The 57,074-nt window shown below is 68.4% G+C and carries 50 protein-coding genes, 1 tRNA gene and 1 pseudogene (1 of these 52 running past the window's edge); 35 read left to right on the top strand and 17 right to left on the bottom strand.

What is annotated here, in order from left to right:
- The 3 genes in view from ABD156_RS44405 to ABD156_RS44395 are tightly spaced (at most 24 nt apart) and all read left to right on the top strand, a layout consistent with a single transcriptional unit that may run on beyond the window.
- Window positions 1–1,549, top strand: partial view of an NHL domain-containing thioredoxin family protein gene (locus tag ABD156_RS44405; protein WP_344287641.1) — the 3' portion only. It extends 314 nt beyond the left edge of the window; only the last 1,549 of its 1,863 coding nucleotides appear in the window; its start codon lies beyond the left edge, outside the window; it ends in the stop codon at window positions 1,547–1,549.
- A gap of 1 nt (window position 1,550) precedes the next feature.
- Window positions 1,551–1,883 (top strand): GroES family chaperonin, encoded by a 333-nt coding sequence (locus ABD156_RS44400; protein ID WP_116199430.1) that lies wholly within the window; start codon window positions 1,551–1,553, stop codon window positions 1,881–1,883.
- Window positions 1,884–1,907: 24 nt separating this feature from the next.
- A complete protein-coding gene (locus ABD156_RS44395) occupies window positions 1,908–3,746 on the top strand; it encodes a VanW family protein (protein WP_344287638.1) in 1,839 nt (612 codons plus the stop codon).
- Here ABD156_RS44395 and ABD156_RS44390 read toward each other — a convergent pair.
- Entirely contained in the window at window positions 3,736–4,077 is a 342-nt protein-coding gene (locus ABD156_RS44390; RefSeq protein WP_377926879.1) for an MmcQ/YjbR family DNA-binding protein, read from the bottom strand. The two genes, ABD156_RS44395 and ABD156_RS44390, sit on opposite strands and share 11 nt — an antisense overlap.
- A gap of 106 nt (window positions 4,078–4,183) precedes the next feature.
- On the bottom strand, window positions 4,184–5,872 hold the full coding sequence (locus ABD156_RS44385; RefSeq protein ID WP_344287634.1) for a bifunctional metallophosphatase/5'-nucleotidase: 1,689 nt from the start codon (window positions 5,870–5,872) through the stop codon (window positions 4,184–4,186).
- 169 nt (window positions 5,873–6,041) lie between these two features.
- On the opposite strand from ABD156_RS44385, the gene ABD156_RS44380 reads away from it, so the two are divergent.
- Together ABD156_RS44380 and ABD156_RS44375 are read left to right on the top strand one after the other, a co-directional pair.
- A complete protein-coding gene (locus ABD156_RS44380) occupies window positions 6,042–6,167 on the top strand; it encodes a hypothetical protein (RefSeq protein WP_344287632.1) in 126 nt (41 codons plus the stop codon).
- A gap of 103 nt (window positions 6,168–6,270) precedes the next feature.
- On the top strand, window positions 6,271–6,912 hold the full coding sequence (locus ABD156_RS44375) for a VanZ family protein (protein WP_344287630.1): 642 nt from the start codon (window positions 6,271–6,273) through the stop codon (window positions 6,910–6,912).
- Window positions 6,913–7,095: 183 nt separating this feature from the next.
- Here the strand turns inward: ABD156_RS44375 and ABD156_RS44370 are convergent, their stop codons facing one another.
- Complete coding sequence (locus tag ABD156_RS44370) at window positions 7,096–7,734, bottom strand: class I SAM-dependent methyltransferase (protein WP_344287629.1); 639 nt, start codon at window positions 7,732–7,734, stop codon at window positions 7,096–7,098.
- A 28-nt stretch (window positions 7,735–7,762) separates the two neighbouring features.
- On the opposite strand from ABD156_RS44370, the gene mug reads away from it, so the two are divergent.
- The 4 genes from mug (at window position 7,763) to ABD156_RS44350 (ending at window position 11,811) form a co-directional block, all read left to right on the top strand.
- The gene (gene mug / locus ABD156_RS44365; RefSeq protein ID WP_344287627.1) at window positions 7,763–8,341 is read left to right on the top strand and encodes a G/U mismatch-specific DNA glycosylase; all 579 of its coding nucleotides are present in this window, start codon (window positions 7,763–7,765) and stop codon (window positions 8,339–8,341) included.
- Between the two features lie 245 nt (window positions 8,342–8,586).
- Complete coding sequence (locus ABD156_RS44360; protein ID WP_344287626.1) at window positions 8,587–9,375, top strand: response regulator transcription factor; 789 nt, start codon at window positions 8,587–8,589, stop codon at window positions 9,373–9,375.
- A gap of 157 nt (window positions 9,376–9,532) precedes the next feature.
- Window positions 9,533–11,377 (top strand): acyl-CoA dehydrogenase, encoded by a 1,845-nt coding sequence (locus tag ABD156_RS44355; RefSeq protein WP_344287624.1) that lies wholly within the window; start codon window positions 9,533–9,535, stop codon window positions 11,375–11,377.
- Between the two features lie 158 nt (window positions 11,378–11,535).
- Window positions 11,536–11,811: a GlsB/YeaQ/YmgE family stress response membrane protein gene (locus tag ABD156_RS44350; RefSeq protein WP_009085047.1), complete on the top strand. Its 276-nt coding sequence runs from the start codon at window positions 11,536–11,538 to the stop codon at window positions 11,809–11,811.
- 1 nt (window position 11,812) lies between these two features.
- On the opposite strand, the gene ABD156_RS44345 is transcribed toward ABD156_RS44350, so the two are convergent.
- Both ABD156_RS44345 and ABD156_RS44340 read right to left on the bottom strand, forming a co-directional pair.
- On the bottom strand, window positions 11,813–12,343 hold the full coding sequence (locus ABD156_RS44345; RefSeq protein WP_344287622.1) for a GNAT family N-acetyltransferase: 531 nt from the start codon (window positions 12,341–12,343) through the stop codon (window positions 11,813–11,815).
- 8 nt (window positions 12,344–12,351) lie between these two features.
- Window positions 12,352–12,729 (bottom strand): nitroreductase family deazaflavin-dependent oxidoreductase, encoded by a 378-nt coding sequence (locus tag ABD156_RS44340; RefSeq protein WP_344287620.1) that lies wholly within the window; start codon window positions 12,727–12,729, stop codon window positions 12,352–12,354.
- Window positions 12,730–12,843: 114 nt separating this feature from the next.
- On the opposite strand from ABD156_RS44340, the gene ABD156_RS44335 reads away from it, so the two are divergent.
- From ABD156_RS44335 to ABD156_RS44325, 3 genes are read left to right on the top strand one after another with little or no spacing between them, the layout of a single operon-like run.
- Window positions 12,844–13,512 carry a hypothetical protein gene (locus ABD156_RS44335; RefSeq protein ID WP_344287618.1) on the top strand — a complete coding sequence of 223 codons (669 nt, stop codon included), beginning with the start codon at window positions 12,844–12,846 and terminating at the stop codon, window positions 13,510–13,512.
- Between the two features lie 2 nt (window positions 13,513–13,514).
- Window positions 13,515–14,165 (top strand): hypothetical protein, encoded by a 651-nt coding sequence (locus tag ABD156_RS44330; RefSeq protein ID WP_344287616.1) that lies wholly within the window; start codon window positions 13,515–13,517, stop codon window positions 14,163–14,165.
- A 19-nt stretch (window positions 14,166–14,184) separates the two neighbouring features.
- Window positions 14,185–15,711, top strand: coding sequence for an amino acid permease (locus ABD156_RS44325; protein WP_344287614.1), 1,527 nt, complete (start codon window positions 14,185–14,187; stop codon window positions 15,709–15,711).
- 1,031 nt (window positions 15,712–16,742) lie between these two features.
- Here ABD156_RS44325 and ABD156_RS44320 read toward each other — a convergent pair.
- Window positions 16,743–16,813, bottom strand: a tRNA-Gly gene (locus ABD156_RS44320).
- Between the two features lie 109 nt (window positions 16,814–16,922).
- Here ABD156_RS44320 and ABD156_RS44315 point away from each other — a divergent pair.
- On the top strand, window positions 16,923–18,131 hold the full coding sequence (locus ABD156_RS44315; protein ID WP_344287612.1) for an oxygenase MpaB family protein: 1,209 nt from the start codon (window positions 16,923–16,925) through the stop codon (window positions 18,129–18,131).
- Entirely contained in the window at window positions 18,118–18,699 is a 582-nt protein-coding gene (gene dcd, locus ABD156_RS44310; protein ID WP_344287610.1) for a dCTP deaminase, read from the top strand. The genes ABD156_RS44315 and dcd overlap by 14 nt, the downstream gene beginning before the upstream one ends.
- Here the strand turns inward: dcd and ABD156_RS44305 are convergent.
- Window positions 18,696–19,892 carry an FAD-dependent oxidoreductase gene (locus tag ABD156_RS44305; protein ID WP_344287608.1) on the bottom strand — a complete coding sequence of 399 codons (1,197 nt, stop codon included), beginning with the start codon at window positions 19,890–19,892 and terminating at the stop codon, window positions 18,696–18,698. The genes dcd and ABD156_RS44305 overlap by 4 nt on opposite strands.
- 71 nt (window positions 19,893–19,963) lie before the next feature.
- On the opposite strand from ABD156_RS44305, the gene ABD156_RS44300 reads away from it, so the two are divergent.
- From ABD156_RS44300 to ABD156_RS44285, 4 genes are all read left to right on the top strand, one after another.
- Window positions 19,964–20,434: a MarR family winged helix-turn-helix transcriptional regulator gene (locus ABD156_RS44300; RefSeq protein ID WP_344287606.1), complete on the top strand. Its 471-nt coding sequence runs from the start codon at window positions 19,964–19,966 to the stop codon at window positions 20,432–20,434.
- 63 nt (window positions 20,435–20,497) lie between these two features.
- Entirely contained in the window at window positions 20,498–24,493 is a 3,996-nt protein-coding gene (locus ABD156_RS44295; RefSeq protein WP_344287604.1) for a DUF7507 domain-containing protein, read from the top strand.
- A gap of 140 nt (window positions 24,494–24,633) precedes the next feature.
- On the top strand, window positions 24,634–27,225 hold the full coding sequence (gene rph / locus ABD156_RS44290; protein ID WP_344287602.1) for a rifamycin-inactivating phosphotransferase: 2,592 nt from the start codon (window positions 24,634–24,636) through the stop codon (window positions 27,223–27,225).
- A 103-nt stretch (window positions 27,226–27,328) separates the two neighbouring features.
- Entirely contained in the window at window positions 27,329–28,012 is a 684-nt protein-coding gene (locus tag ABD156_RS44285) for a CAP domain-containing protein (RefSeq protein ID WP_344287601.1), read from the top strand.
- Here the strand turns inward: ABD156_RS44285 and ABD156_RS44280 are convergent.
- Together ABD156_RS44280 and ABD156_RS44275 are read right to left on the bottom strand one after the other, a co-directional pair.
- Window positions 28,006–28,998 carry a cation diffusion facilitator family transporter gene (locus ABD156_RS44280; protein WP_344287599.1) on the bottom strand — a complete coding sequence of 331 codons (993 nt, stop codon included), beginning with the start codon at window positions 28,996–28,998 and terminating at the stop codon, window positions 28,006–28,008. The genes ABD156_RS44285 and ABD156_RS44280 overlap by 7 nt on opposite strands.
- 79 nt (window positions 28,999–29,077) lie before the next feature.
- Window positions 29,078–31,369 (bottom strand): (Fe-S)-binding protein, encoded by a 2,292-nt coding sequence (locus ABD156_RS44275; RefSeq protein ID WP_344287598.1) that lies wholly within the window; start codon window positions 31,367–31,369, stop codon window positions 29,078–29,080.
- A gap of 169 nt (window positions 31,370–31,538) precedes the next feature.
- Here ABD156_RS44275 and ABD156_RS44270 point away from each other — a divergent pair, with 169 nt between their 5' ends.
- Genes ABD156_RS44270 through ABD156_RS44260 form a run of 3 tightly spaced genes read left to right on the top strand, consistent with a single transcriptional unit; the run spans window position 31,539 to window position 32,906 of the window.
- Window positions 31,539–31,865: a DMT family transporter gene (locus ABD156_RS44270; protein WP_344287597.1), complete on the top strand. Its 327-nt coding sequence runs from the start codon at window positions 31,539–31,541 to the stop codon at window positions 31,863–31,865.
- Window positions 31,862–32,422: a TetR/AcrR family transcriptional regulator gene (locus tag ABD156_RS44265; RefSeq protein ID WP_344287595.1), complete on the top strand. Its 561-nt coding sequence runs from the start codon at window positions 31,862–31,864 to the stop codon at window positions 32,420–32,422. Before ABD156_RS44270 ends, ABD156_RS44265 begins: the two co-directional genes overlap by 4 nt.
- A 43-nt stretch (window positions 32,423–32,465) precedes the next feature.
- Window positions 32,466–32,906 (top strand): GNAT family N-acetyltransferase, encoded by a 441-nt coding sequence (locus ABD156_RS44260; protein WP_344287593.1) that lies wholly within the window; start codon window positions 32,466–32,468, stop codon window positions 32,904–32,906.
- Here the strand turns inward: ABD156_RS44260 and ABD156_RS44255 are convergent.
- Window positions 32,884–33,141: a hypothetical protein gene (locus ABD156_RS44255; protein WP_344287591.1), complete on the bottom strand. Its 258-nt coding sequence runs from the start codon at window positions 33,139–33,141 to the stop codon at window positions 32,884–32,886. The two genes, ABD156_RS44260 and ABD156_RS44255, sit on opposite strands and share 23 nt — an antisense overlap.
- A gap of 82 nt (window positions 33,142–33,223) precedes the next feature.
- Complete coding sequence (locus ABD156_RS44250; RefSeq protein ID WP_344287589.1) at window positions 33,224–33,763, bottom strand: YbhB/YbcL family Raf kinase inhibitor-like protein; 540 nt, start codon at window positions 33,761–33,763, stop codon at window positions 33,224–33,226.
- 162 nt (window positions 33,764–33,925) lie between these two features.
- Between ABD156_RS44250 and ABD156_RS44245 the strand changes: the two genes are divergently transcribed.
- The 7 genes from ABD156_RS44245 (at window position 33,926) to ABD156_RS44215 (ending at window position 40,749) form a co-directional block, all read left to right on the top strand.
- On the top strand, window positions 33,926–34,702 hold the full coding sequence (locus ABD156_RS44245; protein WP_344287587.1) for a DUF4097 family beta strand repeat-containing protein: 777 nt from the start codon (window positions 33,926–33,928) through the stop codon (window positions 34,700–34,702).
- A gap of 19 nt (window positions 34,703–34,721) precedes the next feature.
- Complete coding sequence (locus ABD156_RS44240) at window positions 34,722–34,940, top strand: hypothetical protein (RefSeq protein WP_344287585.1); 219 nt, start codon at window positions 34,722–34,724, stop codon at window positions 34,938–34,940.
- Window positions 34,937–36,343, top strand: a complete 1,407-nt coding sequence (locus ABD156_RS44235; RefSeq protein ID WP_344287583.1) for an alpha/beta hydrolase — start codon at window positions 34,937–34,939, stop codon at window positions 36,341–36,343. Before ABD156_RS44240 ends, ABD156_RS44235 begins: the two co-directional genes overlap by 4 nt.
- Window positions 36,344–36,530: 187 nt before the next feature.
- Window positions 36,531–38,396: a molecular chaperone DnaK gene (gene dnaK, locus ABD156_RS44230; RefSeq protein WP_344287581.1), complete on the top strand. Its 1,866-nt coding sequence runs from the start codon at window positions 36,531–36,533 to the stop codon at window positions 38,394–38,396.
- A complete protein-coding gene (gene grpE, locus ABD156_RS44225) occupies window positions 38,393–39,091 on the top strand; it encodes a nucleotide exchange factor GrpE (RefSeq protein WP_344287579.1) in 699 nt (232 codons plus the stop codon). The genes dnaK and grpE overlap by 4 nt, the downstream gene beginning before the upstream one ends.
- A 33-nt stretch (window positions 39,092–39,124) precedes the next feature.
- Window positions 39,125–40,309: a molecular chaperone DnaJ gene (gene dnaJ, locus ABD156_RS44220; RefSeq protein WP_344287577.1), complete on the top strand. Its 1,185-nt coding sequence runs from the start codon at window positions 39,125–39,127 to the stop codon at window positions 40,307–40,309.
- A 5-nt stretch (window positions 40,310–40,314) separates the two neighbouring features.
- Complete coding sequence (locus tag ABD156_RS44215; RefSeq protein ID WP_116199398.1) at window positions 40,315–40,749, top strand: heat shock protein transcriptional repressor HspR; 435 nt, start codon at window positions 40,315–40,317, stop codon at window positions 40,747–40,749.
- A gap of 291 nt (window positions 40,750–41,040) precedes the next feature.
- On the opposite strand, the gene ABD156_RS44210 is transcribed toward ABD156_RS44215, so the two are convergent.
- The gene (locus tag ABD156_RS44210; RefSeq protein ID WP_344287574.1) at window positions 41,041–41,616 is read right to left on the bottom strand and encodes a TetR/AcrR family transcriptional regulator; all 576 of its coding nucleotides are present in this window, start codon (window positions 41,614–41,616) and stop codon (window positions 41,041–41,043) included.
- 84 nt (window positions 41,617–41,700) lie between these two features.
- Between ABD156_RS44210 and ABD156_RS44205 the strand changes: the two genes are divergently transcribed.
- Window positions 41,701–42,633, top strand: a complete 933-nt coding sequence (locus ABD156_RS44205; RefSeq protein WP_344287572.1) for an SDR family oxidoreductase — start codon at window positions 41,701–41,703, stop codon at window positions 42,631–42,633.
- Here ABD156_RS44205 and ABD156_RS44200 read toward each other — a convergent pair.
- Window positions 42,630–43,289: a response regulator gene (locus ABD156_RS44200; protein ID WP_344287570.1), complete on the bottom strand. Its 660-nt coding sequence runs from the start codon at window positions 43,287–43,289 to the stop codon at window positions 42,630–42,632. The genes ABD156_RS44205 and ABD156_RS44200 overlap by 4 nt on opposite strands.
- Window positions 43,282–44,340, bottom strand: a complete 1,059-nt coding sequence (locus tag ABD156_RS44195; protein WP_344287568.1) for a sensor histidine kinase — start codon at window positions 44,338–44,340, stop codon at window positions 43,282–43,284. The genes ABD156_RS44200 and ABD156_RS44195 overlap by 8 nt, the downstream gene beginning before the upstream one ends.
- A gap of 135 nt (window positions 44,341–44,475) precedes the next feature.
- Here ABD156_RS44195 and ABD156_RS44190 point away from each other — a divergent pair, with 135 nt between their 5' ends.
- Window positions 44,476–45,174, top strand: coding sequence for a hypothetical protein (locus tag ABD156_RS44190; protein WP_344287566.1), 699 nt, complete (start codon window positions 44,476–44,478; stop codon window positions 45,172–45,174).
- On the opposite strand, the gene ABD156_RS44185 is transcribed toward ABD156_RS44190, so the two are convergent.
- Both ABD156_RS44185 and ABD156_RS44180 read right to left on the bottom strand, forming a co-directional pair.
- The gene (locus ABD156_RS44185; protein ID WP_344287564.1) at window positions 45,153–45,860 is read right to left on the bottom strand and encodes a dienelactone hydrolase family protein; all 708 of its coding nucleotides are present in this window, start codon (window positions 45,858–45,860) and stop codon (window positions 45,153–45,155) included. The two genes, ABD156_RS44190 and ABD156_RS44185, sit on opposite strands and share 22 nt — an antisense overlap.
- A gap of 35 nt (window positions 45,861–45,895) precedes the next feature.
- Complete coding sequence (locus ABD156_RS44180; RefSeq protein WP_344287647.1) at window positions 45,896–47,074, bottom strand: globin domain-containing protein; 1,179 nt, start codon at window positions 47,072–47,074, stop codon at window positions 45,896–45,898.
- Between the two features lie 344 nt (window positions 47,075–47,418).
- On the opposite strand from ABD156_RS44180, the gene ABD156_RS44175 reads away from it, so the two are divergent.
- From ABD156_RS44175 to clpB, 4 genes are all read left to right on the top strand, one after another.
- Window positions 47,419–47,907, top strand: coding sequence for a MarR family winged helix-turn-helix transcriptional regulator (locus ABD156_RS44175; RefSeq protein WP_344287562.1), 489 nt, complete (start codon window positions 47,419–47,421; stop codon window positions 47,905–47,907).
- A gap of 38 nt (window positions 47,908–47,945) precedes the next feature.
- A complete protein-coding gene (locus ABD156_RS44170; RefSeq protein WP_344287645.1) occupies window positions 47,946–50,060 on the top strand; it encodes an MFS transporter in 2,115 nt (704 codons plus the stop codon).
- 137 nt (window positions 50,061–50,197) lie between these two features.
- Window positions 50,198–51,385: an MFS transporter gene (locus ABD156_RS44165; RefSeq protein WP_344287560.1), complete on the top strand. Its 1,188-nt coding sequence runs from the start codon at window positions 50,198–50,200 to the stop codon at window positions 51,383–51,385.
- Window positions 51,386–51,478: 93 nt separating this feature from the next.
- A complete protein-coding gene (clpB, locus tag ABD156_RS44160) occupies window positions 51,479–54,073 on the top strand; it encodes an ATP-dependent chaperone ClpB (RefSeq protein WP_344287558.1) in 2,595 nt (864 codons plus the stop codon).
- Between the two features lie 390 nt (window positions 54,074–54,463).
- On the opposite strand, the pseudogene ABD156_RS44155 reads toward clpB, so the two are convergent.
- Window positions 54,464–55,144 (bottom strand): annotated as a pseudogene (locus ABD156_RS44155) (hypothetical protein); the annotation flags it as partial.
- 281 nt (window positions 55,145–55,425) lie between these two features.
- Here ABD156_RS44155 and ABD156_RS44150 point away from each other — a divergent pair.
- On the top strand, window positions 55,426–56,565 hold the full coding sequence (locus tag ABD156_RS44150) for a glycoside hydrolase family 88/105 protein (RefSeq protein ID WP_344287554.1): 1,140 nt from the start codon (window positions 55,426–55,428) through the stop codon (window positions 56,563–56,565).
- The last annotated feature ends 509 nt before the right edge of the window (window positions 56,566–57,074 follow it).

The following is a 57,074-nucleotide window of genomic DNA, read 5'->3' as shown; positions in this document are numbered from 1 at the left end:
CCCGAAGATGGAGCTGTGGTCGCAGTACGCCGTGCGGGCCTGGCCGACGCTGGTCGTCGTCGACCCCGAGGGGTACGTCGTGCACGTCGCGGCCGGTGAGGGCCACGGCGAAGCGCTACGCCGCGTGATCGCCGACCTCGTCGCCAAGCACGACGCGAAGGGCACGCTCCGGCGCGGCGGCAGCCCGTACGTGCCGGTCGAGGAGCAGCGCACCGAACTGCGTTTCCCCAGCAAGGCCGTCGTCACCGCGGGTGGCCGGATTCTGGTGGCGGACACCGGACATCACTCCATCGTCGAGTTCGCTTCCGACGGCGAGACCGTCATCCGCCGCTTCGGCAGCGGGGTCCGCGGGACGCAGGACGGGCCGTTCGACCTGGCCCAGTTCTCCGAACCGTCCGGAATCGCGTTGCTGCCCAACGAAGTCGCGCAGCGGGCCGGCTATCACGCCGTCGTCGCGGACACCGCGGGACACCGCCTGCGCGGCCTCGACCTCAACACCGGCGAGATGAAAACCATTGCCGGCACGGGAAACCAGTGGCGCGACGGCACCGACACCGGCAAGGCGCTGGACACCGACCTCACCAGCCCGTGGGACGTCACGTGGTGGGCCCCGGCGGGCGGCGTGGTCGTCGCGATGGCCGGAAACCACACGCTGAGCGTGTTCGACCCGGCCTCGGGCACCATCCGCCGGTTCGCCGGAACCACCGTCGAGGGCCTGCGCGACGGCGACGTGCACGAGGCGTTCTTCGCCCAGCCGTCCGGATTCGCCGTGGACGGGCAGAAACTGTGGTTCGTCGACGCGGAAACCTCGGCCCTGCGCTGGATCGAACCGGCGGGCGAGTCGTTCGCCGTGCACACCGCGGTCGGCACGGACCTGTTCACCTTCGGCCACGCCGACGGCCCGTCCGACCAGGCGCTGCTGCAGCATCCGCTCGGGCTCGCCGTGCTGTCCGACGGCCGGGTCGCGATCGCCGACACCTACAACAGCGCGATCCGCCGCTACGACCCGTTCACCCGCGACGTCACGACCCTCGCGACCGGGTTCGCCGAACCGCAAGGCCTGGTGCGCCACGACGGCGAGCTGTACGTCGTGGAGTCGGCGGGCAACCGGGTTACCCCGCTCGGGGGCAATGGCCAGGCGACCGCGGTCGCGGGAACTCGCCAGGCCGTCCGGCGTCCGCCGACCGTGCTCGCGCCCGGGGAGATCGAGTTTTCCGTCGTCTTCACTCCGCCGCCTGGCGAAAAGCTCGACGAGCGTTACGGGCCGTCGACGCGGCTGGAGATCACCGCGTCGCCGCCGGAACTGCTCGCCGACGGAGCCGGAGTCGGAACTGATCTCGTTCGGCGGATCAAGTTCGCCGAGGGCGCGACCGAAGGTGTGTTGCAGGTAGTGGCGCAGGCCGCGAGCTGCGATGACGGCGGCGAGCACCCGGCGTGCCGGATCACCCGGCAGGACTGGGGCGTCCCGGTGCGTTTCGAGAGCGGAGGAGGGAAGGCGCTGAGCCTGATGATGGCGGGCGAGCCCAAGGCTCCGGCACCCGGTCAGTAGCATGGCTGGCGTGCCGGACACGCCCAAGCTCGAGATCCAGATGCTGCACGACCGCGTCCTCGTGCGGTTGTCGCAGGAGGAAGGCGAGCGTCGCAGCAGCGGCGGCATCGTGATTCCCGCCACCGCGCAAGTCGCGCGCAGGCTGGTGTGGGGTGATGTACTGGGTGTCGGCAACAGCGTGCGGAACGTCAAGCATGGCGACCGGGTGCTCTTCAATCCGGAGGACCAGCTCGAGGTCGAGATCCAGGGCGAGGGCCACCTGGTGATGCGCGAACGCGACATCCACGCGGTGGCCACGGAGCGGACCGAACACGGCACGGGGCTGTACCTGTAGCTCCCGTACCAGGGGAGGCAGGCGTTGCGTGAAGAAGACCGTTCGTCGGCTTTCGCCGACGACCTGCTGAGCGACGAGCTGCTGAACGACCCCGCCCTGGCCGGCGAATCCGATCTGGCCACGGAGATCTTCGCGGTGGCCGACGCGCCCCCGCCGCCCAACACGCGTTTCCGCCGGTTCCGCAAACGCGTCGGCCGCTCGTTCATGATCGTCGGCTGCCTGCTCGGGCTGTTCGTGCTGCTGTACACGATCGACCTGATGACCAGCGCCGGCGACGTGCCGCGCGGTGTGCAGGTGGCCGGCATCGACGTCGGCGACCTGTCCTACGCCGAGGCCGAAGCCAAGCTGCACAGCGAACTCCAGCCCCGGCTGACCCGTCCGGTGGCGATCCACGCCGGCGACGTCACCGGCACGCTCGTGCCCGCGGATTCGGGCCTCGGCCTCGACTGGCCGGGCACGCTCGCCCAGGCCGGGCACCAGCCGTGGAGCCCGGTCACGCGGCTGCTGTCGTTCTTCACCACCCGCGAGGTGGGCGTCGTGACGCGCAGCGACCAGCTCGAGGTGACCGACGCGGTGCAGCAGCTCGCCGGGAAGCAGCTCAACCATCCGCTGGTCGAGGGCAGCATCGGGTTCACGCCGAAGGAGTCGGACGGCGTCACCGCCTATGCGGTCGAACCGCGCCAGGGCCAGGAGCTGGCGGACGTCCCGGCCGCGGTGCAAACCGTGGTGGCGGATTGGCTTTCGCCGCGCGGGGTCACGCTGAAGATGGCCGTGACCCCGGCCAAGACCACCTCTGCCGACGTACACCGCTTGCTGGACACCGTGGTCGCGCCCGCGGTCGCCGCGCCGGTCGTGCTGCACGGACAGGGCAAGGACACCACACTGCAGCCGTCGGCGATCGCGTCGTCGTTCCAGTTCCAGCCGAACGGCGGCGGCGGTCTCGAACTGCGGATCGATCAGGAGAAACTGCGCAAGGCCGTCCAGCCGGACCTGGCGTCCACCGAGGCGAACGGCAAGGACGCGCAGATCAGCCTCGACTCCGGCGTCCCGACCGTCACGCCGTCGGAAGACGGACGAAAGATCAACTGGGCCAACACTTTCAAGTCCCTCGCCGACGTGCTCGCGAAGCCGTCCGGCCGCGATCTGCCGGTCGCCTACGACCAGAAGCACCCGAACTTGACCACCGACGGCGCGAACGCGCTGGGCGTCAAGGAGGTCATCGGCGAGTACACCACCGGCGGGCTCAGCGGCCCGGCCGCGGACAACGTCGCCACGCTCGCCGGACGCATCAACGGCGCCCTCGTGAAACCGGGAGAATCGTTCAGCCTCAACGACTATCGAGGCGGCGGTTACGCGTCCGCGCCGGTCGACGAGGACGGCACCGGTCCGGCGGTAACGGGCGGCGGGCTGTCGCAGCTCTCGTCCACTCTGTACAACGCCGCTTACCTGGCCGGCCTCGGCGACGGCGGGCACGCGGCGCATGACCACTTCATCAACCGCTACCCAGCGGCCCGCGACGCGGTGGCGGTGGACAGTTCCGGCAACGCCGTGGACCTCAAGCTGGCCAACAACGATCCGACCGGATTCGCGATCCAGGCGAGCGCCAGCGGCGGGTCGGTGACGGTGAAGATCTGGGGTACCAAGCACTTCCGCGTCGAAGGCCGCAGCGGAGCGCCGTCGAACCAGGTGCCGCCGACGGTGCAGCTCGGCCCTGGTCCCGACGGCCAGTGTCACGCCTCGCCGGGCGCGTCCGGGTTCACCGTCAGCGACACCCGGGTGTTCTACGACCTGGCCAGCGGCGGCGAGGTCCGCGAGGAAAGCCGCAGCACGACGTACTCGCCGCAGCCGATCGTCATTTGCTGAGCCGCGCCGGGGCCTTCGACCGCCACGATTCGGTGAGCAGTTCCCGCAGCTGCTGCGGATCGACGCGGTCGAGGTCCACGAGGATCGAGCCGTGGCCGTCGTAGTGCGGCGTGGTGAAGAAGGCCGGATCGCCTGAGGCGAGCAGCGCGGCCTTCTCGTCGAGACCGACGAACAGCACCAGGCCGCCCTCCGCCTCGGTGCGCAGCCGCGCGTAACCCTTGCCCGCCACCTTCAGCGCGGGCGTGCGGTACCAGGTCGCCACCTCGGTCTCGGCCAACTCCTCCTGTGCCCACGCGGTCACGTCGTCCCAGGTCATCGTCATGCCGACCATCCTCCCCCGCCGGTTCACCCCTGTCTTGGAGAAACGAGAGCTGAAAAGCCGTGAAGGACTCCTTGAGGGAATCAGATTCCCTCAAGGAGTCCTTCACGGACCTTGCTTACGGAGTCGCGGTGATCCGGTCCGCGGGCGGCGGAGCGATGCCCGGGTGCGCGCCGAGGTAGGCGATGAACGCGTCCAGGTCCACGGGCCCGCCCGCCAGGTCGGTGCCCTTCTTGAACTCGGTGAACCCGTCCCCGCCGGCGGCGAGGAAGTTGTTCACCGACACCCGGTACTTGGCCGCCGGGTCGATCGCCGTGCCGTTGACCGTGATGTTCGAAACCCGCGAGCCGACCGGAGCGGCCGCCGAGTACGTGTAGTGCAGCGACTTCGAAATCTGCAGGATCTTGGTGCCGCCGGGCTGGCCCCACTGCTGTTCCAGCACGTTCTTCAGGTTCGCGCCGGTGAGCGTGATCGTCTGCATGATGTTCGAGAACGGCTGCACGGTGAACGCCTCGCCGTAGGTGACGACGCCGTCGCCCTCACCGGCGGACGACGACTTGTACGTCAGGTCGGCGCGGATGCCGCCCGGGTTCGTCATCGCGATCACGGCGTTGTTGGACTTGGTCCCTTCGAGCTGCGCGTCGGCGATCACGTCGCCGAGCGGCGATTCGCCGGACGGTCCGCCCGCCGCGGGCAGGTCCGCGGTGATGGTGCCGACCTGCTTGTTCGCGATCGGCGCGGCCTTCGTCTTGGCCTCGTCGACGAGCTTCGTCACGGCCGGGTCCGGCGTGACGTCGCGGGTGACGATCTCGTTGTGCGCCTTGGTCTGCGACCGGACGACGTCGCGCGTGCGGCGGTCGATCTTCAGGTCCACCACCGACAGCAACCGGCCGAACGACGCGCCCTGGATCACCGGTCGCGGCTGCCCGGCCGGGTCGTTGACGACGCAGTTGTACTGCTGGTGGCTGTGCGCGGTGAAGATCGCGTCGACCTTCGGCGTCACGTTCTTCGCGATGGTTCCGGCTTCGCCGTCCGGCTGGACCTTGCAGTCGTTCGGACCCGCGCCGGGCAGCGCCTCGTCGCCCTGGTGCAGCAGCACGACCTGGGCCTTCACGCCGAGCCGGTCGAGGATGTTCGCGGTGCGGTTGATCGCCTCGACCTCGTCGCCGAACTTGAGGCCCTTGATGGCTTCCGGCGTCACGACCGACGGGAGGTCCTTGAGCGTCGCGCCGATGACGCCGACCGGAACGCCGCCGGAGTACTGGATGCTGAACGGCAGCAGCGCGGGCAGCCCGTTGTCGAAGTACACATTGGACCCGAGCAGCGGGAAGCGCGCGCCGTCGTAGCTTTTGCGGAACTGGCAGCCGTCGGTCTTGTTGCAGCCGCCGAACTGCATGCGCAGCAGTTCCTGGTAGCCCTCGTCGAACTCGTGGTTGCCCACCACGGACGCCTTCACGCCGAGTTCGTTGAGGAAGTCCATGGTCGGTTCGTCGTGGAACAGCGCCGAGATCACCGGCGACGCCCCGATGTTGTCGCCCGAGGACAGCACCATCGAATTGCGCACCTGCGCTTCGAGCTGCTTGACGTGCGTCGCGAGGTAGGCCGCGCCGCCCGCGTCCACCTTGGACCCGTCCGGCAGCGTGATCCGGCCGCTCGATCCGGACGGCGGTTCGAGGTTCCCGTGCAGGTCGTTGAACGCGATGATCCGGACGTCGGCGGTCTGTGCGGCCTCGGCGGGCGCGCTCGTGACGGCCACGGTGGCCAGTGCGGCCGCGGCGGTGGCCGCGAGCCGGGTGAAGAGCTTCATGTTTCCTCCGGTGTTCGCGCCCGCCTGACCCCTGATGCGGACGCCCGGCGAAGCAGTCTGCCCAAATCGGACGGTCCTGACCAGGGCAGAACGGCCGGTGCCGGATGAAAGTTTCGGTAACGTTCGGTCCGCTCCCGCCGATCTGTGCGTTGGGTGCGGAGGGGGACAAATGGAACTAAAGCTCGTCGTGCTGGTGCTCGGCGTGGTCCTGTTGCTGATCGCGGGCACCGTCTTCGCGGCCTGGCGCTCGGAGCGGGCGGAACGGGACGACGAACCGCCTTCGAGCGAGCGCTGACCGATCGGTCGGCGGGCACTCGGCCATCTGGCCGATCCCCGCCCCGGTGCCTCGGGCTCTTCGACCGAAGTGCGCGCGCGGGAAGATCCATAGCGTTCTGGGTATGACGAACGCACAGGTCACCGCCCTGCAGTACGGGTTCATCGGGTTCCTCGCCGTGTGGGCGACGATCCTGATCCCGCAGCTCGTACTCCAGTTCGCGCGCCACGGCCGGCTGCGGCTGCGCAGCCTGGTGACCACCGCGGCGGTCGTCTTCTACGCGTGCATGGCGCTGGCGGTCGTCTTCCTGCCGCTGCCCGGCCCGAACAGCCGCCGGCTGGAGCAGACCGTGCAGCTGGAGCCGTTCCAGTGGATCGCGGACATCCACACCGAGCTGGTGAAGTACGGGCTGTCGGCGGCGGACTGGTTCACCACGCAGACGTTCCAGCAGGCCGCGATGAACGTGCTCTTGTTCGTCCCGCTCGGGTTCTTCGCCCGGGTGCTGTGGCGGCGCGGCCTGGTCGGCTCGGTGGCGATCGGCTTCGCGGCCTCACTGGCCGTCGAGATCACCCAGCTCACGGCGAACTTCGGGACCGCGCCGTTCGTCTACCGGATCTTCGACGTCGACGACCTCATGACCAACACCGTCGGGGCCGGGTTCGGCTGGCTGGCCGGGGCGCTGCTGCTCGCTCTCCGGCCGATCTCTTCAACCCTCCGCGTGGAGCCTGCCCGGAGCGAGCGGATCGACCTCGCCAAGACGCGCTAACCGGGCTCGTCTCGCGATCGCGGCTTGGCGCGCCGCGCGGCGGTCTTCCAGGATCACGATCAGCGAGGCTATGGCGATGATCAGTGCTACTAGGCCGAGCACTAGCCACAGTTGCATGTGCTCTCCTCATCGACGCCGTTGTGCGAGAGATCACACAGGCTACCGATCGGGGCGGCGGGTTGGCTACCCCGCGCCGGGAGATCGTGCGGAGAACCAGTCCCGCTCAGCGGTTAGCCAGCGATCGAACCTCAGCCCGGCCTCATCGAGGGCGGGTTCGAGAGGGAAGTTCTCGCAGGTGAAGGGCTGTTTCCAGGTCCGGTCGCCGAGGGCGTAGCGGACGGTGGCGGAGAGCCGGTCGCCCTCCCGGCGGACGCCTTCGAGGGCGATGCGCACGTCGCCCAGCTGTCCGCCGGCTCCATTGGCGACCTGGTCGAACCAGGCGGGCGGATGCCATTCGACCAGCAGCTGTCCGCCAGGCGCCAGATGCCGGCGCGCCGCCGCCAGCAGCGCCTGCCGGTCCGGTCCGTTGACCAGATGACTGCCGAGCACGACGACCGGGAACCGCCGCTCCAGCCGCAGCTCGTCGATCCGCGCGCAGACGGTCTCGGCGCCTCGGATATGCGCGAGCATCTCCGCCGATTCATCGACCGCGACCACCGGATGCCCCAGTGCGAGCAGCGGATGCGTCACGCGCCCTGATCCGCAGCCGAGTTCCAGCACCGCGGCACCCGCCGGGACCGCGCCGTGAATCACCTCCGGCTCACCGGCGGAAGGCAGCTCCAGATAGAGATCGACCGGGCAGCCGTCAGGCGTCACGCTCACGCCTCCCAGCGTGCCGGAAACTGACCCCATGCCCGCGAAACCCACCAAGGCCGAACAAGCCGCCGCGCACGGGGTCACCATCCCGGACGTCCTGGCCCCCAACCTGAACGTGCTCTTCTGCGGCATCAACCCCGGCCTCTACTCCGGCGCGCTCGGCCTCCACTTCGCCCGCCCCGGCAACCGCTTCTGGCCCGCCCTTCACGCCAGCGGCTTCACCCCTCGCCGGCTGGACCCGAGCGAACAGGACCAGCTCCTCGACCTGGGCCTGGGCATCACCAACGTCGTGGCCCGGACCACCGCCCGCGCCGACGAGTTGTCCGACGACGAACTCCGCGAAGGCGGCGAAATCCTCGCCAAGAAGGTCAAGAAGTACCGCCCGCGCTGGCTGGCAGTGGTCGGAATCACCGCCTACCGCGTCGCGTTCGGGGATCGGCGGGCCGCCGTCGGGCCGCAATATCGGACAATTGGGACAACGGAGGTCTGGCTGCTGCCCAATCCGAGCGGCTTGAACGCGCACTGGACCCCGAAAACCCTCGCCGAGGAGTTCGGTCGGCTGCGCGCACGGGCGGTCATCGGAGATTCACCCGAGCAGTTAAACCCTCAGTAGAGCTAACCCACTTGGGCGGACCCGCGCTGCGCCGTCCTCCCGCATTTCGGGGCCGCTTTTCTACTGAGAGTTTGCTGCGACCAGCCGTTACGGCCATGAGGGGGAAACCGCGTCACAAGCCGCTCTCGGCGGAGTCGAACCAGGGACAAGGTGTCGTTCCCGGCCGGTTCCGGCAGGGGGGACCGGCGGGCACGCCGAGGGGGCGTGCCGGTCACCGGGAGCGACCTCGAGGACGGAGGCCCGAGATGCGTGGCATCGAGCCCCACCGAACGCCCATGTCGGCCGGTCAGCCAGCCGGCGGTCGAAGCCTGGGAGTCGCAGTGGTCGACCCCATCCCGATTTTCCGCGAGGGCATCGCGGCGATGGTGCACCGCACGCTGGGCCTGCACTGGTCCGGCCAGGCGGCGAGCCACCACGCGGCGATGCAGTTGTGCGAGCAGGTCCGTCCGGACGTCGTGATCCTCGACTCCGCGCTCGACCCCAACTGCCATCTCGCGAAACTGCTCAACGCGGGCGACCCGGCACTCGTGCTGGTCACCCTCGTGCGCGACACCAACCGCACCCAGCAGTACCTCGCCGCGGCCATCGGCGCTGGTGCGCACGCCATCGTGCCGCGCGCGGTCGATTCCCGGCGGCTCGCCGAGGCGGTCCGGCGCGCGCATCACGACCGGCGCTACATCGACCCGGCATTGTCCGCGCTCACCGCGCGGCCCAAGCGCGAACCGTCGCCAAGAGCCGCTCCGGTGGACGGGCACCTCGTGCAGCCCAAGGGCGCCATGCCGCTTTCGCGGCGCGAGTACCAGGTTTTGCAGCTTGTCGCCGAAGGGCTGGAGAACTCCGGAATCGCGAAGCTGCTTTTCCTGTCCGTGGAAACCGTGCGGACCCACGTGAAGAGCATTCTGCGCAAGCTTTCCGCTCGCGACCGGACACACGCGGTGACCATCGCGTTCCGCAGCGGCATCCTCGTCCCCCAGCTTGACGACAGCGCCGGTCCCCCGGCTGTGCAGGAGGCCGTGGCGCGCAGCACGCGGTGAGGCGGACCCCTGGTCGACCCGTCATTCCGAGCGAATTGCCACCCCTGGAAGGGCGGATTCGCTTGCTCTGGTTACTCGTAGGTAATATCCTGATGTTACCGGCGAGTAAGGGAACCAGTGCCCGGCCGGAAAGCCGAACACGACACGGAGTGACGACATGGGCCACTACAAGAGCAACGTCCGAGACCTGGAGTTCAACCTCTTCGAGGTACTCGGCGTGCAGGAACGGCTCGGCAAGGGCGTGCTCGCCGAATCGGACGAGGAGACCGCCCGCGGCGTCTTGTCCGAGCTGAACAAGCTCGCCACCGGCCCGCTCGCCGAGTCCTACGCCGACGCGGACCGCAACCCGCCGGTGTACGACCCCAAGACGTTCAGCGTGACGATCCCCGAGTCGTTCAAGAAGAGCTACAAGGCGCTCATGGACGGCGAGTGGTGGCGTCTTGGCCTCACCAACGACCTGGGCGGCTTCGGCCTGCCCCCGACGGTGCAGTGGGCCGCTGCCGAGCTGATCCTCGGCGCGAACGCCCCGCTGTTCATGTACCTGGCGGGCCCGAACTTCGCCATGATCGTGGACAAGAACGGCACCGAAGAGCAGAAGCACTGGGCTCAGCTGATGATCGACCGCGGCTGGGGCGCGACCATGGTGCTCACCGAGCCGGACGCCGGTTCGGACGTGGGCGCGGGCCGCACCAAGGCGGTCAAGCAGGAGGACGGCTCCTGGCACATCGACGGCGTGAAGCGGTTCATCACCTCGGCCGAGAACGACATGGTCGAGAACATCATGCACCTGGTGCTGGCCCGTCCCGAGGGTCCCGGCATCGAGACCAAGCCGGGCACCAAGGGCCTGTCGCTGTTCCTGGTCCCGAAGTTCCACTTCGACTCGAAGACCGGCGAGCTCGGCGAGCGCAACGGCGCCTACGTCACCAACATCGAGCACAAGATGGGCATCAAGGTGTCCACCACGTGCGAGCTGACCTTCGGCCAGCACGGCACCCCGGCCAAGGGCTGGCTGCTCGGCGAGGTGCACGACGGCATCGCGCAGATGTTCCAGGTCATCGAGTACGCCCGGATGATGGTCGGCACCAAGGCGATCGCCACGCTGTCCACCGGTTACCTGAACGCGCTGGAGTACGCCAAGGAGCGCGTGCAGGGCGCTGACCTGCCGAACATGCTGAACAAGGCCGCGCCGCGCGTCACGATCACGCACCACCCCGACGTGCGTCGTTCGCTGATGCTGCAGAAGGCGTACGCCGAGGGCCTGCGCGCGATCTACCTGTACACCGCGTCCTTCCAGGACCAGCTGTGGACCGGCGAAGGTGACGAAGCAGCCCTGAAGCTCGCACACGGCATCAACGACCTGCTGCTGCCGATCGTCAAGGGTGTCGGTTCCGAGCGCGCCACTGAGCAGCTCGTGCAGTCGCTGCAGACCCTTGGTGGTTCGGGCTTCCTGCAGGACTACCCGATCGAGCAGTACATCCGCGACGCGAAGATCGACTCGCTGTACGAGGGCACCACGGCCATCCAGTCGCTGGACTTCTTCTTCCGGAAGATCGTCCGCGACAAGGGGCAGGCGCTCGCGTTCGTCGCAGGCGAGATCACCAAGTTCATCGAGTCTGAGGCGGGCAACGGCCGGCTCAAGAACGAGCGCGCGCTGCTCAAGCAGGCGCTCGAGGACACCCAGGCCATGCTGGGCTCGCTGATCGGCTACCTGACCTCGTCGCAGGAAGACCCGCAGAACATCAACAAGGTCGGCCAGCACACCGTGCGGCTGCTGATGTCGGTCGGCGACCTGCTGGTCGGCTGGAAGCTGCTGCAGGGCGCCGAGGTCGCGCTGGCCAAGCTCGACAACGGCGCGTCGGCCAAGGACAAGCCGTTCTACGAGGGCAAGCTGGCGGTGGCGTCGTTCTTCGCGAAGAGCGTGCTGCCGGAGCTGACCTCGCGGCGCGCGATCGTCGAGGCCGCGGACAACGCGCTGATGGAGATCGACGAAGCCGCTTTCTGATCGCACTGGCTGGAAAAATGCCCCGGTCCGCACCCGGACCGGGGCATTTTTCGTGCTTCCAGTGGCGGTGGCCGAAGGTGGGCGGTAAGCCGGGTTTGGCGCCTCGGGTTCCGGGATAAACCGGTCGGGCCCGATCCTCTCGGCAGAAGGAGTTCGCCATGGCGGTTTCCGGCATCATCAGCGCGGTCGTGATCGGCCTGATCCTCGGCCTGCTCGGCAAGCTGGTCGCACCTGGCAAGCAAGCGATCCCGATCTGGCTGACGATCCTGGTCGGCATCGTCGCCGCGTTCGTCGGCACCGCCATCGCGCGCGGGCTCGGCTACGCGGACACCAAGGGCATCGACTGGCTGGAGATCATCACCCAGGTCGTGCTCGCCGCGATCGGCGTGACGCTGGCCGCGAGCCTGTGGGGCAAGCGGCAGGTCAAGAGCTAGCTCAGTCGTTCAGCTCCGGCTCGAGCAGGCTCATCAGGTACATGTCGTGGTACTGGCCGTCGGGCCCGCGATGGCATTCGCGGTGCCTGCCGTCCTCCACGAACCCGACCTTGCGGTAGACGTGCCGCGCGCGCTCGTTCTCGGCGACCACCCAGAGCGCGATCAGGTGCAGCCGCATCACGTTGAATCCGTAGCGGCACATGAGTTTCAGCGCCTCGGTGCCGTATCCGCCGTCCCAGTGGTCGGTCTCGCCGATGTAGATGTCCAGCTCGGCGCGGCCGATCTCTGGGCGCGCGTCGCGCAAATCGACGACGCCGATCAGCTTGCCCGCTTCGATCGATTCGATGCCCAGCACGACGTTCTCGTAGGTATTCACCGGGCGGTCCTCGCCCCGTTTGCGCAACTGGGCGAGCGAACGCGGGTAATCGCCGGTCATGTACTGGCCGACCGCGGGGTCGTGAATCCACCGATAGATCGACTCGGCGTCCGACGGTTCGATCGCCCGCAGCCGCACTAGCTTCCCCGTGAGCATCTGGCCCCTTATTCTCGTTTAAGCACAAGGAAATCCGTGACGCCGACCAGTCCAAGGAACTGCCGCACCCCGGGCGGCATCGGCCGGCGCGATTCATCATGCACGAGTTTCGGATCACGCACGCGGTATTTACGGCCGCGCGTGAGCACCTCCGCCTCGCCCGCCGCGCGGACGTTGCGGACCCAATCGGCATCGGGCCCGTAGGTGAGCGCGACGACGAATCCGTCGTCGGTGCGGAAGATGTTCAGCGGGGTGCGGAACTCGCGGCCGGACTTGCGTCCGCGGTGCACGACCACCCCGAATCCGGGCAGCTTGTCGGCGAAGGGTTTCGTGACCCGGTTGGTGACCACGCGGTTGAACCGGGCGAGACGTTCGGGCAGCACCATGCCGCCAAGCCTAATCCAACGAGTGTGGAATTTCCTGCCGGAGACGCGCTGTGCACCGGGGCGGGCGGGTCTGGTGGGATGGGCCCGCAGCCGAACGCGAGGTGGGGAGCGGGTATGTCGCAAGACTGGCCGATGGGGCAGGAACCGCATGCGGCGGTGCTCGTCGCGCAAGGCCTGATCGAGCATCCGGAAAACCTGGATCACGTGCTCCTCGACGACGAGGAAGGCTGGTTCGTCAGCGACGGTTCGGAGTTCGGCGACGACCCGGAACTCGACGGGGAGCAGTTCGCCACGGTGTGCCTGCACGACGTCGTGGAGCTGTTGCCGCAGCTGCGAGCGCTGGCCAAGCTGCCTGCCGGGATGGGCGCGGAGTGGGATGCGGGCAACGGGACCTGGGTGCTGATTTCGCCGCTCGTTCCGAGCGATGACGACGAAGCGCGCGCGTACCGAGAGGCCCGTGCCGCGGCTTGGCCGCATGCCGGGTCGCCGATGGACGAGGTGAACCTCAGCCTGGGGTTGATGGAGATCAGCACGGCGGCGGACGCTCCGGCCCGCGGCGTGCGTTACGTCAGCCGGGAAGAGGACGGCACGTGGATGTTCGTCGGCTTCGAGGTGCCCGACCCGGACGAGCAGACCGAGGTCGAGGTTGACACCCTGGAGCTCGGGCACGTGGCGGAGCTGTACCCGGACGTGGTCGAGCTGCTGGACGCGGAGCCGGGCGAGGTGTTCTTCCGCGAGGCGCCGGATGCCGAGTGGTTGCAGGTAATCAACGACGGGGAGTGAACATGTCCGAGGAATGGCCGCTGCGACAGGACCCGGCATCCCCGGTGATCATCGCGCACGAACTGGTGGAGCACCCGGAGAAACTGGCCTTCGTCGTCCTCGACGATGACGACGACTGGTTCATCAGCGACGGGGCCGAGTTCGAAGAGGACATGGAGGTCAACCGCCAGCTGTTCGGCGCGATGGTCCTGCGCGAGGCGGTGGCGCTGCTGCCGCACCTGGTCGCGCTGGCCGACGTGCCGGCCGGGATGGCCGCGGACTGGGACCCGGAACGCCTCACCTGGCTGCTCAGCTCAGTGTCGGATTCCGATGACCTGGACGAGGATCTCGCGCACCGCGACGCCCGCATCGCCGCCTGGACGCACCCCGGTTCGCCGCTGGAAGAAGTCCAGCTGAGTACCGGATTGACCGAAATCGGCACCACCGCCGCAGCGCCATCACGGGCGGTCCGCCAGGTCGTCCGAGAGCAGGACGGCACGTGGCTGTTCGTCGGCTTCGAGGTCCCCGAGGCGGAGGATTTCGAGGTGGAGGGCCTGGAACTGGAGCACGTCGTGCAGCTGTACCCGGACGTCGTGTCGACCTTGCTCGCCGCGCCGGGCCAGGTATTCGACCGCGCCGAGCCCGGTGCGCCGTGGGAATTGGTGGAGGGCTGAGGGTCCTTGACGGTCCTATGTGGACCGTCTGAAATCGCAGACGCTTTCCGGCAGTCGTCGGTTGGGCGGTCCCGGCCGGATCGGTTCTACTGTGCCGACCCGCTCGCGCGCCGATGCGCTCGCGGGCCGCCGAATTCGGGAGGTTCCGTCGATGACGACGAAGTCCGGGGATGGTTTGAGCCGCCGCTTGAACGGCAGGCACATCCGCTTCATCGCCTTGGGCTCGGCGATCGGCACCGGATTGTTCTACGGCTCCTCGGACACGATCGCCAAAGCGGGCCCGTCAGTGCTGATCGCGTATCTCATCGGCGGCGCGGCGATTTTCTTCGTCCTGCGGGCTTTGGGCGAGATGGCCGTCAACGATCCAGCGCCCGGTTCGTTCGGCGAATACGCGCGGAAACACCTGGGCCCGCTGGCCGGCTTCCTGACCGGCTGGACATATGCGTTCGAGATGGTGATCGTCTGCGTCGCCGATGTGACGGCTTTGGCTGTGTATATGGGATTCTGGTTCCCCGATGTGCCACGGTGGATCTGGGTAGTGCTGACGATCCTGGTCATCGCCGCGGCGAACCTGGTCAGCGTGCGGGTTTACGGTGAACTGGAATTCTGGTTCACCCTGGTCAAGGTAGTCGCGATCGTCGCCATGATCCTCGGCGGCGCGGCAATCCTGATCTTCGGTCTCGGTGCTCATTCCGGCAGCGTCACCAACCTGTGGTCCCACGGCGGCTGGTTCCCCAATGGCATCGGCGGTTTCATCGCTTCGTTCGCCTTGGTGATGTTCGCCTTCGGCGGCACTGAAATCCTGGGCCTCACCGCAGCCGAGTCGGAAGACCCGCGCACCGCCATGCCGAAGGCCGTCAACACGGTTCCCGTCCGGGTCTTGCTTTTCTACGTGGCGACCCTGGCGATCATCATGATGCTGAACCCGTGGAACACGATCAGCACCTCCGGGAGTCCTTTCGTCCAGATCTTCGCCGGTCTTGGTTTGCACTCCGCCGCAACGGTTCTGAACATCGTCGTGGTGACGGCGGCGTTGTCCGCGATCAACAGCGACATCTTCGGCGCCGGCCGGATGATCTACGGCCTGGCTCAACGCGGCCAAGCCCCCGCGGTGATGGCCCGGGTGACGCGCAACGGCATCCCGTGGATGACCGTCCTGGTCGTTGCTGCCGCTTTGAGCCTGGCTGTGGTTCTGAACTATCTGTTGCCGGACAGCGCTTTCCTGCTGATCGCGTCGGTGGGCACGTTCGCGACGGTGTGGGTTTGGTTCATGATCCTGCTGACGCACTACCGCGCCCGCCGCCGCCTGTCTCCCTCGGATTCGGCCGCCCGGGAGTTCCCGGTGCCGTTCTGGCCGGTGGGTCAGGTTTTGACGATGGTGTTCATGGTGTTCATCTTCGTGGTGATGGCGTTTGCTGAGGATACCCGCCTGGCACTGGTGGTCGGAGTGGTGTGGCTGGCGGTGTTGTGCGGGTTGTTTTGGTTCCACCGCAGGGCAACGGCTTCATCGGAGACAGATGCGATGACCGATGCGCCGCGCAGTTGACCCTGGTAAATGTCCATAGTGGACTATTGAGCTTTCCGGGACAAGGAAGACACCGGTGGCATACTCAGCTTATGGGGATCGCCAAGGCGACCGGTCTCCGAGGCTCCGCAGGCATGTCCGGTCCTCCCCTCGGCTGCTCCTGTGGTTACTGCTGTACCTCGTACTCGCCTACGGGGCCCTGGCCGCGATCCTCGCCCTGACCGGTCAACTCGGTGCGTTCCTGCAATGGGTGGGCTACCCGGCATAGCCGCGGGCGGACTGTTCGGCGCACGGCTCCAGAGGCAGCGGTGACGCGCCGAGATGGGGAGCATGACGAGCCTCTCGTAGATCGTGATCTACGAGGAGAAACGTCCAGCCTGTTTCAAGCGACTTAATCGACATGGCAGGACGAAATCAGGCCGCCCAGTACCTCGTGGGAGGAGACGCGCGACTTCTTAAGACGTACCGAGGTCTGCTGCGGCGACTCGACGTCCTGGAACGTGGCGTCAGGGCTCACCTGGAGACATACCGAGTCTCCCAGGGGAAGAACAAGCTCAAGGCACCCCGCGTCGCAGAGGACAGACGTCTGGGTCTGCACGCGTTGGCTTGCAGCCTCATTAAGTCGTTTGAAAACCTGCCCGCACAAGTGTGGAAGCGAGACGAACTCCTGGTGCGGGCACAGGAGTGCCGTAAGAAGCTCAACGAATCACAGATCGCGCTCCCGTCCCTAAACAGCGTCAGCCCGGCACGGTTGCACCCCGGATCTGACTTGAACGCGGAGCGAATAAGCGGCCCGTCTCATGGCGAGGGCAGCCTTCCGCAGTCTGACCGCCAAAGCTCCCGGAGCGCGGATGGACGACGCGCTGGCAAAGGCAGGCGCCTGTACATCCGAATCGTCGGCGGTGGCCTGCCTACGCTCGGTCGGCGCTAACAGCCGAAGTCGTGACTGTGCAGGCTCCTCGCCCCTAATGGGACGCGAGATGAATAGGGCACAGGAAAACGAAGCCCCAGGTCTACAGTGGACAACCACTGACCTGGGGCTTTCGCAAGAGAGCGGATGACGGGAATCGAACCCGCGTATTCAGCTTGGGAAGCTGATGTTCTACCATTGAACTACATCCGCAGTACTCGGCCAGCATACACAACCACGGCACCCCCATGTCCAGCGGGCCACGCCTTGACGCCTCCGCCTCGAAGTGACAACACTTGTTGTCGACCCACGGAGGTGCGCGATGGACGACCCCGAGATGCCCCCCGAGATGTTCCGCCAAGGCGGGTTCCGGCTGGCTGCCCGAACGAGAGGCGCCACCGCCGACGATGGCCAGCTCAAGCGGCTCCGGACCTTCGCGCAGCAGGAAGACGCCCTAGCCGACGCAGTCGTCGAGTGGCTGCACCGCGAACCCCACAACCAGGCGAGAGTCGACCAAGCGCTCGCCGGGCAACAAGCCCCGCCCGAGCTAACAACCTTCATCGAGCATGTCGAGGCCACCCCGTACTGGGTCGATCACCAGCGGCTCGTCAGCGGCGCGAAGGCGATCACCCGCGCCGGGCTCCTCGGGCTCTTTCCGCTCGGCGACATGTCGCTCATGGGCGGCTACCTAGCCTCCCGAGCGACGAAATCCCTGGTCGGCACCGGCGAAATCGAGTACCGGGCGCCGCGGCGGCTGGTGGAGACCGCGGCGTGGTGGATTGACGTCACGACTCCGGGGGCGCTCGAGAAACACGGCACGGGATACCAGGCCGCGCTGCGGATCCGGCTGGTGCACGCGCACGTCCGGCGCGCGATGAACAACCGGCCCGACTGGGATTACGACCGGTGGGACCGGCCGGTCAATCAGGTCCAGACCGCGGGCACGCTCCTCCTCTTCTCGCTCGTCTACGTCTTCGGCACGCAGCTCCTCGGCCTCCGCTACACCGCCCGCGAGAAGGCCGACATCCTCCACCTCTGGCGCTACGTCGGCTGGCTGATGGGCGTCACCGACGAGCTGCTGCCCGCGGATGAGGACGACGCTTGGCGGTTGCTCTGGATGCTGGCCGCCACTGAATTCATCCCGGACGACGACTCCAAGCGGCTCGCCCGCGCCCTCGTCGATACGCACGCGGCGATCGGCGAGGGGCGCGGGGCCGCCGGCAAAGTCCTCGCGCAGGTGAACGTCGGCGTGCATTCCGCGATCAGCCGGCTCGTGCTCGGGCGGGACAACGCCGACTTCCTCGGGCTGCCGGACAACCCGGTCGCGCAGGCCGCGGTGCTCGCCGCCGCGGGGGTGAATTACGCGGCGGAGACGGTCCGCCAGCTTGTCCCCGGCGCGACTGCGCTGCAGGAAGCGCTGGGGGCGTTCGGGCGCCGGCGGTACCTCAAGCGGATGAACGCCGTCTTCGAGCGGAGGGGTGCCCCGGTGCCGCCTGCCCGCCCGATAGGCTGCATCCGTGCTGCTCAGTGACCGTGACCTCCGCAAAGAGCTCGACGCCGATCGTCTCGGCATCGACCCCTTCGACCCTGACATGGTCCAGCCGTCCAGCATCGACGTCCGGCTCGACCGTTACTTCCGGGTGTTCGACAACAGCAAGTACACCCACATCGACCCGCAGCTGCAGCAGGACGAGCTGACCTCGCTGGTCGAAAAAGAAGGCGACGAGCCGTTCGTGCTGCACCCGGGCGAGTTCGTGCTCGGGTCCACGTTCGAGCAGGTCCGGCTCGCCGACGACCTCGCCGGGCGGCTCGAGGGCAAGTCCTCGCTCGGGCGTCTCGGGCTGCTCACCCACTCCACCGCGGGCTTCATCGACCCCGGCTTCTCCGGGCACATCACACTCGAACTGTCGAACGTCGCGAACCTGCCGATCACGCTGTGGCCCGGGATGAAAATCGGCCAGCTGTGCATTTTCCGGCTGTCCAGCTCGGCGGAATTCCCGTACGGCTCCAGCGAAGCGGGCTCCCGCTACCAGGGGCAGCGCGGGCCGACGCCGAGCCGGGCGTACAAGAACTTCCACCGCGTCGACACTTGGCGCTAGGCCGCTTTCACCGGGGTCGCCCAGTCGATTTGGTGGTCCCACATGAACCGGTTCGGGTCGTCGGTGGCCGGTTTGCGCACGGCGCGCGAGATGAAGAAGTCTCGCAGCACCCGCCCGACTGGGCCAAGGGCTTTGGCGTCGCCGTTGCGTTTGCCTTGGGCCACAACGGCTTCCACTCGCTCGCGGCGCAAAGACTCGAAGGTGCTCAACGCGGCCGCCGGGTCGGAGACGTCGCGCAGGCACATCGCGAGCGTCACCGCGTCCTCGATCGCCATCGCCGCTCCTTGACCGGCCGCCGGTGACGTCGCGTGCGCGGCGTCGCCGATGAGGCCGATCCGGCCGCGGTGCCACACCGGGACCGTCGGGAAGTCATAGGTCGCCCACGGTTCGTAGATGTTTTCGCTGGCCTCGATGATCGCCTTGGCCGGAGTGCGGTCAGGACGGACCAGATTGAGCAGCCGCTTCCGCCAGGCGGTGCCGCGCATCGCGGCGAGGTCGGATTCCGTCGGCTCGCTGGCGTGCGGCACGTTCGCGAACCACCAGATCGCGCCGTCCGGAGCGAGCACGTGCGCGAAGAACGCCTTGCGGCCGAACACCATGTGCATGATGCCCGGCTCGTCGTCGAGATCGAGGCCGCGCGCGAAGCCGCCGGTGTTGAGCAGCGGTACGTATCGCGGAGACGGCGCGGAGGGATCGAGGATCCCGCGGACTGTCGACCGCAGCCCGTCGGCACCGATCAGCAGGTCGCCGTCGGCTTTCGTGCCGTCGGCGAAGGTCGCGGTGACGCCGTCCGCGGTCTGCTTGGCGTCGGTCAGGCGCTTGCCGAACTCCGTGGGCACGCCGCGTCTGACCGCTTCGTCGCGCAGCGCCACGTAGAGGTCGGAACGCAGCACGGTCTGGCTCACCGTGCCGTCCGGCAGCGGTCCGCCGAGCGGGAACTCGGAGAGCCGCCGGCCGTTGCCGAGCCCGAGCGACATCCGCGGCGTATCGAAGCCCAGGTCTTTGACCAGCGGTTTCAGTCCTAGCGGCGTCAGCGCGTCGAGACCGTTCACGGCGAGCGTCAGGAACGCGCCGACCCCCTCCGCGCTGCGGTCGTACGCCTCGTACAGCACCGGTTCGTGGCCCACCTCGTGCAGCGCGATCGCGGTGATCGCCCCCGCGATGCCCCCGCCCGCGATCAGAACTCGCGTCATGGTTCGCCCCTTCGAATATCTTAGAAAGTAATTCGTTCTGTCGAACTAAATAGTCGGCTAGACTCCCGGGCATGTCAAGCGAACGCGAGGATCTGGTCGCTGAGCTGCTGCTTCGCTCCCGGGTGCTGTCGACCGAGACGGTCATGTTCCACACCGCGCTCGCCGAGCAGAACGGGCTCTCGCCGGTCGAGAGCAAGGTCACCGACTACCTCGCCCGGCTCGGTCCGCTCACGCCGAAGGAGCTGGCCGAGTACGCCGGGCTCGCGCCCGCGTCCGTCACCGCGCTGGTCGACCGGCTCGAACGCAAGGGCGTCGTCAACCGGATGCCGCATCCGGACGACCGGCGGAAAGTCCTCGTCGGCATCAGCCAGGCGAACGTCGAGCGCGCCGCCCCGCTGTGGGACGACATCGTCGCGGCGATGAAATCGCTGGCGGCCGGCTACTCCGACGAGCAACTCCAAACGGTGATCGGCTTCCTCGATCAGGCAGCGGCGATCACCCACGAGTCAACCGTGCGTCTCACCCATCGCTCAGCGGAGTGAGGTAATCCCACTGCCGGGTAGGAAATCGCCGCGACGTCACCGGATGGTGGAAAACTTGCGCGCATGGTTTCGGCCGGGAAACGTCTGCTCTTAGTCCTCGGCCTGACGGCCACTCTGCTGCCCCCGGCCGCGCCCGCGACCGCGGTGCCCGCCCGGCCGGCGCAGGATCTGCAGGTCACGGCGGTCGCGGAACCGCATCGGGTGCACGCGGGCGACCAGGTGACGTTCACGGTGAGCGTGACGAACCCGGCCGCGACCCCGGTGTCCGATGTGGACGTCGTGGACGAGCAGAACCCGCAGTGCGGCAAGAAGATCGGTTCCCTGGCTCCAGGTGCCGCCACGCGCTATCACTGCACGTTCGCCGCGCCGGAGAAGGGTTTCGTCTCGACGGTCAAGGTGACTGGCGTGGGCTCCGGCGGGCAAGCGCTGTCGGCTTCGGCGGGCAGCAACGTCGATGTCCTCCGCCCGGCTGTGACGTTGAGTCAGCAGGTCGACAAACCGGCTTACCGCGCTGGCGATCAGGCGACCTTCACGCTCAAGACCGCCAACACCGGCGACGTTCCGCTGCACGACGTGACCATCAACGGCTCAGGGGTCCCCTCGTGCGCTCGCGCTGTCGGGTCTCTCGCGCCAGGACAATCGGTGGTGGGCACCTGTACGGCGACGGTTCCGCTGCCGGACGGAGCGAGCGCGACCGTGAAGGGGATCGACCCGCTCGGCAAGGTCGTCTCGTCGACAGTCGACGCGAAAGTCCCCCTCATCACGCCCGCGTTGTCCGTCTCGAAGGCGGCCGTCCCGCCCGTGGTGCACGGCGGGGACCAGGTCACCTGGACTGTCACCGTGAGCAATACCGGCGACAGTCCGCTCAATCCGGTCGACGTCACCGACGACACGAACCCGGCGTGCTCGCGGTCCTTCGGCGTGCTCACGCCCGGGACTCAGCAGACCTACTCCTGCACCGCGAAACCTGCGTCGACCACCACAAACACCATCACCGCTACGGGCACTGACGGCACCGGCCGACCGGTCACGGCCAAGTCCTCGGCCACTGTCACGGTGATCCACCCGGCCTTGGCGGTCACCGCGGCCGCGTCTCCCGCGCAGGTGCGCGAAGGGGACCGCGTCACCTTCGCGGTCACGGTGCGCAACCCTGGCGACGTGCCGCTCGACGACGTCGCGGTGGCGGACGACAGCGTGCCGGGTTGTGTGCGCAACTTCGGCACGATGGCTCCCAACGCGGTCGAGACGTACAAGTGCGAACAGTTAGCCCCGGCAGACGACGTGACCAATACCGTTGTCGTGACCGGCAAAGATCAGCTTGGAACGACACAGCGCGCAACCGCGGACGCGCGGGTCGACGTGGTCCACCCGACGCTGGAGGCCACTGTCGCGGCCGCGCCTTCGCAGGTGCGCGAGGGGGACCGTGTCACCTTCACCGTCACGGTAAGCAACACCGGTGACGCCGAGTTCCGTGACGTCACGGTGGCAGACGACCAGGTCGCGGAATGCGCACGCACTCTCGGAACCGTTTCCGCACAAGGCAAACAGACCTTCACCTGCACCACGGTCGCCGGAGCGCAAGGGTTTACGAACGACCTAGCCGTGACCGGCACGGACCCGACCGGCCGCCCGGTCACCGCCAAAGCCAGCGCAGCCTTCACCGTGCAGCACCCAGCGGTGACCCTGGCCGCGGCTGTCCAAGGTGGACCGTTCCGCGAAAACGACGCCGTCCCGGTGCACGTAATCGTGGCGAACACCGGTGACGTGCCGCTCACCGGGCTGGCGGTCAGCTCGATGGCCCGCGCCGAAGGCTGTACGCAGCAACACGATGACGCACTCGCCCCCGGAGCCAACTGGACGTTCGGCTGCGCCACCACCGCGCCGAGTACCGACGTGACCGAGGCACTGCAGGTCACCGCGAAACCGCCGGTCGGAGCACCGGTGACGGCGGCGACCGAGGCGGCGATCGACGTGATCCACCCGCTCATCACGCTCGCGCAAAGCGTGGCACCGGCGGTCGTGCACCCGGGCGAGCCAGCGACGTTCACTCTCACCGTGACCAACGCCGGCGACACCGAACTCCACGACACCCAGGTCGCCGACCCGGCCGTCCCGGAATGCGCAAAGCGGCTGGGAACCCTTGCCCCGCAAGCAAAGCAGACCTTCACCTGCGCTCATCCCGCGACCGACGACCTCACCAGCGACGCGACAGTGACCGGCACTGATCCGTCCGGCCGTCCGGTGACCGCGAACGCGAGCGCGCACGTCGACGTCATCCACCCCGCCGTCCAGATCACGCAGACGGTCGATCCGGCTCAGGTGCGCGAAGGGGACCAAGTCACCTTCACCGTCACCGTGCGCAACAGCGGAGACGTGCCGCTGACCAAGGTGTCCATTGTGGACCAAAACACCCCAGAGTGCGCCCGCGACTTCCCGACTCTGGCAGCAGGAGAAGAACAGCACTACACCTGCGCCACCAAGGCCGGTCACGACGGCTACTCCAACACCACCAAGGTGACCGCCGCAGACCCGCTCGGCGGCACCGTAACCGCCAGCGCGGACGCCGCGTTCACCGTGGTGCACCCGGGTTTGGCGGTGACGAAGACCGTCCACGGCGGCCCCTTCCGCGCAGGCGACCCGGTCACCTTCACCATCACGGTCACCAACACCGGCGACGCCCCGCTCACCGCCGTCAAGGTCGAAGACCAGGGCCCGTGCGCGAAAACCCTCGACACCCTCGCTCCGAAAGCGAACAAGACCTACGACTGCACCATCCCCGCCCCAGCCGACGACGCCGTCAGCACCGCGCACGTGACCGGCACCCCGCCGGTAGGCCAGCCGCTCACCGCGTCCGCCGACGCGCACATCGACGTCATCCACCCCGCGCTCACGGTGATGACCTCCGCGAACCCGACCGTCGCGCGGGCTGGCGACACCCTCACCGTGACAGTCGCCGTCACCAACACCGGCGACGTCCCGCTCACCGCGGTGACCAGCAACGATCCCGCCTGCCCGAAGAAGTTCGACCGCCTCGAACCCGGCGCCGCGCAGAGCTACCAGTGCACCGTGAAGGCCAAGCTGGACGACTTCGCCGTCGTCGCCACCCTGACCGGCGCGGACCCGACGAACCGCCCGGTCACCGCGTCCGGCTCGGCGAAGATCGACGTCATCCACCCGGAAATCGCGATCATGAAGGACGCCCAGCCGTACGAGGTGCGCCAGGGCGACAAGGTCACCTTCTCGCTGCTGGTCCGCAACGTCGGCGACGTCCCGCTGACCGCGGTGTCCGTTGTGGACGATCGCACCCCGGCCTGCGCGCACCAGATCCCGAGCCTGGCCCCGGATGCCCAAATCGAGTACCAGTGCACGATCACCGCGGGCGCGGCCGGCTTCACGAACACCGCGACGGTGACCGGCACCGACCCGACGCAGCGAACGGTGAGCGCCACCGGCCAGGCGTCGTTCAAGGTGAAGAAGCCCGCGTTCACCGTCGCCAAACACGCCGCCGGCAGCGCGTATCGAGCCGACGACTCGGTGCCGGTCGAGGTCGTGCTGACCAACACCGGCGACCAGCCGTTGCACGACGTCCGGGTGACGGACCCCGCCTGCGGGCACACCTTCGCCGAGCTGCCGATCGGCGGAACCCAGCGCTACCAGTGCGTCGCTCCGGCTACCGCCACCCCGACAACCGCGACCGCGGCCGCCCCGTGGGGTCCGCCCGTCACCGCGACCGGAAAGGCGGACTTCACGGTGCTGCGTCCGGCGCTGGACCTGCGGCGCGACTACCTGCAGCAGCCGATCCGTCCAGGTGACCCGGTGACGTACGTGAGCACCCTCCGCAACACCGGGGACGCGCCCTTGCACGACGTGACCGTTCGCGATGCCGACCCGGCGTGCTCGTTCACCGTCAATCAGCTGGCCCCTGGCGAACAGGTCACGCGCGCCTGCACGCTCTCGGCGCGCGCGGACGCGACCACGACGACCACCGCGACCGCGACGGACCAGACCGGCCGTCCGGTGACGAAGGAAGCCGTCACGACGACGAAGGTCAGCCGGTGATGAGGGAAAAAGAAAAGGCAGAAGAGAACTCGTCTCCCTGCCGTATTTAACTTATAACGCATCGGGGGACTTGCCGCAAGACCCGGGTGGTACCGCAGAATCTCCAGCCGAGAACGACCACAGACGGGGGAAACGAACGAATGGGCAGCTACGTGCTCGGGCTCCAGGAGATCGACCAGGAGCAGGTCGCGATCGTCGGAGGCAAGGGCGCGCACCTGGGCGAACTCGAGCGGATCGACGGGGTCCGCGTGCCGCCCGGCTTTTGCGTGACGACGGACGCGTTCGAGCGGATCATGGAGAACGCACCGGAACTGGCGAAGCCGCTGGAGCGGTTGTCGAACCTGAATCCGGACGACCGGGACGCGATCAGCGAAGGCAGCGCGGAGGTCCGGCAGGCGCTCGAAGCCGTCGCCATTCCGGACGATCTGGCGGCGGAGATCACCGACGCGCTGGTGGACGGCCGCGCCTACGCGGTCCGGTCGAGCGCGACCGCGGAAGACCTCCCGGGAGCCTCCTTCGCTGGTCAGCAGGACACCTACCTGAACGTCATCGGCGCGGAGGCGGTGCTGCGGCACGTCAGCCGGTGCTGGGCGTCGCTGTTCACCGAACGCGCGGTGACCTACCGGCTGCGCAATGGCTTTGACCACCGGAAAGTCCACATGGCCGTGGTCGTGCAGCAGATGGTTTTCCCGCAGGTGGCCGGGGTCGCCTTCACTGCCGACCCGGTGACGTCCAACCGGAAGATCGCCACCGTGGAGGCCAGCTTCGGCCTCGGCGAGGCGCTGGTGTCCGGCCTGGTCAACGCCGACAGCTACCAGGTGCGCGACGGCGCGATCATCGAGAAGGCGATCGCCGCCAAACAGCGCGCCATCCTGGCCGTCGAGGGCGGCGGCACCGAAGAGCAGCTGATCGCCGCGGACCAGCAGGAACAGGCCGCGCTGACCGACGAGCAGGTGCTTCGGCTCGTCGAACTCGGCCGCACGATCGAAGCGCATTTCGGCGGTCCGCAGGACATCGAATGGTGCCTGGCCGACGACGAGTTCCAGATCGTCCAAAGCCGCCCTATCACGACGTTGTTCCCGATCCCGGAGGCCAGCGACGAGGGCAACCACGTCTACGTTTCCGTCGGCCACCAGCAGATGATGACCGACGCGATGAAGCCGCTCGGCCTGTCGGTCTGGCAGTTGACGACCCCGCGGCCGATGGCCGAGGCGGGCGGACGGCTGTTCGCGGACGCCACCGCGCTGCTGACCGTGCCCAAGAGCCGCACCAGTTTCCTTGAGATGGCCGGGAAATCCGACCCGCTGATGGGCGACGCGCTGGCGACCGTCCTCTCCCGCGACGGCTTCATCCCGCTGGCCGAGGACGACGGACCCGGCCAGCCGGTCCCCGGTGCCGCACCGGCCACCATCGAGACCGATCCGGCCGTCGTCACCGAGTTGATCCAGCACAACGAGGCTTCGATCACCGAGCTGCGGCGCGAAATCGCGACGAAGTCCGGCAGCGAGCTGCTCGACTTCGTCTTCGAGGACTTCAAGGAACTGCGCCGGATTCTCTTCGATCCGCGCAGCCATGAGGTGTTCACCGCGGCGATGCAGGCTTCCTGGTGGCTCAATGACCACCTGCAGGACTGGCTCGGCGAGAAGAACGTCGCCGACACGCTCACCCAGTCAGTTCCGCACAACATCACCGCGGAGATGGGACTGGCGCTTCTCGACGTCGCGGACGTGCTGCGGACGCATCCCGAGGTCGTCGCGTTCCTGCAGGACGTGGAGGACAACGGCTTCCTTGAGGAGTTGCCCAAGCTGGCCGGCGGGGAGGAATCGCGCGCGGCGATCCAGGGGTACCTCGACAAGTACGGCATGCGCTGCGTCGGCGAGATCGACATTACCCGCCCGCGCTGGAGCGAACAGCCGGTCGCGCTGGTGCCGATGTTGTTGTCCAACATCAAAAACTTCGAGCCGGGAGCCGGACAGCGTCGCTTTGAACAAGGGCGGCGGGAAGCGTTGGACAAGGCACAGGAAGTGCTGGAACGCTTGCGCGCCTTGCCGGACGGCGAGGCGAAGGCCGAAGAAACCGAGCGCATGATCGAGCGCGTCCGGACGTTCACCGGATACCGCGAGTACCCGAAGTACGGCATGATCAGCCGCTATTTCGTGTACAAGCAGGCCTTGCTGGGCGAGGCCGCGCGGCTGGTACGGGCCGGGGTGCTCGACGAGCCGGAGGACGTCTTTTTCTTGCGGCTGCAGGAATTCCAGGAGGTCGTCCGGACTAACGAGGTAGACCGCGAGCTGATCCAGCAGCGCAAGGAAGCCTTCCGGTCCTACGAATCGCTGACGCCGCCCCGGGTCCTGACCTCCGACGGCGACGCGGTTTCCGGAAGCTACCGGCGCGACGATCTGCCCGAGGGCGCGCTGGTTGGCCTGCCGGTGTCCGCCGGGACCATCGAAGGACGCGCCCGCGTCATCCTGGACCTCGCCGACGCGGACCTCGAACCGGGCGACATCCTCGTCACGGCGTACACGGATCCGAGCTGGTCGCCGCTGTTCGTCGCGATCACCGGCCTGGTGACCGAGGTCGGCGGCCTGATGACGCACGGCGCGGTGATCGCGCGGGAGTACGGCTTGCCCGCGGTCGTCGGGGTCCAAGGCGCGACGCGGCTGCTCAAGGACGGCCAGCGGATCCGGGTCAACGGGACCGACGGGTACATCGAGGTTCTCGACGCTGGGTAGTGGGTCTCCGGCCGCTGCGCCATTTGGAGGTAACCATCGTAATCAGTTCGTGATAGTTTCCGCGGCTGTGTCCTCCATTAGTGTGCGCGTCCGGGTCGTGAGTGTGACTCTCAGTGTTCTCTTCGGGGGGCTCGGAGCGGCTGGCGGAACCTTCGCGCTGCGCTCCGGGCACCTCGAAACACTGAGCGTCGCTGTCCCGGAAACGCGCAACGACGGGCTGTCCGCAGGTGCGTTGCGGCCCTTCGCGGTGTCGCCGGCGTCCTCCACGTCGGCGACACCGAGCTCCAGCGCACCCGCGACCACGACGACCCCGTCGACGTCGGCCAAGCCCGCGCCGCCGCCTCCGCCCACCGAAGAGTCCAAAGAGGACACTCCGACGAGCAGCAGCGCGAAGCCGTCGCCGAAGCCGCGCAGCTCGCCGACGCTGGCCGGTCAGGTCATCAGCCTGGTCAACGACGAGCGGGGCAAGGCGGGCTGCGACCCGGTGACCGAGGAATCGCACCTCGACAAAGCCGCGCAGGGACACAGCGACGACATGTCCAACCGCGACTACTTTTCCCACGACACCCCGGAAGGCGACAGCTTCGCCGACCGCATCACCGCCGCCGGATACTCCAAGCCGGGCGCGGAGAACATCGCCAAGGGCGCGACCAGCGCGGACCAGGTGATGCAGATGTGGATGAACTCCAGCGGGCACCGCAAGAACATCCTCAACTGCTCGCTGACGAAACTGGGCGTCGGCGTCGCGACGGACGGCTGGTACTGGACGCAGGACTTCGGCTACTGAGTCGGCCGCGGCGGGAGGCCGTACCGGGCCAGCACGGTCGCGCGCAGCTTCGGATCCGTCCGCGGCACCGGTTCGATGAACACCTCCGCGACGTCCGGGAACCGCTCGCTCAGCTCGTCCGCCATCCGCACGCACGCGCGTTCCAGGTCGGCGGCGCCGAGAGCGTCGTCGAAGTCCACCCGGGCGCAGACCAGGACGTGGTCGGTGCCCATCAGCATGGTCTGCAGATCCACCAGCGCGTCGATCTCCGGCGCGTCCCCGAGGTGGTCCCGGATGCCGCGGACCAGGCGCGGATCCGCCTGACGGCCGACCAGCAGACCGCGGTTCGTGCTGCCGAGCAGGTACGCGACGCACGCCAGCAGCACGCCGATGAGGATCGACGCGATGCCGTCCCACACGTCCGAACCGGTCAGCTGGTGCAGCCCGATCCCGGCGAACGCGAGCAGCAGGCCGATCAGCGCGGCCGAGTCCTCGAACAGCACGGTCTTCGGGGCCGGATCGTCGATCATCCGCAGGTAGGCGAAGAACGGCCGCTGCTCGGCCTTCGCGTCGCGGCGGACCTGACGGACCGCCTGCGTCCAGGACACCGATTCGAGCGCGAACGCGATCGCCAGCACGATGTAGCCGACGATCGGTTTGGTCTGCTCCCCGCCTTCCCCGAAAACGGTGGCGAATCCTTCGTACAGCGCGAAAACCGCGCCGGACGCGAAGATGGATACCGCGGCCAGCAGCGACCAGAAGTACCGCTCCTTGCCGTATCCGAACGGATGGCGGCGATCGGCCGGTCGCTCCGACCGCTTCAACGCGGTGAGCAGCAGCACCTCGGTGATGGTGTCGGCGACCGAATGCGCGGCCTCCGACAGCATCGCGCCCGATCCGGTGACGATGCCCGCGACGAGCTTCAGCACCGCGATGGCCAGGTTCACCCCGCCGGCCAGAACCACGGTGAGAGTGCTTTCGCCGCCGCCCTCGGATTCGTCGCTCACCCGGGAAAGCCTAATGGCCCCAGACGAAAACGGCCCCTCCAGCGCGAGGCTGGAAGGGCCGTCTTCAGTGCTGACCGAGTCAGTCGTCGCCCTCGGGCAACGGCGTTCCGGTCGGCTTCTCGTCGGTCGGGACGTCCGGCTTGGCCGACAGCTCCGCGTCCGATTCGTCGAGCGACGGCGCGCCCGAGGCGACCAGCGCCGGCTCCGGCTTGCGCTTCACCGCGGTGAGCAGCAGCTGCGCGACGTCCACGACCTCGACCTTCTCGCTCGCCAGCCCGTCGCTCTGGCGCGAGGTGACGCCGTCGGTGAGCATCACGCGGCAGAACGGGCAGCCGGTGGCGATCTTCGACGGAGCGGTGCCGAGCGCCTCGTCCACGCGCTCGACGTTGATCCGCTTGCCGATCTTCTCTTCCATCCACATCCGCGCGCCGCCCGCGCCACAGCACATCGACCGGTCGCCGTGCCGCGGCATTTCGCGCAGCTGCGCACCGGACGCGCCGACGAGCTCGCGCGGAGCGTCGTAGACCTTGTTGTGCCGGCCCAGGTAGCAGGGGTCGTGGTAGGTGACGTCCTCGGCGACCGGCGCGACCGGCGTCAGGTGCTTCTCCCGCACCAGGCGGTTCAGCAGCTGCGTGTGGTGCACGACGTCGAACTGGCCGCCCAGCTCCGGGTACTCGTTGGCGAGGGTGTTGAAGCAGTGCGCACAGGTGACGACCACCTTGCGCGCCTTGCGTTCCCGGCCCTCGAACACCGAGTTCAGCACCTCGACGTTCTGCTGCGCCAGCATCTGGAACAGGAACTCGTTGCCCGCGCGGCGAGCCGGGTCACCGGTGCAGGACTCCTCCGAGCCGAGCACGGTGTACTTCACACCCGCGATGTGCAGCAGCTCGGCCACCGCGCGAGTGGTCTTCTTCGCGCGGTCCTCGAACGCGCCGGCGCAGCCGACCCAGAACAGGTACTCCGCGTCGCCCAGGTCGCCGTCGAACACCGGAACCTCGAAGTCGAGGTCCTCCGTCCACTGCAGACGGTCCTTGGCGTTCTGGCCCCACGGGTTGCCCTTGTTCTCCAGGTTCTTGAACATGCCGTTCAGCTCCGTGGGGAACGACGACTCGATCATCACCTGGTAGCGGCGCATGTCGACGATGTGGTCGACGTGCTCGATGTCCACCGGGCACTGCTCGACGCACGCACCGCAGGAGGTGCAGGACCACAGGACGTCCGGATCGATGACGCCGCCGTCATCGCCGACGAGCGCCTTCTGCGACTCAGCGATCGCGAGGACGTCAATGCCCGCGTACATGTTGTCGCCGGACAACCCAACTTCGTCGCCAGCCATGTCGCGCTTACCGCCCGCGAGCAGGTACGGCGCCTTCGCGTAGGCGTGATCGCGAAGCTGCGTGATGAGCAGCTTCGGCGACAGCGGCTTGCCGGTGTTCCACGCCGGGCACTGCGACTGGCAACGGCCGCATTCGGTGCAGGTGGAGAAGTCCAGCCAGCCCTTCCAGCTGAAGTCCTCGATCGCGCCGACGCCGAAGGTGTCCTCGTCCGGATCGGCTTCTTCGAGGTCGAGCACCTTGCCCTTGCTCATCATCGGCTTGACCGCGCCGAGCGCGACGCCGCCGTCGGCCTCGCGCTTGAAGTAGATGTTGAAGAACGCGCTGAACCGGTGCCAGGCGATGCCCATGGTCATCGTGCGGGCCACGACGATCAGCCAGACCGTCGCGCTCATCAGCTTGATGAAGGCGAACACCGAAACCAGCGCCGCGCTCGAAGGCAGCAGCTCGCTGAGCGGGTTCGAGACGAACGCGGCCCAGGTCGGCGTCTCGTGGACGTGCATCGCGGCCTTGCCGGCGCGCACGCCGATGATGCCGATGCCCTCGACGATCACCACGGCCTCGACGAAGTAGGCCCACTTGAAGTTCGAGCCCGCGAAGCGCGACAGCCGGTCGGCCCGGCGCGGGTGGTTCAGCTGCCGGATGATCGCGAGCGCGACGCCGCCGACGACCGTGCCGACGCCGAGCAGCTCCATCAGGAGGCTCCACAGCGACCAGTCCTCGAGGATCGGCCAGCCCCAGGTCGGGACGAACACCTCGCCGTAGGCCTCGAACAGCGCGAGCGACCCGATCAGGAAGCCCCACATGACGAGCCAGTGCCAGGGCGCTACCTGGCGGAACTTCGCCATGCGGGTGTGCGCCGCGAACTCCTTGACCAGGGTGATCATCCGCGGCACAAAGGGGCCGTTGCGCGTCGCGTCCGGCTGGCCGAGCTTGATCACCCGCACGAAGCGGGCAATGGTCGCGATGAACATTCCCCAGGCGACGATGCCCAGGAGGACGGAAATCCCCCCGAGCGTCAGCTGTACAGCGCCCATCGTCGGGTGCCTTTCGTCCGGTGTGGTGGTGCCGCCGCGCGAGCGCGCCGGTGCCGAGCAGGGTAACGCTTCTTACTGATGGGTAACCGGTCCGACGGTCCCAAGTCCCACCGATGTGGTGCACGCCTCGCTAGCAAGTGGGACGATCGTTCAGGTACTTTGTTTTGCTATGGGTGCTTACTTGTACCTCGCTTTGGCCATCGCCGCAGAAGTGACCGCCACTGTTTCGCTCAAGCTCTCCGAGGGTTTCTCGCGCCTGACGCCGTCGATCCTCGTGGTGGTCGGGTACGGCTTGGCGTTCTTCGCGCTGTCGCGGGTGCTGAAGCTTGGGCTGCCGATCGGGGTGGCCTACGCGATCTGGGCGGCGGCGGGCGTGGCGCTGGTCGCGCTGGTCGGCGTGCTGTTCTTGAAGGAACCGATCAACCTCGCGGTGATCTCCGGGCTGGTGCTCGTGGTCGGCGGGGTGGTGCTCATCGAGGTCGGGAGCCAGTCGTGAAAATCCAGACCGACGGCCGCAAGATCCGCGGCGAGAAGCGGCGCACGGAGATCATCGAAGCGACCCTGCGAGTGATCGAACGCGACGGCGTCGCAGGGGTCACGCACCGCACGGTCGCTTTGGAAGCCGGGGTGCCGACGACGTCCACGACCTATCACTTCTCCTCGCTGGACGACCTACTCGTGGCGACGCTCATCTCGTGCGCGCGCGACATGGCGACCGAGGTGTACTGGATGATCGACCGCGCCCGGTCGCGCGGCAGCCGAGGCGCCGAAGAAGTGGCCGGCCTGCTCGCCGAGGCGCTGGGTCCCCGCCGTGGTCGCACGATGGCGGAGTACGAGCTGTACCTGCTGGCCGCGCGCAAACCCGAACTGCGCCCGGCCGCGCGACGCTGGCTGGATGTCCTGACGTCGATGGTCCGGCACGACGACGAGGTCGCGTTCCGTGTGTTCCTCGCGGGCATCGACGGACTGCTGATCCAGGGACTGATCGACGACGAACCGCCGTCCGCGGAGGAGCTGCGCCCGGTGGTGGACTATCTCCTCAAACCCGCCTGAATTCGGTGGAGTTTCCGGGAAGCGGTCGGCTAGCTTGCCGGGCATGAGGGTCGTGGGTGAATACGAGGTCGACGACCGGCGGGAGCGGCTCGACCTCGACGTGCTGTGGGAATTCCTGTCCACCGAGGCCTATTGGGGCCGATGGCGGACGCGAGACCAGGTGGAAGCGGCGATCGCCGGATCGTGGCGGGTCGTCGGGGCCTACTCGCGCGCGGACGGACGGCAGGTCGGCTTCGCGCGAGCCTTCTCCGACGGCGTGACCTCGGCGTATCTCGGCGACGTGTTCGTGGTCGAGTCCGCGCGCGGGAGCGGACTGGGCAAGGAACTCGTGCGCGAGATGATCGACAACGGGCCGGGCGCGCCGTTCCGATGGATGCTGCACACGGCGGACGCGCACGGGTTGTACCGGCAGTTCGGGTTCGAGGAGCACACGAAGGGCCGGTTCCTCGAACGCGAGGGGGTCAACCGGGAGTCTCTCCGGTAGGTCCGCTGTGGACGGAGAGGGCGGCGGCCACGACGTCCCGGATCAAGGTGTCGCCGGGTGCGCAGTTCACCAGGAGCCGGTCCAGGTCTTCCTCTCCGAACCAAGCGCAGTGCGGGTGCTTGTCCCATTCCAGGACCGGGCGCGCCAGGTCGCCTTCTACCTCGATGAGGTAGAAATCGCCGACCTCTTCGCCGTCGTCGAGCGGCCAACGGTGGCGGCCGAGGTTCCCGACCACGCGGCGCCCGCGGTGTCGGGCAGAGGTTGCGGAAAGTCCACGCCGTCCGCAACCTCCACCCCCGGCTCCCCCCATCGAACCTTCAGCCCTTGTTCTCGTAAACCGGCACCAGCGTGGCCCGCCCCAGCGTGTGGCCGAACAGGTTGAACCCCAGGAACGCGGGCGTAGCGTCCTCCGGAATCTCCAGCGTCTCCACATCCAGCGCGTGCACCACGAAGAAATACCGGTGCGGCCCGTGCCCGGGAGGCGGCGCGGCTCCCAGGTACTGGCGAACCCCGCCATCACCCTTAAGCGTGACCGCGCCCGAAGGCAGTCCCGACCCCGCGGCATCCCCCGCGCCGCCCTCGAGCGACGTCACCGAGGCCGGGAGGTTGAACACCGCCCAGTGCCAGAAACCGCTGGCCGTCGGGGCGTCCGGGTCGTACACCGTCACCGCGAAGCTGCGGGTGCCTTCCGGGAAGCCTTCCCACGCCAGCTGCGGCGACCGGTCCTCCCCGCCGGCGCCGAAGATGCCCGACAGCTGCGGCTGGGCCAGCGTCTCTCCGTCGGCGATGTCCGTGCTGCGCAGGGTGAACGAGGGAACCGACGGCAGGTAGTCGTACGGATTGGGCGGCTGGGGCATGGGTTCCTCCTGATCCACGGGGCTCTCCGGTCGCCAGGTTAGGACCCTGGGTTGAGCGACGCCGCCTCAGGGATGTTTCGGGGGGTTTACCGGATGTCCCCGGGGGTCCGCACCTTCTAACGTCTCTCGAGACAGCCGAGAGTGGTACTGAGGGGAACAGACATGGCACGCCCGCTTCTGGCACTGGCCGGCATCGCGGTGATCGGCGTTGGGGTGGCGATCGGATTCGGCGGGTGGGGGTTCGGGTCCACGGTTTCGCGGGATGCGACGCTGACGCAGGAGATCCGCTCGGTGAAGCTGGAGAACGGCTCGGGCGACGTCCGCATCCGCACCGCGCCCGGCGCGGCCCGGGTGCATCAGACCCTTCGCTACCACTTCAGCGGCCAGCCCGGCGACGCCTACCGCGTCGACGGCGACCAGCTCGTCATCGTCGACTGCGGCCGCAACTGCACCGCCGACCTCGAGCTGATCGTCCCGGCCGGCGTCCCGGTCACGGGCAGCTCCGACTCCGGCACGCTGGACTTCGCGGGCGTCGGCAGCGTCGACGTCACCGCCGATTCCGGGCGGGCTCAGGTGCAGGACGTTCCCGGGCTGGTCAAGCTCAGGCTGGACAGCGGCGCCGCCGAACTGCACAACGTCGGCGAGGTGCAGGTGCACAGCCAGTCCGGCCGGATCGAGGGCGACGGACTGCGCGGGCCGGTCGACGTTTCCGCGGGCAGCGGGCGGATCGAGCTTGCGCTCACCCAGCCCAACGCCGTCAAGGCGCAGGCCGACTCCGGCCGGATCGCGCTCACCGTGCCGCGTAACGGGTCCTACCAGGTCACCGGCAACAGCGAGAACGGCCACCGCAGCATCGACATTCCGCAGAACTCCGGCCCGGACACGAAGACGCTCGAGCTGAACACCGACAGCGGCAGTGTCACCGTCAAGGCCGTCTGAAGGGGAGAACAGACACATCATGCGCAAACTCGAAACGCGGCTGCTGGCCGCGGTGCTGGCGGGCGCGGTGGGGGCGTTCGCGATCACCGCGGCGCTCGGCCACTCGCCTGAGCCGCAGGCCACGACTCCGGTCGCGGTGGTGGAAGTTCCGGTGCAGCAGGGGGTGGTCCGGAACGCCGAAACCGTCGTGCTTCGCACGGCCGCCGAGGACCGGGCCGCGCAGGTGCGCCGGGCATGAACCTTGCCGCTGCTGTGCTGGCCGCGCTTCCGCTGGTCAGCGCACCGACTCCGGCGTTGACCTGGACGCCGTGCGGGACCGAGCAGGAACCGACCGCGCAGTGCAGCCAGATCGAGGTGCCGATCGACCGCGCCCATCCGGAGACGGGTGTCGCGCACATCCCGCTCACCCGGCTGCCCGCGGCCGATCAGAAACACCGGATCGGTTCGCTGCTGGTCAACCCGGGCGGGCCGGGTGGCTCCGGCGTCGGCTTCGTGCGCTTCGGCGGACTCGACACCAAAGTCATCGGATCGGCGCGGAAACCGTTGCTGGACCGCTTCGACATCATCGGCTTCGACCCGCGCGGCGTGTGGTTCAGCGATCCGAAGATCAGCTGCGACCAGTCGAAGCTGTACGACCCGAAGATCGGTCTCTTCCCGGCCACGAACCAGCAATACGACGCCTTCGTCGCGCACAACCGCGCGGCGGGCGAGGACTGTCTCGCCAAGACCGGCCCGATGCTCGGACACGTCGACACGCAAAGCGCCGCCGAAGACATCGACGGGATTCGCAGTGCGCTTGGCGAGCAGAAGATCTCCTGGCTCGGCGTCTCGTACGGCACCGAATTGGGCGCGGTGTACGCGTCGAAGCATCCGGACCGGGTGCGCACGATGGTGCTCGACGGCGCGGTGGACCACGCCCGGCCGACGTGGCAGGCGATGATCGAGGAAGCCGCCGCTACCGAAGACTCCTTGCTGCGGTTCGCCTCGTGGTGCGACCGCTCGGCCGACTGCGCGCTGCACGGCAAGAACGCGCTCGCCCGCTACGACGACCTCGTCACCCACGGCGCGTACGCGAAAGCGTTGGGCCGCAAGGCAACCGGCGAGGAACTGGCCTCCGGCGCGTACGGCCACCTCTATCTCCCCGCCGAATGGCCGGCCCTGAGCCGCGCGCTGGCGGACCCGGACGCGAGCGCGCTCGCGACCAACTCGTCGTTCGCCAGCGACACCTACGGCGCGTACCGCTCGATCGGCTGCCAGGACTTCCCGTCGCCGTTCACCGGCCCGGCGGACCTGCGCGCGGCGGCGAGGACGATCCGCGCGGTCGCCCCGCACAGCTGGCGCTACACCGAGTACTGGGACCTCTCCGCGGGCTGCACCGGATGGCCGGTTCCCGCGTTGAACCCGCCGCAGCCGCATCCGGTGCACGGCGCCCCGCCGATCCTCGTCGTGGGCGGTGCGCACGACCCGGCGACGCCGTTGCCGTGGGCGCACGGGCTGGCCGCGAGCATCGACGGATCGACGCTGCTCACGTACCTCGGCGACGGCCACACCGGGCTGCTCAACTCCGAGTGCGTGCGGCGTGCCGAGGCCAGGTATCTGGTGAGTGGCGTCACACCCCGGTGGGGCGAATTCTGCGGGTGAACCCGGGAACAAGTTCGGGTGGTTGCCCGTTATCCTGAGAGCAAGGTTGAGTGCGGTCGGCTCAAGTCTGAGGGACCGGGCCGAGCGCGAGACCGGCGGAACCTGCTAAGAAGGTACTCAAGAGTGCCTCGAAACCGCAGGTCACGAACATAGCATCAGTACTGGACAGAATACGAGAGGAAGCACCATGGCGCGAGCGGTCGGCATCGACCTCGGCACGACCAACTCGGTCGTCGCCGTCCTTGAGGGCGGCGAGCCGACGGTCATCGCCAACTCGGAAGGCTCCCGTACCACCCCGTCCATCGTCGCCTTCGCCAAGAACGGCGAAGTGCTGACGGGCCAGCCGGCGAAGAACCAGGCCGTCACGAACGTCGACCGCACGATCCGGTCCGTGAAGCGGCACATCGGCACCGACTGGAAGACCGAGATCGACGGCAAGGGCTACACGCCGCAGGAGATCAGCGCCCGCGTGCTGATGAAGCTCAAGCGCGACGCTGAGGCCTACCTCGGCGAGGAGATCACCGACGCGGTGATCACCGTCCCGGCGTACTTCGAGGACGCGCAGCGCCAGGCCACCAAGGAGGCCGGCCAGATCGCCGGCCTGAACGTGCTCCGGATCGTGAACGAGCCGACCGCGGCCGCGCTGGCCTACGGCCTGGACAAGGGCGAGAAGGAACAGACCATCCTGGTCTTCGACCTCGGCGGCGGCACGTTCGACGTCTCGCTGCTGGAGATCGGCGAGGGCGTCGTGGAGGTGCGCGCCACCTCGGGCGACAACCACCTCGGCGGCGACGACTGGGACGAGCGCATCGTCACCTGGCTGGTCGACAAGTTCAAGGCCACCAACGGCATTGACCTGACCAAGGACAAGATGGCGCTGCAGCGCATCCGCGAGGCGGCCGAGAAGGCGAAGATCGAGCTGTCCAGCTCCAACTCCGCCAGCATCAACCTGCCCTACATCACGGTGGACGGCGACAAGAACCCGCTGTTCCTCGACGAGACGCTGTCGCGCGCCGAGTTCCAGAAGATCACCTCGGACCTGCTGGAGCGCACCCGGCAGCCGTTCAACAACGTGATCCGGGACGCGGGCATCGCGGTCGGCGACATCGACCACGTGGTCCTCGTCGGCGGTTCCACCCGCATGCCGGCCGTGTCCGACCTGGTCAAGGAGCTGACCGGCGGCCGCGAGCCGAACAAGGGCGTGAACCCGGACGAGGTCGTCGCCGTGGGCGCCGCGCTGCAGGCCGGCGTGCTCAAGGGCGAGGTCAAGGACGTCCTGCTGCTCGACGTGACCCCGCTGTCGCTGGGCATCGAGACCAAGGGCGGCGTCTTCACCAAGCTGATCGAGCGCAACACCACTATCCCGACCAAGCGGTCCGAGATCTTCTCGACGGCGGACGACAACCAGCCGTCGGTGCAGATCCAGGTGTTCCAGGGCGAGCGCGAAATCGCCGCGGCGAACAAGAAGCTCGGCATGTTCGAGCTGACCGGTCTTCCGCCCGCCCCGCGCGGCGTGCCGCAGATCGAGGTCACCTTCGACATCGACGCCAACGGCATCGTGCACGTGACCGCGAAGGACCTCGGCACGAACAAGGAACAGTCGATGACGATCACCGGCGGCTCCGCGCTGCCGAAGGACGACATCGAGCGCATGGTCAAGGACGCCGAGGCGCACGCCGAAGAGGACAAGAAGCGCCGCGACGAGGCCGAGACCCGCAACCAGGCCGAGACGCTGGTCTACCAGACCGAGAAGTTCGTCAAGGACAACGAGGACAAGCTGCCCGAGGACCTCAAGGGCAAGGTGAAGACCGCGATCGACGAGGCGAACGAGGCGCTCAAGGGCACCGACTCGGCCAAGATCCGCGAGTCCATCGAGAAGCTGAACACCGCTTCGCAGGAGCTGGGCAGCGCGCTGTACGCGAACGCCGGAGCCGAAGGCGCCCCGGGCGCTGAGGGCGCGGCCGGCGCCGCGGGTGCCGCGGGCGACGCTCCGAAGTCGAAGGCGGACGACGTGGTCGACGCCGAGATCGTGGAAGAGGACGAGAAGAAGTGACCCCCCGCCACTCCGAGACCGAGGGTCCTGGCCCCGAGGAACCGGTAGTCGTGCGGGATCGGCGACGGGTGGACCCGCAGACCGGCGAGGTCCGCCCGCCCGCCGCGGAGGAGACTCCGGCCGGCGAGGAGCCCTCGGGCCCCTCGCTGGGCGATTCCGTGGACGAGGCCGTTTCAGCCACCTCGGATGTCGAGAAGCAACTGTCCGAGCGCACTGCCGACCTGCAGCGTCTGCAGGCGGAGTACGCGAACTACCGCAAGCGGGTCGACCGCGACCGCGAGGCCGTGGTGCAGGGCGCGAAGGCGTCCGTGGTCGGCGATCTGCTGCCGCTGCTGGACGACCTCCAGCGCGCGGAGCAGCACGGTGACCTCACCGGCGCGTTCAAGGCGGTGGCCGACAAGCTGGTCAGCAGCCTGGAGCGGTCCGGCCTGGAAGCGTTCGGGACCGAGGGCGAGGAATTCGACCCGAGCGTCCACGAGGCCGTGCAGCACAGCACGTCCCCGGACGTGAAGGGCCCGACGGTCACCCTCGTCATGCGCCGCGGCTATCGCTTCGGCGAGCGGGTGCTGCGGGCGGCGCTGGTCGGCGTGACCGACCACGAGCCCGGCGAGGCTCCGGCGGAACCGCCGGTGGACGGGTCGGTCGGCGGCGAACTGCCGCTCGACGGTTCGGTCGATGAGTCCGGCCAGCAGTAACAATCGGTTTGCAGCGAAAGGAGGAGACACCCGATGAGTGCTCGGGAGTGGATCGGCAAGGACTTCTACAAAGAGCTGGGTGTCTCCTCCGACGCGACCGCGGACGAGATCAAGAAGGCTTACCGCAAGCTGGCGAAGGAAAACCACCCGGACGCCAACGCGGGCAACACCGCGGCCGAGAACAAGTTCAAGGCCGTGTCCGAGGCGTACGGCGTGCTGTCCGATCCGGCCAAGCGCAAGGAGTATGACGAGGCGCGCACGCTCTTCGGCTCCGGCGGCGCGGGCGGATTCGGCGGATTCCCCGGCGGTGGCGGCGCGGGCGGCTTCGACATGAGCGACCTGTTCAACCAGGCAGGCGCGCAGGGCCAGCAGGGCGGATTCGGCGGGCTCGGCGACATCCTCGGCGGCATTTTCGGCCGCGGCCGGGGCGGTGCCGCCGGCGCGACGGCGAACCGGCCGCAGCGCGGCGCGGACGTCGAGACCGACGTACGGATCGATTTCCTCGAGTCGGTGAAGGGCGCGACGCTGCCGTTGCGGCTGTCGAGCCCGGCCACCTGCAGCACGTGCGGCGGCAACGGCGCGAAGCCGGGCACCGCGCCGCGGGTCTGCCCGACCTGCAGCGGATCCGGGCTGGTCAGCCGCAGCCAGGGCGCGTTCGCGTTCTCCGAGCCGTGCCAGGATTGCCGCGGCCGGGGCAAGATCATCGACGACCCGTGCCCGGAGTGCGGCGGCGAGGGCATCAGCACCCGCACCCGCACGCTCACCGTGCGCATCCCGCCGGGCGTGAAGGACGACCAGAGGATTCGGCTGGCCGGCCAGGGCGAACCCGGGCGCGGCGGCGCGCAGGCGGGCGACCTGTACGTGCGCGTGCACGTGGCCCCGCACAAGCTGTTCGGGCGCAAGGACCTCAACCTCACGCTCACCGTTCCAGTGGACTTCACCGAACTCGCGCTGGGCACCACGGTCACCGTGCCGACCCTCGAAGGCAAGGTGTCGCTGAAGGTGCCTGCGGGTACCGCGAGCGGCCGAGTGTTGCGAGTGCGCGGAAAGGGCATCCAGAAGCGGGACGGCGCGCAGGGCGACCTGCTGGTCACGCTGGAGGCGGCGGTCCCGGAGAAGCTCGACGAGAAGGCGCGGGCAGCACTCGAGGCCTACGCCGAGGCGATGAAGGGCCACGACCCGCGGCCTGAGATCACCGAGTTGCTCGAAGGCAGGTGAGGTCGATGTTCGGCGGCAATCCGGGACTCCCGCACGGCGCGGACGAGGACACCCCGGTATTCGTGATTTCGGTGGCGGCCCAGCTTTCCGGGCTGCACGCGCAGACGCTGCGCTCCTACGACCGGCACGGCCTGGTCTCGCCAGGCCGCACCGCCGGCGGCGGACGGCGTTATTCGATGCGCGACATCGCCCTGCTGCGCGAGGTCCAGCGCCTCTCGCAGGAGGATGGCGTCAACCTGTCCGGCATCAAGCGCATCATCGAGCTGGAGAACCAGGTCGACGCGCTGCAATCCCGGGTGCACGAGCTGACCGAAGAACTCGCCGCCGCCTACGTGGCGGCCGAACGGGCCGCCGCGGCGGTGCACGCTTCTTATCGCAAGGATTTGGTGCCGCTGCAGCAGAACACCGCGCTGGTGGTCTGGAAACCCAAGCGCCGCTGACTGTGTCGTGAGTGGCGAGCACGGTGAGAACCGTGCTCGCCACGCACGAGCCCCAACCCCCTCCCGCCGCAGCCGGAGGGGTTTTTGCTGCCCTGGCTGGCCTCGCTCCGGAAGGCCGCGCGCCGGGAGTGCCCGCTCCGAAAGGCTCCGGGGGTCCGCTCCGGAAGGCCGTCCGCCCCCAGAACGCCCCGGTACCCCGCCCCGAAACCCCTCCGCACGGCCAGATCCGCGAGCCTCGTGCCTCGGGGCTGGGTTCTCACGAGGCCTACGCCTCCGCCGCCGCGGGAGGACCTACTGTCCTAACTGGACTCCCGCCCCGAGCGTCCGCAAATCCGCGAACGCCCCATCCAGATAGTCATCCAGCCCTCGCGTGGGATCGCTGATCCAGGCTTGCGTGGCGTGCTGGAACGTCGCCCACCCGGCATGCGCGGCCAACCGCGCCAGCCGATCCTCGACACCTCGCTCCCGCAACGCTTCCGCGAGTGCCTCGGCGAGCGTCGCGGCCTTGGCGAGATTGCGTTCCCGCAGGGTCGGCGTCGCCGCGATCAGGTCGCGCCGGGGTTCGGCGAACGGGAGATTGCGCTCCATGATCCGCCCGGCGTTCTTGAAGGCGCGCAGCAGAATATCCAGCGGGGCAAGGCCTTCCGGGGCTTCGGAGACCGACTGGGTGAGGTCCTCGCGCAGGTCGGCTTCGCCGTCGAAGAGCACCTCGCGCTTGTCCGGGAAGTGCCGGAAGAACGTGCGCTCGGTGACGCCGGCCCGGGCGGCGATCTCCGCGGTGGTCGTCTTGTCGAAGCCGTTTTCCCGGTACAGCTCCAGCGCCGCCTGCTTGAGGCGGCTGCGCGCTTCTGCTCCGCTCCGTGGCACCTCGTGAGCCTACCCGCCGTCCGCACTAGTGACAGTCACTGTCGCTACCTGTAGAGTCAGTGACTGACACTAAGGAGTTCGTTTATGCACGTATTCGTCACCGGCGGATCCGGCCAGACCGGCCCCGCCGTCGTCGCCGAGCTGGTCAGGGCCGGGCATCGGGTCACCGGCCTGGCTCGTTCGGACACTGCGGCCGCGCGGCTGGAGTCGCTCGGCGCGACGCCGCATTCCGGTGAACTCGACGATCTCGACAGCCTGCGCCGTGGTGCCGAAGCCGCCGACGGTGTCCTGCACATGGCGCAAGGCGGCAGCTACGCCGATCCCGATGACCTCATCCGCCGCGACTGCGAGGCGATCGACGCGCTGGGCCAAGCGCTGGTCGGCACCGGAAAACCGTTCGTCAGCACGTCCGGCACTTTGGTGATGAAGGCCGACCAGGTAAGCACCGAACTCGACCCGGCCGATCCCGGCTCGGTGGCCTACTTCCGGATCCCCGGCGAGCAGACCTGTCTCGGGTTTGCCGAGCAGCGCGTCCGGGCCAGCGTCGTGCGGCTCGCGCCGACCGTGCACGGACCGCGCGACCACGGCTTCATCCCGGCGCTCATCGCAGGTGCGCGGCGGGCCGGGGTTTCGGCGTACATCGGCGACGGCACGAACCGGTGGCCAGCCGTCCATCGCGATGACGCGGCGGTGCTTTTCCGCTTGGCACTGGAGAAAGCGCCTGCGGGGAGCGTGCTGCACGGGGTCGGGGAAACCGTCGAGATCAAGAGCGTCGCGGAGAAGATCGCGCAGCTGCTGGACATCCCCACGGCATCTTTGACGCTCGTAGAAGCCGCCGAACACCTCGGGAACCCTTTCCTGGCAAGGTTCTTCTCGCTCGACGTGCCCGCCTCCAGCACGCACACCCAGCAGTTGCTGGCTTGGCCGCCGAACCACCCCACGCTGTTGGAAGATCTGGAGACGGGCGACTACTTCACGCCGGAAGCCAGCGAACGCGCCGAGGCAGTGTGGCGCTAGTTCCGCGCCCGCACCAAGCCGGATTCGTACGCGACGATCACCAACTGCGCGCGATCCCGGGCGTCGAGTTTCGCCAGCAGCCGTCCGACGTAGGTCTTCACCGTCGCCATCGACAGCTGCATTCGCTCGGTTATCTCCACATTGGACAGTCCACTCGCGACAAGCGTGAGCACCTCGCGCTCTCGCGGGGCCAAGGCGGCGACGTCCGCGCGCGGCGGGGCGTCCGGGATCCGCGCGAACTGCGCGACCAGTCGTCGGGTGATCGACGGGCCGAGCAACGCGTCTCCGGAGGCGACCACGCGCACCGCGGTGCACAGGTCGGCCGGGCGGGTGTCCTTGAGCAGGAATCCGGTCGCTCCGGCGCGAAGCGCGGCGAACACGTGCTCGTCGAGGTCGAACATGGTCAGCACCAGCACCCGCACGTCCGGGGCACGCTCGCCGATCAAGCGGGTCGCCTCGATGCCGTCCATCACCGGCATCCGTACGTCCATCAACACCACGTCCGGCTTTTCGGCCAGCGCCAGCTCGACCGCCTCGACACCGGTCGCGGCTTCGCCGATCACCGTGAAGTCCGGCTCGCTGTCGAGCAGCAGCCGGAAACTCCCGCGCAGCAAGGCTTGGTCGTCCGCGACGACGACGCGGATCTGGTCAGGCATCGGCGCACCGGAGAGTGGCGGAGACACGGAATCCGCCGTCCGGACCAGGCCCGGCGACGAGTTCGCCGCCGTAGAGGGCGACGCGTTCGCGCATGCCGGTCAGCCCGTGACCGGGCCGCAGCTCCCCGATCGGTGCCGCGCCGTCGTCGGTGACCTGGATCCGGATCTCGTCGACGCCCGCTGCCACGACCACCCGGCAGCGGGCGGGCGCGGCGTGTTTCACCACGTTCGTCACCGCTTCCTGCACGATCCGGTACGCCGCCAGCGCAACAGGTTCCGGCACCTGAGCCGTGCCCAGGACGGACAGCTCGACGTCAACACCGGTCTGTCGCGCGCGTTCGGCGAGCTCCGGCAACGCCGCCAGCGGGTCGGCCGGAGTTTCGTCGCCGTCGTCGCGCAGCACGTGCAGCAACCGCCGCATCTCGCCGAGCGCCGCGCGACTGGTCGCTTCGATGACCCGCAACGCGTCGCGCGCTTCCTCCGGGCGACTGTCCGCGACGTGGTTGGCGACGCCCGCTTTCACCGCGATCAAGCCCATTCCGTGGGTGACGACGTCGTGCAGTTCGCGCGCGATCCGGACGCGTTCGTCGACCAGGATCCGATGCTCGCGTTGCCGTTCCTGCCGCGCCGTTTGCTCGCGCCGGGACCGGACCGCTTCGGCAAGCCCCCAGGTGAGCAACGCCAGCGGGATACCGAACGCGTACCACCACTGCCCCACGATCGCGGTGGCCGCCGACATCGCCGCGACTCCGGCGGCAGCAGGCAAAGCACGCGGCGGACGCACGAGGTAGAGCACGAGAGCCGCCCCGACGAACGGATCCCACAGCAACCCGAAAGCCGCGGCGGACGCGGAAACGACCACGGTGCCGACCAAGATCGGCACCGGAGCCCGCCGTCGCAGCAGCACCGCGGCGGCGATGAGCGTCGCGACGACCGCGGACACCGGCAGCCGCCAGGGCTCCTCGTCGATCAGCAGGTTCCCGGCAAGCCCGACGTCCGTGACGAGGAGACCTGCCGCCAGCGCGACGTCGCTCACTCGCAGAGGGGACATAGCACCAACGTTAGCCAGTGCGGCGGGCACGCACATCGTGCTGTGGTGGGTCATCCCCTGGTTTAGTTCCGTGGCGTGGAACTGTCCGCCCCGGACCGATGTGCGCGGCGTGTCCGGACGGGCACGGTGAGCGGCATGTCGACCTTTCCCGGCCCTCGCCTCGGCGGGGCAGCGCTCGTCCTCGGTCCGGTGCTCGTGCTCACCGGCGTGCTGCTGCGCCTGCCGTACCCGTTCTTCTTTCCGCACCAACTCGCCGCGACCGTGCAGCATCCGGTACAAATGACCGCCGCCGCCACCTGTTTCCTCGCCGGTCAGGTGGTTCTTCTCTTCGCAGTGTCCACAGTGGTCCGCCAGATCGCGGCGGCGAAGCCCCGCTGGGCGGCGTGGTCCGGCGCGCTGGTGCTGATCGGTCTGGTCGAGCGGGTCTTCCATGCCGGATTCGACCAAGCCGCAACGGATCTTGCCCGGCACCGCGGAGCGGACTACGCGACCGCGTTCGTCGCTGAGGCGTACGGCGACCTGCACCTGTTCAGCTTCTTGTCGTTCACGATCATGTTCGGCTGGCCGCTGCTCGGCTTCGCGGCCTACCGCGCCGGAGCGCTCGGCCCGGTACGCGCAGCAGCCCTCGCCGCCGCGACCGTCATGCCGCTCGGAGTCCTCAAAGGAACGACGATGTGGTCGATCGCCGCTGCGGCCGGACTGTGCGTGGCCTTCGTGCCTTCCGGAATCCGACTACTGACCCAAGCACAGCGCGCCGATCGCCGCACCATCGGCCTGGCGTGCCTTGGCATGGTCGCGGTCGGCGCGCTCGGTTACTTGAGCACGCTGGGCTGAAGGTGCTCCTCGAAGAACGCCATGACGCGGTGCCAGGCGTCCGAATCGGACGGTTCGTGGTAGCCCATGCCGGTGACCTTCGCGAGCGCGGCCAGCGGCGCGGGCCGGTAGTGGTTCGCGAAGCCGTGCCCGGCGTCCGGGTATTCCTTGACGTCGTGCGGGATTCCTCGTTCGGTGAGCGCGGCTTCGAGCTTGGCCGCGGCACCGCGCAGGGAGAAGTCCTTGCCGCCGAAGCTGCCGACGATCGGGCAGGCACCGTCCAAAACGGACAGATCCTTCGGCAGTTGTCCGTAGTAGGGCGCGGAAGCGTCGAAGTCCCGCGAGGCGGCCACCAACGCGAACCCGCCGCCCATGCAGAAACCGACGACGCCGACCTTGCCGGTCGCGTCGTCCCGCCCGGCGACGAGCACCCGCGCCGCCTCGATGTCCGCGAACGCCCGGCCCTCGCGAGCGAACAGGTCCTGGAAAGTCCGCTTCACGCACCGGATCATGCCGCCGCGCGAATACAGGTCGGGGCTCAGCGCGAGATAACCCGCGGCGGCGTACCGGTCGGTGATCTCGCGCGCGTCCTGGTTCAGCCCGAACACGTCGTGGATCAGCACGACCGCCGGGAAGGGCCCCTCGCCGGAGGGCACCGCCAGATAGCCGTCGATTTCCCCGTCCGCCACCGGAATCCGGATGTCCATGGCCCCGACCCTAGCCGCGCGAACTGAGAACCGCCTCAGTCCGCGGTGAACGGGTCGTACTGGATCTGGTCCAGCGCGCTTCCCGCGACCAGCATCCGGGACACCGTCGCGCGGATCATCGCGGGCGAACCGGACACCAGGATGTCGTGGTCCGGCCAGGCGCCGTACCGCGTGACCGCCTCGGCGAGCGTGCCGTGTTCGCACCCGGGCAGGTGGTCGCCGCGTTCGACGACCGGGGTGATGGTGAGCCACGGGTTGGTCGCCGCGAGCGCGCGCAGTTCTTCCAGGTCGTAGAGGTCTTCGCGGGTCGGCCCGCCGTAGAACAGTCGCGTCTTCGGGTTCTCGCCCCACAACGCGAGATGGTCGAGGATCGACCGCAGTGGCGCGACTCCGGTGCCGCCGGCGACCATCAGCACCCCGCGCGACTGTTCGCGGTTGACGTTCATCCGGCCCAGTGGCGGGCCGAGCCGCCAGACGTCGCCCGCCTGCGTGTGGCTCACGATCGCCCGCGACACCCAGCCGCCGTCGACCGCGCGCACGTGGAATTCGATGCCGCCGTCCTCGCGCGGCGCGTTCGCCGGCGACAAATACCGCCACAACCGCGGCCGCTGCGGCACCTCGACGCTCATGTACTGGCCCGGCGAATACGGCACCGGCTGATCCGGAATCACCCGCACCAGCGCGAGATCCCAGGTGAGCCGCCGGTGCTCGACCACGGTGGCCGACCACGACGCCGGGTTCTCGTCCGCCGCCGCGGCCTCCTGCATCGCGCGCGCGACGATGGTGAACGCCTCCGCCCACGCGCGCTCGACCTCCGGCGTCCACTCCGGGCCTAGGTGGTTCTTCAACGCGGCCAGCAGCGCGGTGCCGACAGCCTCGTAATGCTTGGGGGCCACGCCGAACTTGCGGTGGTCGCGGCCGAGCTGGCGCAGGAACGGGAGCAGGTCGTCCGGCCGGTCCACCATCTGCACGACGCGGGCCAGCGCGCGGATGATCCGCCCGCCCTGCACTTCCATGTTGATCGGGAAGAAATCGCGCGTGGCGGGCGCGAGGGTGAAGAGCATCCCGTAGAAGAACTGCGAGATCTCCGGGGCGTACGGCTCCGATTTCGCCCAGGTGTCACGGATGAGCTGCACCATCGCGACGACGGCCGCCGGCGCCTGCCGGGGTGCGGCCGAGGTCCGCGGGAGCGGGCTGATCGAATCGGCTGTCATCGGGCTGTCGTCGTTCATGGGTCGGGACCGGAGGCCGGGGGGCTGGGAGGGAATGGTCACGAGAGCAGGGCAGTCGCGGTTGTCGGATTCGGCTCGCGCGGTCGCGCGGGGGAATTCGCCACTCCTGCTCCTCGTTGTCCTTGGACGTGCTCGCCGCGTCGGCTCCGCGGGGCGTCTGGTCCGCAGAGTAGCCGCACTGAGGCGGAATGCCCGCATCGTTGCTCCGGTCGGGTTACCGGCCGGTCGGGACGTGGGGCAGCTCACCAGTTAGATAGTTGTCCTACGCAACCTTTGGTCTTAAACTTGTAGAATACAAGCAAGTGGGCACCGGCCCGGGAGGAACGATGAGCCCAGCTGACGACGTGCGGCTCGAACTGCTGCGGGAGCTGAAGGCGTCCGCCCAGCTCCAGCACCTGTGGATCATGCAGGCGTGGCAGAACGAGCCCGGGCTCCACCCGGCCTCGGCGATGCTGCTGTCCGACCTCGCCAAGCACGGCGAGGCCCGTCCGTCCGAGGTCGCCAAGCGCAGGCTGGTCGACCTGTCGGTGATCAGCAGGCAGATCGCCCAGTTGCAGGCCACCGGGCTGATCCAGCGCCGCCCCGCCCCCGAGGACGGGCGCGCGTCGCTGATCAGCGTGTCCGAAGCCGGTCTCGAGCGGCTCGAACTGTGGCGGAAGCAGTATCTCGAGTTCTTCGAGACGGCACTGGGCGGCTGGGACGAGGCGCGGATCGAGGGCCTCACCTCCCAGCTCGCCGAATTGAACGAAGGTCTGCGCGCGACGCTCGGCCCGTCCGGGTACTGCGCCGGCCAGGCCCCGCACGCGGGAAAGTGAAGTAGCGAATAGTGGAAACCACCGCTTCCGGGCAGCCGATGACGCACCGGGAAATCCTCAAGGCCTTCACCGGCCTGCTGCTGGCCCTGCTGGTGGCGTTGCTGTCGTCGACCATCGTGTCCAACGCGCTGCCGACGATCCTCGCCGACCTGCACGGTTCGCAGAGCGAGTACACCTGGGTCGTCACCGCGACGCTGCTGACGTCGACCGCGACCACCCCGATCTGGGGCAAGCTGTCGGACCTGTTCAGCAAGAAACTGCTGTACCAAATCGCGATCGTCGTCTTCACCGTCGGTTCGGCGCTCGGCGGGATCGCGCAGTCGATGCCCGAACTGATCGCCTACCGCGCGCTGCAGGGCATCGGGCTCGGCGGCCTGCAGGCGCTGATCCAGGTCGTCATCGCGGCGATGATCGCTCCGCGCGACCGCGGCAAGTACTCCGGTTACACCGGCGCGGTGTTCGCCGTCGCCACCGTTTCCGGCCCGCTGATCGGCGGCCTGATCGTGGACTCCCCGCTCGGCTGGCGCTGGTGCTTCTGGGTCTGCGTGCCGATCGCGGTGATCGCGTTCGTCGTGCTCGGCCGGACGCTGAAGCTGCCGGTGCTCAAGCGCAAGGTGCGGATCGACTGGCTGGGCGCGACCCTGCTGGTCGGCGGCGTCGCGCTGCTGCTGATCTGGGTTTCGCTGGCGGGCGGCAGCTTCGGCTGGGTTTCGTGGTCGAGCGCCGCGTATGTCGGCGGGGCGATTGTCGCGCTGGCGCTGGCGGTTCTCGTCGAATCGCGGGTCGCGGAGCCGGTGGTTCCGCTGCGGCTGTTCCGCAACCGCACCTTCACGCTGGCCGTGCTCGCCTCGCTGGCGGTCGGCACCGCGATGTTCGGCGGTTCGGTGTTCCTTGGCCAGTACTACCAAATCGCGCGCGGCTTCTCGCCGACGCACGCCGGTCTGATGACGCTGCCGATGGTGCTCGGTCTGGCGGTCGCTTCCACCGGAGCCGGGCAGATCATTTCCCGCACCGGGCGTACCAAGCCGTTCATGGTCGCGGGCGGGATTTCGCTGCTGGCCGGGCTGTTCCTGCTCTCGACGGTGGACCACGCGACGAACCTGACGCTGATGGGCGGTTACCTCGCGCTGGTCGGCATCGGGCTGGGCTTCCTGATGCAGAACCTGGTTTTGGTAGTCCAAAACACGGTGGCGATGAAGGACATCGGCTCGTCGTCCTCGGTCGTCACGTTCTTCCGGTCGCTCGGCGGCGCGGCCGGCGTGTCCGCGCTCGGTGCGGTGCTGGCCGCCCGGGTGGCCACGAACATCGCGAACTCCCTTTCGCAGATGGGCATTCACACTGGCGGCGCGGTTTCCGGCGGTGGCGGCACGTTCGCCATCTCGTCGCTTCCCCCGGCGCTGCAGCCGGTGGTGCGCGGGGCCTTCGGCGACGCGACCGGCACGGTGTTCTTCGTCGCGGGCTGCATCGCCGTGGTCACTTTCCTCGCGGTGCTGTTCATCAAGGAGATTCCGCTGCGCCGGACGCTCGACGCGGACGCGCCGGCAGCCGCTGCCGTCTCGGTCGAGGCGGTGACTGTGGCCGAAGCTCCGGTCGAGATGACCTCCGTGCTGCGCGGCCGGGTTCTCGACGCGGGCGGTCGTCCAGTGTCCGGTGTCGTGCTTACGCTCACTGACATGGCGGGGCGTCAGGTCGATGTCGGGCGTACGGGACGTACCGGCGCGTACGAGTTGTCGGCGAACACCGTGGGAGAGCACGTCCTTCTCGCGACAGCCGGCTCGACGCGGCCCGCGGTGTCGACCGTGCGGCTTAACGGCAACGCGCGTTGGCACGACTTGCTGTTGGACAGCCAGGGTGCCATCTCAGGCCGCGTACGCGTGGCCGGTCGGCACGCCGCGGTCGCAGGCGCAGTGCTGACTCTCACTGACCGTTTGGGCACTGTCACCGCGACGCATATCGCGGGCGGCGACGGCGCGTACCGCTTCGCGGGAATCGAAGCTGGCGCGTACACGCTCACGGTGTCTGCACACGGATACACGCCGCACGCGGAACCGATGACGGTCGGCGATGGTGCGGCCGCACAGCATGATGTCGAGCTGAGCGAAGCTGTGGAGCGAGAGTTCGTTAGGCACCAAGGAACACTCAGCGTCGACTAAAGGGGCTCGTGAGTGTTTGTCCCGCTTCAAGGCGGGATGGACACTCACGAGCTTTCTACTGGGAGTGGCATTTGCCGCCGAGCGATGCGCCCTCCCGGCCCTGCCTCGTCCCCCTTCCCCAGAGGTAGCGTCGAATCGTGACGCGAAGCAGGGTCGCGATGTTGCTGGCTATGGGGATCGACAACTTCGGTTCCGGACTTTTTCTTCCGCTCGCACTGCTTTACGTGACGCGGGTGATCGGAATCCCGCTCGTCGAAGCGGGCACGGCAGTCACTTTGGGCACCACCGCGGGGCTTCTCATGCCGCCGCTGGCCGGACGGCTGGTGGACCGCGCCGGGCCGAGAGCCGGAGTTCTTGCGGCGCAACTATTGCAGGCTGCCGGAACCAGCGCGTACTTGTTCGCGCACGGCATCGGCGGCGTTGTGGTGGCCGCCATCCTTCTTGGTGCGGGCCAACAATTGTTCTACAGCTGCCTGTTCGCGCTCATCTCCGAGGTCGCCGGAGACGTGCCGAAGGACCGGCCGTTCGCCGAAGTCGGCATGGTGCGCGCGGGCGGATTCGGGCTCGGCGGGCTGATGTCGTCGGCGTTGCTCACCTGGTTCGGCGACCACGGCTACAACGTCGCGCTCGTCGTGGACGTGCTGACTTTCCTCGCGGCGGCCGGCCTCGTCGCGGTGTTCATCCCTCCCGGCCGCCGGTTCGCGCCAGTGGTCCGGGTGAGAAGCGGGGTGCTGCGCAACCGGCCGTACCTGACGTTGATCCTCCTGAGCGGCCTGTTCGGGCTGTCGCTCGATTTCTTCCTCATCGGCACCCCGGTGTTCGTGCTCGACCGGCTGCACGCGCCGACGTGGCTGCCCGGCGCGATCTTGTTCCTGCTGACCGTGCTCACCAGCGCCGGCGGCACGGTCGCGCTCCGGCTCACGCGGGGCCTCAGCCGGATCAACGCGATGCGGGCCGGGTCCGCGCTGTTCGCCGCGTGGTGCCTGACGAGCGTCGGCGTGCTGCTGGTGCCGAGAAGCTGGCAAGTGCCGTATCTGCTCGCCGCGACGCTCGTGTTCGCCGCCGGTGACCTGGTGTTCGGGCCGCGCTCCGGTGCGCTCGCCGAGGCCGCCGCGCCGCCCGAAGCGAAGGGCCGTTACCTTGCCGCGTTCCAATACGCGTTCACTGTGGCTCAGGTGCTAGCTCCAGCGATCGTGTCGTTGTTTTCCGTGGCGGCGTGGTTACCCTGGGTTCTGGTCGGGGGTTGCGCTTGCCTTGCCGCGCTCGGGCTCGGCAGGCTGGGACCGAGGCTGCCCGCGGCCGCGGTGGCACCAATTCAGAGTTGAGCGGAACAGACTCAACTTTGCTGACGTTATACCTGTCGACGGGCCTTGGTCGGGCCTGTCACCAGGTATTTCCACGAACGCATGAGGTGAGGGATGGACGCTTTCAACCCGACCACGAAGACCCAGCAGGCGATCTCGTCCGCGGCGCAGGCGGCCACCGTGGCCGGCAACCCGCACGTGTCGGCCGCCCATTTGCTGGGCGCCCTGCTGGCGCAGGGTGACGGGACCACCGCGCCGCTGCTGACCGCGGTCGGGGCGGACCCGGAGACCGTGCACAAGGAGCTCGAGCCGATCATCAACGGGCTGCCGTCGGCGACCGGCGCGACCGTGTCGACGCCGCAGTTCGACACGCCCGCGGTCAAATCGCTCACGCAGGCGCAGAAGCTCGCCACCGAACTGGGTGACGAGTACGTGTCGACCGAGCACCTGCTCGTCGGCCTCGCCACCGAGGGAGCCCAGGTCGCGGACCTGCTCAAGCGGCACGGGGCCACGCCGGACGCGCTGCGCGAGGCGTTCGCGAAGGTGCGCGGGTCGGCCCGGATCACCAGCGCGGATCCCGAAAGCACGTTCAAGGCGCTGGAGAAGTACGGCGTCGACCTGACCGAGCGGGCGCGTTCGGGCGAACTCGACCCGGTCATCGGCCGCGACACCGAGATCCGCCGCGTCGTGCAGGTGCTTTCCCGGCGTACCAAGAACAACCCGGTGCTGATCGGCGAACCGGGCGTCGGCAAGACGGCGATCGTCGAGGGCCTCGCCCAGCGGATCGTCGCGGGCGACGTGCCGGAATCGTTGCGGGGCAAGCGAGTGGTCGCACTCGACCTCGGGTCGATGGTGGCCGGCGCGAAGTTCCGCGGCGAGTTCGAGGAGCGGTTGAAGGCCGTTCTCAAGGAGATCACCGACTCCGCCGGCCAGGTCATCACGTTCATCGACGAGCTGCACACCATCGTCGGCGCGGGCGCGACCGGCGAAGGCGCGATGGACGCGGGCAACATGATCAAGCCGATGCTGGCTCGTGGCGAGCTGCGGATGGTCGGCGCGACCACGCTCGACGAGTACCGCCAGCACATCGAGAAGGACCCGGCGCTGGAGCGTCGTTTCCAGCAGGTGCTGGTCGGCGAGCCGTCGCCGGAGGACACCATCGCGATCCTGCGCGGGCTGAAAGAGCGCTACGAGGTGCACCACGGGGTCCGGATCACGGACGCCGCGCTGGTCGCCGCCGCGACGCTGTCGGACCGCTACATCACCGCGCGGTTCCTGCCGGACAAGGCGATCGACCTGGTCGACGAGGCCGCGTCGAAGATCCGCATGGAGATCGACTCGCGGCCGGTGGAGATCGACGAGGTCGAACGGGCCGTGCGGCGCATGGAGATCGAGGAGATGGCACTGTCCAAAGAGGACGATGCGGCTTCTCTGGAACGGCTGACCGCCCTTCGCGCCGAACTGGCCGAGAAGCGCGAGGAACTCACCGCGCTGACCGCGCGTTGGCAGAACGAGAAGGGCTCGATCGAGACCGTCCGTGAGCTGAAGGAGCAACTGGAGCAACTGCGCGGCGAATCGGAACGCGCCGAACGCGACGGCGACCTCGGCAAGGCCGCCGAGCTGCGGTATGGCCGGATTCCGGTGCTGGAGAAGGAGTTCGAGGCCGCGATGGCCGCGAACGAGGCCAGCAAGCAGAACGTCATGCTGAAGGAAGAGGTGGGCGCGGACGACGTCGCCGACGTGGTCAGCGCGTGGACCGGCATCCCCGCCGGGCGTCTGCTGGAAGGCGAGACGGGCAAGCTGCTCCGGATGGAGGAGGAGCTGAACCGCCGCGTCATCGGCCAGGACCAGGCGGTCCAGGTCGTCGCGGACGCCGTGCGCCGGGCGCGCGCCGGCGTTGCCGACCCAGACCGTCCGACCGGCTCGTTCCTGTTCCTCGGCCCGACCGGGGTCGGCAAGACGGAGCTGGCGAAGGCGCTGGCGGAGTTCCTGTTCGACGACGAGCGCGCGATGCAGCGCATCGACATGAGCGAGTACTCCGAGAAGCACTCGGTGGCCAGGCTGGTCGGTGCTCCCCCGGGTTACGTCGGCTACGACCAGGGCGGCCAGCTCACTGAGGCCGTCCGGCGCCGCCCGTACACGGTGGTGCTGCTGGACGAGGTCGAAAAGGCGCACCCGGACGTGTTCGACGTGCTCCTGCAGGTCCTCGACGACGGCAGGCTGACCGACGGCCAGGGCCGGACGGTGGACTTCCGCAACACCATCCTGATCCTGACGTCGAACCTCGGCTCGCAAGCGATCGCGGACCCGTCGCTGGACGAACGCCAACGCCGCGACGCGGTGATGGAGGTCGTGCAACGCCAGTTCAAGCCAGAGTTCCTGAACCGGCTGGACGACATCGTGGTCTTCCACGCGCTCGGCACCGAGCAACTGACGTCCATTGTGGACATCCAGGTCGCCCGGCTGGCGAAGCGGCTCGCCCAGCGCCGCCTGCACCTCGAGGTAACCGACGGTGCCCGGGAATGGCTGGCTCTGAACGGCTTCGACCCGATCTACGGCGCCCGCCCGCTGCGTCGGCTGGTGCAGTCGGCGATCGGGGACCAGTTGGCCAAGCAGCTGCTGTCGGGCGAGGTCCGGGACGGGGACACCGTGCGGGTGGACCTGCCTGAGCTGGAGACCGGCGACACGCTGAGCGTCTCGCGAGTCTGACACACGGACGGTCCTTCACGGCGTTTGGAGGACCGTTCGCGGCGCGGGCCACTCGCCCGGCGATACGTGAGGGGAACCCTGACGGACTCAGAGTCCCTCAGGGTTCCCCTCACGTACTTTCAGCACAGGCCCCGAACGCGAAACCGCCCGGCCGCAGCAACGCGACCGGGCGGTTCCCGTCTCAAGCTCTCAGCCGTCTTCCCCGCGCTCAGGTTCCGCCGGACGCGCCGGTGAAACCGGAGTCGCGCCACCGCCCGGCGGCGGAGTTCGCGGCGCGGGCGGCGAAGGCTGCCGCTCCGTAGCCCGCGTGTCCGCCGGAGAAGGAGCCGTCGTGTCCACCGCGCGAGTGTCGACCGGCCGCGTCGCCTGGGTATCCGCCGGTGAAGGGGCTTGGGTGCCCGCGGCGGGCGTCCACGTGCGGTTCGAGTCGTAATCCTCGTCAAACGGATCCACGATGTCCGCGATCTCGCCCAGATCCCGCAGCAGCCGCTCAAGCCGCGACGGCCCGGCCCCCGGCACGACGCTCGCCAGCACCCACTCGTTCTCCAGCCACGCCACGCCGACGTCTCCGCCCAGCTGGTCAGCCGCGTCCACCAGGTCCTGCGTGATGACCTGGCGCGCGCCCTCCGAGTCGTCGGCGAAGGCGTAGCGCTGGCCGATCGGGCCGAGCATCTCCGGCATGTTCTCGCGCTGGAACGGCACGCTCGACAGCCACATCTCGACCGGCACCCGGTGCGTCTTGTTGCAGCGCACGGCCACGACCACCGCGGGCACCTGGCCTTGCGACTCGATGTCGAAGATGAACACCGGACGGCGGCCGTCGGAGGTGAAGGTGGAGCCCGCGACGACGTTCACCGCCGCGTCGGCTCCGAAGTAGCCGATCGCGCCCCCCGACCACTGCCGGGGCAGCCGTTCGTCCTCTTCCACGAACTGCCAGCCGCGCAACTGGGCCCAGCGCTGCCGCTCACGGTTGCGCGAGCCTTCCCTGGCCCGGTCCGCGAAGAGCAGGCCGAGCCCCGCCACCAGCGCGACGGCGGCGATGACGAACCAGATCCACGCCGAGATACCCACGCCGGTCAGGGTATCGCTGCCGAGCCCTCCTACCCGGACGGCGGCACCGTGTCGGCGCGCCCCGTTTGGCCGGAACCATCCAGGTTACGTCGACATATCGGCTAATCGCCCGGCTCAGGTGTCCATTGCGGACAGGTTCCCGCTGACCGGACGGCCCGCTGCGCCTATCCAGCGATCACGGCGGACAACCCGGACAGGAACCTTGCCGGACCGCTCGACCGGCGAGTAGAGGTCGTTCGACACCTCTTTCCCGCCGCCGCCGACAGCAGGAAGGACACCGCATGTCCCTCTCGAGAAGATCGGTACTGACCGGGACCGCGGCGGCGCTCGGCACGCTCGCGCTGCCCGGGGCCGCGGCGGCGATCACCGCGCGCGACTGGTCCCGCGCCGTCATCGACTCCACCATGAAGCGCTACACCCCGGCGTCGATCGGCGGCTGGAGCTACCCGCTCGGTCTCTACTTCTACGGCCAGTACCTCTTCTACCGGCGAACGAAGGAACGCAAGTACCTCGACTATGTCGTCGCCTGGTACGACCGTTTTATCACCGCCGACGGCGTCTCCAACAGCTTCAGCAGTCTCGACTCGATGCGTGCCTGCCAGATGCTTCCGTTGCTGTATAACGAAACCGGCGATGCCAAGTATCGGAAAGCCGCCGACCAGCTGCGCAGGCGCTTCGAGACCTACCCGCGCACGAGCGACGGCGGGATGTGGCACGCGGTCAGCCGTCAGCACCAGCTGTGGGGCGACGGGGTGTACATGGCGCAGCCGTTCCTCGCGTTGTACGGCAAGGTTTTCAACGATCCGGAGTACTGCTACGAGGAATCCGCCAAGAACCTCTCTGTCTACTTCGGACACCTTAAGGAGCCTGCGAAGGGCCTGATCTACCACGCTTATGACGAAAGCGGTACCCAGTCGTGGGCGACCGGTCCCGGCAAGCACTCCAGTTTCCATTGGGCTCGTGCGATCGGCTGGTTCGGGATGGCGGCGATCGACATCCTCGAAGTGCTGCCTGCCGACCATCCGCGACGGGCGGAGTTGGTTGGGATCGTTAAGTTTCTCGCCGAGGGCTATCGGCGGTTCCAGGATCCGCGGACCGGTCGGTGGTATCAGGTGGTCGACCACGGCGGGGATGCCGGGAACTGGCTGGAGACGTCCGCGTCCTCGATGTACGCGTTCACTGTTTCCCGGGCGATTGAACGTGGGTATTTGCCTGCGTCTTATGCCTCGGTCGCGCAGCGCGGGTATGCCGGGGTGTTGCAGAAGGTGTCTGTTGGGGCGGACGGGTTGACTAATATCGCCGACATTTGTGAGGGGACGAACGTCGGGGATCTGAATTTCTACTTCGCGCGCAGACGGCTGACTAATGATTTCCATGGGCTTGGCGCGTTTTTGATCATGAACGAGCAGTTTGTTCGGTAGGGGGTGGCTCGTCGCCTGGCGGCGACATTGCGCCCATGGTTGCGTGGGGCACCCCGAAGCTTGATTGTGCTGACGGTCTGGGGGTGCTTGTCAAGGCGGGAAAGATGCCTTGACAAGCACCCCCAGACCGCAGGGGAGCTTCGTATCGGGGTGCGGGGGAGGGGCTGGGTGCCTCGATTGGTGGGTGCACTGGTGCGGTTTGGGGGCTGGGTGCACCGATCGTTGGGTGCATCGGCTGTGGTTTCGGGTTGGGGCTAGCGCCCCAATGGGGTTGTTTCATCGTGGTTGTTGCTGGTGGGTGTGGTTGAGCGGGTGTGTTTTGGCTGTGGTGGCCGGGTTTGGTGCGGGACCGGCGTGGCGGCGTGGGCATGGGTGAAGCCCTCGGCAGGATCGAGATGTGAGTCAACCATCCGCCGAGGGCTTCGGCCCTCTTTCCTGCCAGGTCGTTCTTCCTGTTTCTCGGCAGACCCTGCAGCTGGTCGCCGGGCTGATCCGCGGGCGTCGCCGGC

The organism is Amycolatopsis albidoflavus (assembly GCF_039525725.1).
Lineage (GTDB): Bacteria > Actinomycetota > Actinomycetes > Mycobacteriales > Pseudonocardiaceae > Amycolatopsis > Amycolatopsis albidoflava.
This window is presented reverse-complemented; position numbering and strand designations above follow the sequence as displayed.

Coding starts and splice junctions, on each gene's coding strand:
- ABD156_RS44400 (WP_116199430.1), top strand. CDS start 1,551: ATGGCTGGCGTGCCGGACACGCCCAAGCTCGAGATCCAGATGCTGCAC.
- ABD156_RS44390 (WP_377926879.1), bottom strand. CDS start 4,077: ATGGTCGGCATGACGATGACCTGGGACGACGTGACCGCGTGGGCACAG.
- ABD156_RS44385 (WP_344287634.1), bottom strand. CDS start 5,872: ATGAAGCTCTTCACCCGGCTCGCGGCCACCGCCGCGGCCGCACTGGCC.
- ABD156_RS44380 (WP_344287632.1), top strand. CDS start 6,042: ATGGAACTAAAGCTCGTCGTGCTGGTGCTCGGCGTGGTCCTGTTGCTG.
- ABD156_RS44375 (WP_344287630.1), top strand. CDS start 6,271: ATGACGAACGCACAGGTCACCGCCCTGCAGTACGGGTTCATCGGGTTC.
- mug (WP_344287627.1), top strand. CDS start 7,763: ATGCCCGCGAAACCCACCAAGGCCGAACAAGCCGCCGCGCACGGGGTC.
- ABD156_RS44360 (WP_344287626.1), top strand. CDS start 8,587: ATGCGTGGCATCGAGCCCCACCGAACGCCCATGTCGGCCGGTCAGCCA.
- ABD156_RS44355 (WP_344287624.1), top strand. CDS start 9,533: ATGGGCCACTACAAGAGCAACGTCCGAGACCTGGAGTTCAACCTCTTC.
- ABD156_RS44350 (WP_009085047.1), top strand. CDS start 11,536: ATGGCGGTTTCCGGCATCATCAGCGCGGTCGTGATCGGCCTGATCCTC.
- ABD156_RS44345 (WP_344287622.1), bottom strand. CDS start 12,343: ATGCTCACGGGGAAGCTAGTGCGGCTGCGGGCGATCGAACCGTCGGAC.
- ABD156_RS44340 (WP_344287620.1), bottom strand. CDS start 12,729: ATGGTGCTGCCCGAACGTCTCGCCCGGTTCAACCGCGTGGTCACCAAC.
- ABD156_RS44335 (WP_344287618.1), top strand. CDS start 12,844: ATGTCGCAAGACTGGCCGATGGGGCAGGAACCGCATGCGGCGGTGCTC.
- ABD156_RS44330 (WP_344287616.1), top strand. CDS start 13,515: ATGTCCGAGGAATGGCCGCTGCGACAGGACCCGGCATCCCCGGTGATC.
- ABD156_RS44315 (WP_344287612.1), top strand. CDS start 16,923: ATGGACGACCCCGAGATGCCCCCCGAGATGTTCCGCCAAGGCGGGTTC.
- ABD156_RS44305 (WP_344287608.1), bottom strand. CDS start 19,892: ATGACGCGAGTTCTGATCGCGGGCGGGGGCATCGCGGGGGCGATCACC.
- ABD156_RS44300 (WP_344287606.1), top strand. CDS start 19,964: ATGTCAAGCGAACGCGAGGATCTGGTCGCTGAGCTGCTGCTTCGCTCC.
- ABD156_RS44295 (WP_344287604.1), top strand. CDS start 20,498: ATGGTTTCGGCCGGGAAACGTCTGCTCTTAGTCCTCGGCCTGACGGCC.
- rph (WP_344287602.1), top strand. CDS start 24,634: ATGGGCAGCTACGTGCTCGGGCTCCAGGAGATCGACCAGGAGCAGGTC.
- ABD156_RS44275 (WP_344287598.1), bottom strand. CDS start 31,369: ATGGGCGCTGTACAGCTGACGCTCGGGGGGATTTCCGTCCTCCTGGGC.
- ABD156_RS44270 (WP_344287597.1), top strand. CDS start 31,539: ATGGGTGCTTACTTGTACCTCGCTTTGGCCATCGCCGCAGAAGTGACC.
- ABD156_RS44260 (WP_344287593.1), top strand. CDS start 32,466: ATGAGGGTCGTGGGTGAATACGAGGTCGACGACCGGCGGGAGCGGCTC.
- ABD156_RS44250 (WP_344287589.1), bottom strand. CDS start 33,763: ATGCCCCAGCCGCCCAATCCGTACGACTACCTGCCGTCGGTTCCCTCG.
- ABD156_RS44245 (WP_344287587.1), top strand. CDS start 33,926: ATGGCACGCCCGCTTCTGGCACTGGCCGGCATCGCGGTGATCGGCGTT.
- ABD156_RS44240 (WP_344287585.1), top strand. CDS start 34,722: ATGCGCAAACTCGAAACGCGGCTGCTGGCCGCGGTGCTGGCGGGCGCG.
- ABD156_RS44235 (WP_344287583.1), top strand. CDS start 34,937: ATGAACCTTGCCGCTGCTGTGCTGGCCGCGCTTCCGCTGGTCAGCGCA.
- dnaK (WP_344287581.1), top strand. CDS start 36,531: ATGGCGCGAGCGGTCGGCATCGACCTCGGCACGACCAACTCGGTCGTC.
- dnaJ (WP_344287577.1), top strand. CDS start 39,125: ATGAGTGCTCGGGAGTGGATCGGCAAGGACTTCTACAAAGAGCTGGGT.
- ABD156_RS44215 (WP_116199398.1), top strand. CDS start 40,315: ATGTTCGGCGGCAATCCGGGACTCCCGCACGGCGCGGACGAGGACACC.
- ABD156_RS44205 (WP_344287572.1), top strand. CDS start 41,701: ATGCACGTATTCGTCACCGGCGGATCCGGCCAGACCGGCCCCGCCGTC.
- ABD156_RS44200 (WP_344287570.1), bottom strand. CDS start 43,289: ATGCCTGACCAGATCCGCGTCGTCGTCGCGGACGACCAAGCCTTGCTG.
- ABD156_RS44195 (WP_344287568.1), bottom strand. CDS start 44,340: ATGTCCCCTCTGCGAGTGAGCGACGTCGCGCTGGCGGCAGGTCTCCTC.
- ABD156_RS44190 (WP_344287566.1), top strand. CDS start 44,476: ATGTCGACCTTTCCCGGCCCTCGCCTCGGCGGGGCAGCGCTCGTCCTC.
- ABD156_RS44185 (WP_344287564.1), bottom strand. CDS start 45,860: ATGGACATCCGGATTCCGGTGGCGGACGGGGAAATCGACGGCTATCTG.
- ABD156_RS44180 (WP_344287647.1), bottom strand. CDS start 47,074: ATGACAGCCGATTCGATCAGCCCGCTCCCGCGGACCTCGGCCGCACCC.
- ABD156_RS44175 (WP_344287562.1), top strand. CDS start 47,419: ATGAGCCCAGCTGACGACGTGCGGCTCGAACTGCTGCGGGAGCTGAAG.
- ABD156_RS44170 (WP_344287645.1), top strand. CDS start 47,946: ATGACGCACCGGGAAATCCTCAAGGCCTTCACCGGCCTGCTGCTGGCC.
- clpB (WP_344287558.1), top strand. CDS start 51,479: ATGGACGCTTTCAACCCGACCACGAAGACCCAGCAGGCGATCTCGTCC.
- ABD156_RS44150 (WP_344287554.1), top strand. CDS start 55,426: ATGTCCCTCTCGAGAAGATCGGTACTGACCGGGACCGCGGCGGCGCTC.